At 72.1% G+C, this 57,056-nt stretch carries 49 protein-coding genes and 1 tRNA gene (1 of these 50 running past the window's edge); 23 read left to right on the top strand and 27 right to left on the bottom strand.

Annotation, left to right across the window (positions count from 1 at the left end; genetic code table 11):
* Nucleotides 1–370, top strand: the 3' portion of a protein-coding gene (locus tag AB0D74_RS30965; protein WP_293998386.1) for a TetR/AcrR family transcriptional regulator. Its footprint begins 224 nt before the window's first position; 370 of the gene's 594 nt are visible here — the last part of the coding sequence; its start codon lies off the left edge, out of view; the stop codon is at nucleotides 368–370.
* A gap of 67 nt (nucleotides 371–437) precedes the next feature.
* On the opposite strand, the gene AB0D74_RS30960 is transcribed toward AB0D74_RS30965, so the two are convergent.
* From AB0D74_RS30960 to AB0D74_RS30950, 3 genes are all read right to left on the bottom strand, one after another.
* Nucleotides 438–1,661, bottom strand: coding sequence for an acyl-CoA dehydrogenase family protein (locus AB0D74_RS30960; protein ID WP_362594339.1), 1,224 nt, complete (start codon nucleotides 1,659–1,661; stop codon nucleotides 438–440).
* Nucleotides 1,662–1,667: 6 nt separating this feature from the next.
* Nucleotides 1,668–2,690, bottom strand: coding sequence for a phosphotransferase family protein (locus tag AB0D74_RS30955; RefSeq protein WP_362594337.1), 1,023 nt, complete (start codon nucleotides 2,688–2,690; stop codon nucleotides 1,668–1,670).
* Nucleotides 2,691–2,856: 166 nt separating this feature from the next.
* Nucleotides 2,857–3,153, bottom strand: a complete 297-nt coding sequence (locus tag AB0D74_RS30950) for a hypothetical protein (protein WP_362594335.1) — start codon at nucleotides 3,151–3,153, stop codon at nucleotides 2,857–2,859.
* A 164-nt stretch (nucleotides 3,154–3,317) separates the two neighbouring features.
* Here AB0D74_RS30950 and AB0D74_RS30945 point away from each other — a divergent pair, with 164 nt between their 5' ends.
* A complete protein-coding gene (locus tag AB0D74_RS30945) occupies nucleotides 3,318–4,259 on the top strand; it encodes an NADP-dependent oxidoreductase (protein ID WP_362594333.1) in 942 nt (313 codons plus the stop codon).
* A gap of 15 nt (nucleotides 4,260–4,274) precedes the next feature.
* On the opposite strand, the gene AB0D74_RS30940 is transcribed toward AB0D74_RS30945, so the two are convergent.
* The 4 genes from AB0D74_RS30940 to AB0D74_RS30925 all read right to left on the bottom strand — a co-directional run bounded on the left by AB0D74_RS30940 (nucleotide 4,275) and on the right by AB0D74_RS30925 (nucleotide 6,507).
* A complete protein-coding gene (locus AB0D74_RS30940; RefSeq protein WP_362594331.1) occupies nucleotides 4,275–4,589 on the bottom strand; it encodes a DUF202 domain-containing protein in 315 nt (104 codons plus the stop codon).
* Nucleotides 4,586–4,978 carry a DUF202 domain-containing protein gene (locus AB0D74_RS30935; RefSeq protein WP_351703915.1) on the bottom strand — a complete coding sequence of 131 codons (393 nt, stop codon included), beginning with the start codon at nucleotides 4,976–4,978 and terminating at the stop codon, nucleotides 4,586–4,588. The genes AB0D74_RS30940 and AB0D74_RS30935 overlap by 4 nt, the downstream gene beginning before the upstream one ends.
* Before the next feature lie 92 nt (nucleotides 4,979–5,070).
* The gene (locus AB0D74_RS30930) at nucleotides 5,071–5,580 is read right to left on the bottom strand and encodes an NUDIX domain-containing protein (protein WP_362594328.1); all 510 of its coding nucleotides are present in this window, start codon (nucleotides 5,578–5,580) and stop codon (nucleotides 5,071–5,073) included.
* A gap of 33 nt (nucleotides 5,581–5,613) precedes the next feature.
* Nucleotides 5,614–6,507, bottom strand: a complete 894-nt coding sequence (locus tag AB0D74_RS30925) for a DMT family transporter (protein WP_362594326.1) — start codon at nucleotides 6,505–6,507, stop codon at nucleotides 5,614–5,616.
* Nucleotides 6,508–6,897: 390 nt separating this feature from the next.
* On the opposite strand from AB0D74_RS30925, the gene AB0D74_RS30920 reads away from it, so the two are divergent.
* The 3 genes from AB0D74_RS30920 (at nucleotide 6,898) to AB0D74_RS30910 (ending at nucleotide 9,331) form a co-directional block, all read left to right on the top strand.
* Entirely contained in the window at nucleotides 6,898–7,896 is a 999-nt protein-coding gene (locus AB0D74_RS30920; protein WP_362594324.1) for a hypothetical protein, read from the top strand.
* 87 nt (nucleotides 7,897–7,983) lie between these two features.
* Complete coding sequence (locus AB0D74_RS30915; RefSeq protein ID WP_362594322.1) at nucleotides 7,984–8,724, top strand: molybdopterin-dependent oxidoreductase; 741 nt, start codon at nucleotides 7,984–7,986, stop codon at nucleotides 8,722–8,724.
* Nucleotides 8,708–9,331, top strand: coding sequence for a cytochrome b/b6 domain-containing protein (locus AB0D74_RS30910; protein ID WP_362594320.1), 624 nt, complete (start codon nucleotides 8,708–8,710; stop codon nucleotides 9,329–9,331). The genes AB0D74_RS30915 and AB0D74_RS30910 overlap by 17 nt, the downstream gene beginning before the upstream one ends.
* 293 nt (nucleotides 9,332–9,624) lie before the next feature.
* Here AB0D74_RS30910 and AB0D74_RS30905 read toward each other — a convergent pair whose 3' ends face one another.
* A complete protein-coding gene (locus AB0D74_RS30905) occupies nucleotides 9,625–11,022 on the bottom strand; it encodes a gluconate:H+ symporter (RefSeq protein WP_362594318.1) in 1,398 nt (465 codons plus the stop codon).
* A 60-nt stretch (nucleotides 11,023–11,082) separates the two neighbouring features.
* Nucleotides 11,083–11,604, bottom strand: a complete 522-nt coding sequence (locus tag AB0D74_RS30900; protein ID WP_362594316.1) for a gluconokinase — start codon at nucleotides 11,602–11,604, stop codon at nucleotides 11,083–11,085.
* A 151-nt stretch (nucleotides 11,605–11,755) separates the two neighbouring features.
* Here AB0D74_RS30900 and AB0D74_RS30895 point away from each other — a divergent pair, with 151 nt between their 5' ends.
* Nucleotides 11,756–12,457: a FadR/GntR family transcriptional regulator gene (locus AB0D74_RS30895; RefSeq protein ID WP_362594314.1), complete on the top strand. Its 702-nt coding sequence runs from the start codon at nucleotides 11,756–11,758 to the stop codon at nucleotides 12,455–12,457.
* Between the two features lie 52 nt (nucleotides 12,458–12,509).
* Here AB0D74_RS30895 and AB0D74_RS30890 read toward each other — a convergent pair whose 3' ends face one another.
* From AB0D74_RS30890 to AB0D74_RS30875, 4 genes are all read right to left on the bottom strand, one after another.
* The gene (locus AB0D74_RS30890) at nucleotides 12,510–12,920 is read right to left on the bottom strand and encodes a YchJ family metal-binding protein (protein WP_362594312.1); all 411 of its coding nucleotides are present in this window, start codon (nucleotides 12,918–12,920) and stop codon (nucleotides 12,510–12,512) included.
* A gap of 12 nt (nucleotides 12,921–12,932) precedes the next feature.
* Nucleotides 12,933–14,306 carry a M1 family metallopeptidase gene (locus AB0D74_RS30885; RefSeq protein ID WP_362594310.1) on the bottom strand — a complete coding sequence of 458 codons (1,374 nt, stop codon included), beginning with the start codon at nucleotides 14,304–14,306 and terminating at the stop codon, nucleotides 12,933–12,935.
* Between the two features lie 80 nt (nucleotides 14,307–14,386).
* The gene (locus AB0D74_RS30880; RefSeq protein WP_362594308.1) at nucleotides 14,387–18,253 is read right to left on the bottom strand and encodes a Pls/PosA family non-ribosomal peptide synthetase; all 3,867 of its coding nucleotides are present in this window, start codon (nucleotides 18,251–18,253) and stop codon (nucleotides 14,387–14,389) included.
* 360 nt (nucleotides 18,254–18,613) lie between these two features.
* Nucleotides 18,614–19,057, bottom strand: a complete 444-nt coding sequence (locus tag AB0D74_RS30875) for an ATP-binding protein (protein ID WP_362594306.1) — start codon at nucleotides 19,055–19,057, stop codon at nucleotides 18,614–18,616.
* Nucleotides 19,058–19,299: 242 nt separating this feature from the next.
* Here AB0D74_RS30875 and AB0D74_RS30870 point away from each other — a divergent pair, with 242 nt between their 5' ends.
* Nucleotides 19,300–20,166 (top strand): helix-turn-helix transcriptional regulator, encoded by an 867-nt coding sequence (locus AB0D74_RS30870; protein ID WP_362594304.1) that lies wholly within the window; start codon nucleotides 19,300–19,302, stop codon nucleotides 20,164–20,166.
* 3 nt (nucleotides 20,167–20,169) lie between these two features.
* On the top strand, nucleotides 20,170–20,406 hold the full coding sequence (locus AB0D74_RS30865; RefSeq protein WP_362594302.1) for a DUF397 domain-containing protein: 237 nt from the start codon (nucleotides 20,170–20,172) through the stop codon (nucleotides 20,404–20,406).
* Between the two features lie 103 nt (nucleotides 20,407–20,509).
* Here AB0D74_RS30865 and AB0D74_RS30860 read toward each other — a convergent pair.
* A tRNA-Leu gene (locus AB0D74_RS30860) sits at nucleotides 20,510–20,597 on the bottom strand.
* Between the two features lie 211 nt (nucleotides 20,598–20,808).
* On the opposite strand from AB0D74_RS30860, the gene AB0D74_RS30855 reads away from it, so the two are divergent.
* The 3 genes from AB0D74_RS30855 to AB0D74_RS30845 all read left to right on the top strand — a co-directional run bounded on the left by AB0D74_RS30855 (nucleotide 20,809) and on the right by AB0D74_RS30845 (nucleotide 23,715).
* Nucleotides 20,809–22,134 (top strand): M20/M25/M40 family metallo-hydrolase, encoded by a 1,326-nt coding sequence (locus tag AB0D74_RS30855; protein WP_362594300.1) that lies wholly within the window; start codon nucleotides 20,809–20,811, stop codon nucleotides 22,132–22,134.
* A gap of 162 nt (nucleotides 22,135–22,296) precedes the next feature.
* Nucleotides 22,297–22,530 carry a chaplin ChpH gene (chpH, locus tag AB0D74_RS30850; protein ID WP_362594298.1) on the top strand — a complete coding sequence of 78 codons (234 nt, stop codon included), beginning with the start codon at nucleotides 22,297–22,299 and terminating at the stop codon, nucleotides 22,528–22,530.
* Nucleotides 22,531–22,668: 138 nt separating this feature from the next.
* A complete protein-coding gene (locus AB0D74_RS30845; RefSeq protein ID WP_362594296.1) occupies nucleotides 22,669–23,715 on the top strand; it encodes a chaplin family protein in 1,047 nt (348 codons plus the stop codon).
* A gap of 85 nt (nucleotides 23,716–23,800) precedes the next feature.
* Here AB0D74_RS30845 and AB0D74_RS30840 read toward each other — a convergent pair whose 3' ends face one another.
* Nucleotides 23,801–23,989, bottom strand: a complete 189-nt coding sequence (locus tag AB0D74_RS30840; protein WP_046732800.1) for a DUF5703 family protein — start codon at nucleotides 23,987–23,989, stop codon at nucleotides 23,801–23,803.
* A gap of 47 nt (nucleotides 23,990–24,036) precedes the next feature.
* Here AB0D74_RS30840 and AB0D74_RS30835 point away from each other — a divergent pair, with 47 nt between their 5' ends.
* Nucleotides 24,037–24,747 carry a hypothetical protein gene (locus AB0D74_RS30835; RefSeq protein WP_362594294.1) on the top strand — a complete coding sequence of 237 codons (711 nt, stop codon included), beginning with the start codon at nucleotides 24,037–24,039 and terminating at the stop codon, nucleotides 24,745–24,747.
* A 99-nt stretch (nucleotides 24,748–24,846) separates the two neighbouring features.
* Here AB0D74_RS30835 and AB0D74_RS30830 read toward each other — a convergent pair whose 3' ends face one another.
* Together AB0D74_RS30830 and AB0D74_RS30825 are read right to left on the bottom strand one after the other, a co-directional pair.
* On the bottom strand, nucleotides 24,847–27,225 hold the full coding sequence (locus AB0D74_RS30830) for a helix-hairpin-helix domain-containing protein (protein ID WP_362594292.1): 2,379 nt from the start codon (nucleotides 27,223–27,225) through the stop codon (nucleotides 24,847–24,849).
* Nucleotides 27,222–28,205 carry an aldo/keto reductase gene (locus tag AB0D74_RS30825; protein ID WP_362594290.1) on the bottom strand — a complete coding sequence of 328 codons (984 nt, stop codon included), beginning with the start codon at nucleotides 28,203–28,205 and terminating at the stop codon, nucleotides 27,222–27,224. The genes AB0D74_RS30830 and AB0D74_RS30825 overlap by 4 nt, the downstream gene beginning before the upstream one ends.
* A gap of 233 nt (nucleotides 28,206–28,438) precedes the next feature.
* Between AB0D74_RS30825 and AB0D74_RS30820 the strand changes: the two genes are divergently transcribed.
* The gene (locus AB0D74_RS30820) at nucleotides 28,439–29,494 is read left to right on the top strand and encodes an LLM class F420-dependent oxidoreductase (RefSeq protein WP_362594288.1); all 1,056 of its coding nucleotides are present in this window, start codon (nucleotides 28,439–28,441) and stop codon (nucleotides 29,492–29,494) included.
* A 230-nt stretch (nucleotides 29,495–29,724) separates the two neighbouring features.
* On the top strand, nucleotides 29,725–30,513 hold the full coding sequence (locus AB0D74_RS30815) for a ferritin-like domain-containing protein (RefSeq protein ID WP_362594550.1): 789 nt from the start codon (nucleotides 29,725–29,727) through the stop codon (nucleotides 30,511–30,513).
* A gap of 42 nt (nucleotides 30,514–30,555) precedes the next feature.
* Here the strand turns inward: AB0D74_RS30815 and corA are convergent, their stop codons facing one another.
* On the bottom strand, nucleotides 30,556–31,560 hold the full coding sequence (gene corA, locus AB0D74_RS30810) for a magnesium/cobalt transporter CorA (RefSeq protein ID WP_362594286.1): 1,005 nt from the start codon (nucleotides 31,558–31,560) through the stop codon (nucleotides 30,556–30,558).
* Nucleotides 31,561–31,622: 62 nt separating this feature from the next.
* Between corA and AB0D74_RS30805 the strand changes: the two genes are divergently transcribed.
* From AB0D74_RS30805 to mshC, 4 genes are all read left to right on the top strand, one after another.
* Nucleotides 31,623–32,309 carry a histidine phosphatase family protein gene (locus tag AB0D74_RS30805; protein WP_362594284.1) on the top strand — a complete coding sequence of 229 codons (687 nt, stop codon included), beginning with the start codon at nucleotides 31,623–31,625 and terminating at the stop codon, nucleotides 32,307–32,309.
* 100 nt (nucleotides 32,310–32,409) lie between these two features.
* Entirely contained in the window at nucleotides 32,410–33,000 is a 591-nt protein-coding gene (locus AB0D74_RS30800) for a DUF3090 domain-containing protein (protein ID WP_362594282.1), read from the top strand.
* Nucleotides 32,964–33,779 carry an SCO1664 family protein gene (locus AB0D74_RS30795; protein WP_362594280.1) on the top strand — a complete coding sequence of 272 codons (816 nt, stop codon included), beginning with the start codon at nucleotides 32,964–32,966 and terminating at the stop codon, nucleotides 33,777–33,779. Before AB0D74_RS30800 ends, AB0D74_RS30795 begins: the two co-directional genes overlap by 37 nt.
* A 91-nt stretch (nucleotides 33,780–33,870) precedes the next feature.
* Nucleotides 33,871–35,100, top strand: coding sequence for a cysteine--1-D-myo-inosityl 2-amino-2-deoxy-alpha-D-glucopyranoside ligase (gene mshC, locus AB0D74_RS30790; protein WP_362594278.1), 1,230 nt, complete (start codon nucleotides 33,871–33,873; stop codon nucleotides 35,098–35,100).
* A 159-nt stretch (nucleotides 35,101–35,259) separates the two neighbouring features.
* On the opposite strand, the gene AB0D74_RS30785 is transcribed toward mshC, so the two are convergent.
* The 7 genes from AB0D74_RS30785 to AB0D74_RS30755 form a co-directional block, all read right to left on the bottom strand.
* Nucleotides 35,260–36,309, bottom strand: coding sequence for a PAC2 family protein (locus AB0D74_RS30785; protein WP_362594276.1), 1,050 nt, complete (start codon nucleotides 36,307–36,309; stop codon nucleotides 35,260–35,262).
* A 152-nt stretch (nucleotides 36,310–36,461) separates the two neighbouring features.
* Complete coding sequence (locus tag AB0D74_RS30780; protein ID WP_351703999.1) at nucleotides 36,462–37,133, bottom strand: FadR/GntR family transcriptional regulator; 672 nt, start codon at nucleotides 37,131–37,133, stop codon at nucleotides 36,462–36,464.
* A 55-nt stretch (nucleotides 37,134–37,188) separates the two neighbouring features.
* Complete coding sequence (locus tag AB0D74_RS30775) at nucleotides 37,189–40,209, bottom strand: hypothetical protein (RefSeq protein ID WP_362594274.1); 3,021 nt, start codon at nucleotides 40,207–40,209, stop codon at nucleotides 37,189–37,191.
* Between the two features lie 372 nt (nucleotides 40,210–40,581).
* Entirely contained in the window at nucleotides 40,582–42,198 is a 1,617-nt protein-coding gene (locus AB0D74_RS30770) for a glycerol-3-phosphate dehydrogenase/oxidase (protein WP_362594272.1), read from the bottom strand.
* 53 nt (nucleotides 42,199–42,251) lie between these two features.
* Nucleotides 42,252–43,793 (bottom strand): glycerol kinase GlpK, encoded by a 1,542-nt coding sequence (glpK, locus tag AB0D74_RS30765; protein ID WP_362594270.1) that lies wholly within the window; start codon nucleotides 43,791–43,793, stop codon nucleotides 42,252–42,254.
* A gap of 65 nt (nucleotides 43,794–43,858) precedes the next feature.
* The gene (locus tag AB0D74_RS30760; RefSeq protein WP_362594268.1) at nucleotides 43,859–44,653 is read right to left on the bottom strand and encodes an MIP/aquaporin family protein; all 795 of its coding nucleotides are present in this window, start codon (nucleotides 44,651–44,653) and stop codon (nucleotides 43,859–43,861) included.
* Nucleotides 44,654–45,036: 383 nt separating this feature from the next.
* Nucleotides 45,037–45,801, bottom strand: coding sequence for an IclR family transcriptional regulator (locus tag AB0D74_RS30755; RefSeq protein WP_351490182.1), 765 nt, complete (start codon nucleotides 45,799–45,801; stop codon nucleotides 45,037–45,039).
* Nucleotides 45,802–46,162: 361 nt separating this feature from the next.
* On the opposite strand from AB0D74_RS30755, the gene metH reads away from it, so the two are divergent.
* The 3 genes from metH (at nucleotide 46,163) to AB0D74_RS30740 (ending at nucleotide 52,538) form a co-directional block, all read left to right on the top strand.
* Nucleotides 46,163–49,678, top strand: coding sequence for a methionine synthase (gene metH / locus AB0D74_RS30750; protein WP_362594266.1), 3,516 nt, complete (start codon nucleotides 46,163–46,165; stop codon nucleotides 49,676–49,678).
* A gap of 130 nt (nucleotides 49,679–49,808) precedes the next feature.
* Nucleotides 49,809–50,510 carry an HAD family phosphatase gene (locus AB0D74_RS30745; protein ID WP_362594264.1) on the top strand — a complete coding sequence of 234 codons (702 nt, stop codon included), beginning with the start codon at nucleotides 49,809–49,811 and terminating at the stop codon, nucleotides 50,508–50,510.
* Nucleotides 50,511–50,933: 423 nt separating this feature from the next.
* The gene (locus AB0D74_RS30740) at nucleotides 50,934–52,538 is read left to right on the top strand and encodes an ABC transporter substrate-binding protein (RefSeq protein ID WP_362594262.1); all 1,605 of its coding nucleotides are present in this window, start codon (nucleotides 50,934–50,936) and stop codon (nucleotides 52,536–52,538) included.
* Between the two features lie 105 nt (nucleotides 52,539–52,643).
* Here the strand turns inward: AB0D74_RS30740 and AB0D74_RS30735 are convergent, their stop codons facing one another.
* Nucleotides 52,644–53,315 (bottom strand): response regulator transcription factor, encoded by a 672-nt coding sequence (locus AB0D74_RS30735; protein WP_030608351.1) that lies wholly within the window; start codon nucleotides 53,313–53,315, stop codon nucleotides 52,644–52,646.
* A gap of 16 nt (nucleotides 53,316–53,331) precedes the next feature.
* Complete coding sequence (locus AB0D74_RS30730; RefSeq protein ID WP_362594260.1) at nucleotides 53,332–54,273, bottom strand: RecB family exonuclease; 942 nt, start codon at nucleotides 54,271–54,273, stop codon at nucleotides 53,332–53,334.
* A gap of 140 nt (nucleotides 54,274–54,413) precedes the next feature.
* Between AB0D74_RS30730 and AB0D74_RS30725 the strand changes: the two genes are divergently transcribed.
* Both AB0D74_RS30725 and AB0D74_RS30720 read left to right on the top strand, forming a co-directional pair.
* Entirely contained in the window at nucleotides 54,414–55,913 is a 1,500-nt protein-coding gene (locus tag AB0D74_RS30725; RefSeq protein ID WP_362594258.1) for a site-2 protease family protein, read from the top strand.
* A 150-nt stretch (nucleotides 55,914–56,063) separates the two neighbouring features.
* On the top strand, nucleotides 56,064–56,966 hold the full coding sequence (locus AB0D74_RS30720; RefSeq protein WP_089103073.1) for a tRNA (adenine-N1)-methyltransferase: 903 nt from the start codon (nucleotides 56,064–56,066) through the stop codon (nucleotides 56,964–56,966).
* The last annotated feature ends 90 nt before the right edge of the window (nucleotides 56,967–57,056 follow it).

Below are 57,056 nucleotides of genomic sequence, written 5' to 3'. Positions count from 1 at the left end.
CGCCTTCGCGAACGCGGACGAGCCGATCGAGAAGCGGCTGCGGGGCGCGGCGGCGGACGTGGTCGTCACGACCATCGAGAACCTCGACGACGCGTCGATCTTCTTCCGGTCCATGCACCACCTGAGCCCGGAGAAGAACAAGCAGGTGCGCGCCGAGCGCCGGCGCTACCACGAACGCTTCCGCGCGCTGGTCGAGGAGGGGCAGCGCGAGGGCGTCTTCTCCACCGCGACCCCGGCCGACCTCGTCGTCGACTACCACTTCGGCTCGGTCCACCACCTGTCCACCTGGTACCGCCCCGACGGCCCCATGACCCCCCAGGAGGTCGCCGACCACCTGGCCGACCTGCTGCTGCGGGCACTGCGGCCCTGACGGGAAGCACCGCGGCGCTGACGGGAAGGGCCCGGCCGTACCCGGCCGGGCCCTTCCCGTGGTCGGTCTACAGGTACTTCTTCAGCTCCCGGCGCGCCAGCGACCGCTGGTGCACCTCGTCCGGGCCGTCGGCGATCATCAGGGTGCGGGCCCCGGCGTACAGGTCGGCCAACGGGAAGTCCTGGCTGACGCCGCCCGCGCCGTGCAGCTGGATCGCGCGGTCGATGATGTCGACGACCGCACGCGGCGTGGCGATCTTGATGGCCTGGATCTCGGCGTGGGCGCCCCGGTTGCCGACGGTGTCCATCAGCCAGGCGGTCTTGAGGACCAGCAGCCGCAGCTGCTCGACCGTCACCCGGGCGTCGGCGATCCAGTTGTGCACCACGCCCTGCTGGGCCAGCGCCTTGCCGAAGGCCTCGCGGGAGACGGCCCGGCGGCACATCAGCTCGATCGCCCGCTCGGCCATGCCGATCAGCCGCATGCAGTGGTGGATACGGCCAGGACCGAGCCGGGCCTGGGCGATGGCGAAGCCGCCGCCCTCCTCGCCGACCAGGTTCGTCGCCGGCACGCGCGCGTGGTCGAAGACCACCTCGGCGTGGCCGCCGTGCGAGTGGTCCTCGTAGCCGAAGACCTTCATCGCCCGCTTCACGGTGACGCCCGGGGTGTCGCGCGGGACCAGCACCATGGACTGCTGGCGCCGGATGTCGCTGCCGTCCGGGTCGGTCTTGCCCATCACGATGAAGATCCTGCAGTCCGGGTTCATCGCCCCGGAGATGTACCACTTGCGGCCGGTGATGACGTAGTCGTCTGTTCCGTCGGAGGCCCGCTCGATGTGGGTGGTGATGTTGGTGGCGTCCGAGGAGGCCACCTCCGGCTCGGTCATGGCGAACGCGGAGCGGATCTCACCGGCAAGCAGCGGCTCCAGCCACTGCTTCTTCTGCGCGTCGTCGCCGAACTGGGCCAGCACCTCCATGTTGCCGGTGTCCGGGGCCGCGCAGTTCAGCGCGGTGGGCGCCAGGTGCGGGGAGCGGCCGGTGATCTCGGCGAGCGGCGCGTACTGGAGGTTGGTGAGCCCGGCGCCGTACTCCGCGTCGGGCAGGAAGAGGTTCCACAGGCCCTGCCTGCGCGCCTCGGCCTTCAGCTCCCCGACCACGGCCGGGGTGTCCCACGGCGAGGCCAGCGCGGCGCGCTGCTCATCGGCGACCGGCTCGGCCGGGTAGACGTACTCGTCCATGAAGGCGAGCAGCTTGGCGCGCAGTTCCTCGGTGCGCGCGTCGAACGCGAAGTCCATGGCCGGTCAGCCTTCCTGAAGAGTGGTCAGTCCGTGGTCGATGAAGACGGGCACGAGTTCGCCGATGCGGTCGAAGCCCTGCCCGAGCGTCTGGCCCAGCGTGTACCGGTAGTGAATGCCCTCCAGGATCACGGCGAGCTTGAACCAGGCGAACGCCGTGTACCAGGAGATGTGCGAGACGTCGCGCCCCGAGCGCGCCGCGTACCGCTCGACCAGCTCCCGCGGGTCCGGGTGGCCCGGCGCCTCGGCGGTCGTGGACACCGGCGAGTCCGGCGTGCCCAGCGGCAGGCTGTACATCACCAGCAGGCCCAGGTCGGTCAGCGGGTCGCCGAGCGTGGACATCTCCCAGTCGAGGATCGCCTTGATCCGGTCGTCGTCGCCGATCAGCACGTTGTCCAGGCGGTAGTCGCCGTGGATCACCGTGGGCGCGGGGGAGTCGGGCAGGCGGCGGCCCAGGGTCGCGTGCAGCTCGTCGATGCCGGCCAGCTCCCGGTTGCGGGAGGCGTCCAGCTGCTTGCCCCAGCGGCGCAGCTGGCGGTCCAGGAAGCCCTCGGGACGGCCGAAGTCGGCGAGCCCGACCTCCGCGGGGTCCACGGCGTGCAGCTCGACCAGTGTGTCCACCAGGGACAGCACGGCACTGCGGGTGCGCTCGGGGCCGAGCGGGGCGAGCTGCTCGGAGGTGCGGTACGGGGTGCCCGCCACGAACTCCATCACGTAGAACGGCGCGCCGAGGACGTCGTCGTCCTCGCACAGCAGCACCGTGCGCGGCACCGGCACCTCGGTCGGGTACAGCGCGCTGATCACCCGGTGCTCGCGCTTCATGTCGTGCGCGGTGGCCAGGACGTGGCCCAGCGGCGGCCGTCGTACGACCCAGTCCGAGGCGCCGTCGGAGATCGCGTAGGTGAGGTTCGACCGTCCGCCCTCGATCAGCCTTCCGGTCAGCGGACCGGTCACCAGGCCGGGGCGCTCGCGATCGAGCAGGCCGCGCAGCCGGTCGAGGTCGAGTCCGGGCGGGTGGTCGGGGCTCATGCATCGCTCCTACGAACGAACGAACAGGACCCGTCTCATGATGCCGACCAGTCGGTATGTCGTCCAGCGCGTGAGCCAAACGTGACCGGGACCACCCTACGGCCCGAATGCCGCGTGGCGGCCCCCCGCGCGCGCAGGGCGGGGGCCGCCACGGGGGAGGGTCGGCTCAGTGGTCGTCCCAGTGGCCGTTGTGCTCCGCGTGCCGGTGGCCGTCGTGCAGGTAGTCGATGTGGTCGCCGTGCAGGACGCCGGTGTGCCCGCAGCCCTCGCCGTGCCGGTGCTCGTGGGCCTCGTGGGTGACGTGCCCGTCGGGCTCGCACTCGTCCCAGTGGCCGCCGTGCTCGCGGTGCAGATGCCCGTTGTGCGCGTAGTCGACGTGGTCGCCGTGCGGCACCTGGTCGTGCCCGCAGCCGGGTCCGTGGCTGTGGCCGTGCGCGGTGTGTTCCTGGTGAAGGGTGGTCATGGTGCTCGCCTTCGGGGGTGCGGGGTTCGGGGGTGTGGGGTTGAGGGGTGTGGGCGGTGCGAGGGGGAGTGCGGCGTGATGCCGACGGACAGGCTGCCACGCGAACCGCACATATGCGGGCATCCCGGTTGCGTGGCGTGCGAGTACCCCGGAGGGTCATTTGCATGAAAGGGATCAGCTACAGCCGGTACGGCGGCCCCGAGGTGCTGGAGTACGGCGAGGTCAAGGACCCGAAGGTCGGCCCCGACTCGGTGCTGGTGAAGATCCGGGCGGCGGCCGTGAACCCGGTCGACTGGAAGTGCCGCGAGGGCCATCTGCACGGCATCCTGGACGCCGTCTTCCCGGTGATCCCCGGCTGGGACGTCTCCGGCGTCGTCGTCCAGCCCGGCCAGGCCGTCACCGAGTTCGCGGTCGGCGACGAGGTGATCGGCTACGTCCGCGAGGACTTCCTCTCCCGGGGCACCCTCGCCGAGTACGTCGCCGCCCCGGTGCGCACCCTCGCCCGCAAGCCGCGCAACCTCACCTTCGAACAGGCTTCCGGGCTGCCGCTGGCCGGCCTCACCGCCTACCAGGCGCTGGTGCACACCCTGGAGGTCAAGCGGGGCGAGACGGTCCTGGTGCACGCCGCCGCCGGCGGGGTCGGCTCCCTCGCCGTCCAGATCGCGGCCCACCTCGGCGCCCGGGTCATCGGCACCGCGAGCGAGCGCAACCACGACTTCGTCCGGGGCCTCGGCGGCGAGCCGGTGGCCTACGGCGCGGGCCTGGCCGAACGCGTGCGGGGACTGGCCCCGGAGGGCGTGGCCGCCGTCTTCGACACCGTCGGCGGTGAGGCCCTGACCGTCTCGGCGAACCTGCTCGCCCCCGAGGGCCGGATGGCCTCGATCGCCGACCCGGACGTCGTCGACTTCGGGGGCCGCTACTGCTGGGCGCGGCCCGACGCCGGGGACCTGACCCGGCTCACCGTGCTCGCGGAACAGGGCGCGCTGACCGTCCACGTCGACGGGACGTTCCCGCTGAAGGCGGCGGCCGACGCGCAGCGCCGCAGCCAGGAGGGGCACACCCGGGGCAAGCTGGTGGTCACCGTGGACTGGCCGGAGGAGGGCTGACCCGGGGCGCCGTGGCTACACGACCAGTGCGGCGGCGCACAGGGCGACGGCGACCGTGCACAGGACCGCCCCGGCCGCCTGCCGGGGCGTGAGCGCCGAGGGGCGGCCGGTGGCCGCGAGGGCGCGGATACGGCGGTGGGCGACCAGGAGGAAGCCCACCCACAGCACGCAGCAGGCGGCGCAGGCGACGACCCCGGCGGCCGAGGTGCTGCCGTGCAGGGCGGTCTTCGCCGCGAGGACGGCGGCGACCGTCGCCGACAGGGTCGTACGGCGCCAGGCCAGCCGGGTCCGCTCCGGCTGGAGCCCGGGGTCGCGGGCCGGCTCCGTCACCCCTCCCACCCGACGAGCACGACGACGACCATCGCGACGGCGACCACGGCGATGACCACGCTCAGCAGCGCAGGGAACCGGGACACCGGCAGGTCCTCGCCGCGCCGCATCGCCCGCTCGCAGCGCATCCAGTGGTTCACGGCGCGCAGCGAGCACAGGACGCCTGCGGCGAGGAGCGCGAGGGCGAGGCCGATGCGCCAGCCGCGGCCGAGGTCGGGCAGGAACTGGTCCACGGCGAAGCCGCCGCCGATGAGGGCGAGGGCGGTCCGCAGCCAGGCGAGGAAGGTCCGCTCGTTGGCGAGGGAGAAACGGTAGTCGGGGGTCGTGCCTTCCTGGCGCACCTCTTCGGGGGCGAACCACAAACGGACGTTCCGCGCGAATTCGATCACGTGTAGGAAGCCTACCGGGGGGCCGCCGCGGTCGTTCGGCTGCGGGCCGGTGGGGGCCGGCCGCGCAGTTCCCCGCGCCCCTTGCGGGGCCCTCAGCCCCGCCGCTCCCGCAGCTTCTCCCACGCCGCCAAGCCGTCCGGCACCCACTCCCACTCCCCGAGCCGTGACAGCAGCTCGTCCTCGGTGAGGAAGTCGTGCCAGGCCACCTCCTCCACCTGGGGCCGCACCGGCAGCTCGCAGCGCACCTCGTACACCGCCGACCACCAGCTGTGCCCGACGTCGTTGTGGTAGAGGAACTTGAAGAGGAACGTCGGCCGGGGGAGCCCGCTCACGCCCAGTTCCTCCTCGGCCTCGCGCAGCGCCGCGTCGTCGTAGGACTCGCCCGCGCCGACCACACCGCCGACGAACATGTCGTACAGGGAGGGGAAGACCAGCTTGGTCGCGGTGCGGCGGTGCACGAAGACACGGCCGGCGGCGTCGCGGGCCAGGATGAAGGCGCAGCGGTGACGCAGGCCGCGCGCGTACGCCTCGCCGCGCGGGGACTGCCCGATGACCTGGTCGTTCTCGTCGACGATGTCGAGGATTTCGTCAGCAGCGCTCATGCCGCCATCCAAGCAGGCGGACGGCCGTCGGCGTCAGCGCGGCTGGAGGTCCAGCGACGGCTCCTTGGGCGCCGTACCGCGCGGCATCGCCGGATGCAGTCCGAGCAGCACGATGCCCGCCACGATCGCCGCGAGGCCCGCCGCCTCCCAGGCCAGCGCCCCGGTGTCGGTGCGCAGCCTGTCCCCGAGGAAGCCGACCCCGCAGAGGATCCCGGCGAGCGGCTGGGCCGCGGTGAGCGCGGGCAGCGAGTTGCGCAGCTCCGCCGTCTCGAACGCGCTCTGCACGAGGATCAGCCCGGTGACCCCGAGGACCAGCACGCCGTACGGCTGCCAGCCGGTCAGCACCTCCATGATGCCGCCCTCGGAGAACCGGGTGCCGGTGACCCGGGTCAGTGCGTCCTGGACGCCGTAGAGCAGGCCGGCGGCGAGGGCGAGCAGGGTGGGGCCGGCGCTGAGGCGGGAGCGCTTGGCGTAGGTCGTCAGGAGCAGGGCTATGCCGACCGTCACGCCGATGATCAGCCAGTGGCGCGCCGGGTTGGTCACGGCGTCGCCGCCGCGCGGCTGGCCCGCCAGGATGAACGTGGTCACCCCGCCCGCGAGCAGGATGAGACCCGCCCAGCCCTGGTGGCTGAGGGGATGCTTGGTCTGGTGCCGGGAGAGCGCGAGGGCGAACAGCAGGTTCGTCGCGAGCAGCGGCTCGACGAGGGAGATCTCGCCCTTGCCGAGGGCGACCGCGCCGAGGATCATGCCGGCCACCATCAGGCCGATACCGCCGAGCCAGCGCGGCACCCGCATCAGGTCGAGCAGCAGCCGGGGCGAGAGGAAGTCGTTGAGCGGTGCCTTCTGGGCGACGTTCTGCTGGAGTACGAACCCGAAGCCCAGGCAACAGGCCGCGCTCACGGCGAGAATCAGAACCAGAACGGACACGCTGCGTACCTCGATCTGCGGCCGGGCTACGGAGTGCGTAGTGGCCGACTGTAGCGCTCCCCGGTGGGGATTGCTCCGGAGTACCCGGAACCGGGCGGTTGACTCGGTCACGCCGCCCGGGGTCGGTCACGGTGGGCGGATCGGGGCGGCGGCGGGACCCTACGGCCATGGTCCGACGCCCGGGCGGCCTGCGCCATGGCGTACGCCACAACCGGAACCCTGAGCCCCACGGCCACCGTACGCCAACCCGGCCCCGGCGCGCGTCAAGTTCCGCTTCTCACAGGGTAGTTGAACAGAGTACGAGCCCCGTTCAGCTTGACGCAAAGTCTTGGCGGGGGGTTTGCTGTGCGTGATCGGCCGATGGCAGCCCGACAACCAGGAAGTTCCGCGGTGCCCCCAACCCCGCCCCTCTTAGGCCCAGGCCCGGCCCCCACGGCCCCCGGCCCGGCCGTCGCCGAAGCTCCCCGCGCGGCAGCGCACCCCGGGTGCGAGCACTGTCCCGACGACGCCCTCGGCGACGCCGAACTCATCTCCGCGCGAGCCGCGTTGGCCCAGGGCCGCTGGCAGTCGGCCCGCTCCCTGTTGCTCCACACGGGTGACGACTGGGACCGCCGCGGCCACCGGGTCACCGTTCTCGCCCGCGAGCCCTACGCCATCGCCTGGGCCCGCGAGTGGCTGCTCGCCGAGCCCGGCTCCGCCGGTGCCACCGCCCTGTACGCCCTGACCCTCGTCCGGCGCGCCCTGCGCGGCAAGGAGGAACCGGAGCGGGCCCGCGAGGCCTGCGCCGGTGCCGCCGCGCTCGCCCCCGCCGACCCCACCCCCTGGCTCGGCCTCCTGCTGCTCGCCCGCCACCTGGGCACCGACGAGGAGACGCGCCGCGCCTTCGCCGAGGTGCGCCGCCGGCACCCCGAGCACCACCACGCCCATCACCTGATGGCGGCCCGGATCGCGGAGACCGAGACCCGCGGCAGGTACGAGACGTACGAGCTGCGCGCCTTCGCGGAGCGCGCGGCGGCCGAGGCCCCGGCCGACTCCCCGCTCGCCGTCCTGCCGGTCGTCGCGTACACCGAACGCCACCGGGTGCTGGCCGCCACCGGACGGGCCCCCGCCGACCCGGCCGCCGCCGGGCACTGGACCGAGCCGTCGGCGCTGCGCGCCCTGGGCGCCGCCTTCGACTGGTGGCTGGAGTGGGGGATCGAGGAGCATCCACGCCGCTACCTCGACCTCAACCACCTCGCCCACGCCACCTTCGGCGCCGGCCGGTACGCCGAGGCGGCGGCCCTGTTCCAGCGGATCGGCCGCCATGCCACCACGGCGCCCTGGTCCTACCCGGACCGCGACCCGTGCGAGGCGTTCCGGACGGCCCGGGACCGGACGCTGGGAGGCTGACGGGACCTTCATGAGAAGAGGTTGTGGATTCCTTACGGCCGCCGGATTCCGTGGCCGAACACGCCCCGACGGTGTTCGAATGAGTACGTGAACTCTGAACAGTCCGAGGAACGGCGGCGCGCCGAGGAGGGCAGCCCGGTCGGCCGCCGGGTGTTCCTCGGCACCATCGGTCTCGGCGCGCTCGGCCTGGTGACCGCCCCGGTGCTGCAACGCATGACCGAGACGGTGCTGGGTGCCTTCTCCGGCAAGGACCCCACGGGGCTGACCGGCCTCCTCCCGAACGGCGGCGGCTTCCGGTACTACTCGGTGACCGGGTCCGTGCCGGACAAGACCGCCGCGAACTACCAGCTGAAGATCGACGGGCTCGTCGACAGGCCGAACACGTACACCCTGGCCGACCTGCGGGCCCTGCCGCAGACCAGGCTGGTCAAGGACGTCCAGTGCGTGACCGGCTGGCGGGTCCCCGACACGCCCTTCTCGGGCGTCCGCCTCTCCCACTTGCTGGACCTGGCGGGCGTCCGGGACACCGCCAAGGCGATCCACTTCACCTGCTTCGACGGCGCCTACACCGAGAGCCTCACCCTCGACCAGGCACGCCGGCCGGACGTCCTGGTCGCGCTGCGCATGCAGAACAAGGCCATCACCCACGACCACGGCGGCCCGGTCCGCCTCTACGTCGCCCCCATGTACTTCTACAAATCGGCCAAGTGGCTCTCCGGCATCACGGTCACCGACAAGGTCGAACCGGGCTACTGGGAGAACCTCGGCTACGACGTCGACGCCTGGGTCGGCCGCTCGAACGGACGTGACGATGAGCCTACGAGCTGAGGCCCCGGCCGCCACGGACCGGCTGCACCGCTTCACCCCGGCCGAGCGCTGGATCCACCGCACGACGGCGCTGCTCATGGGCCTGTGCGTCGCGACGGCCGCCTGCCTCTACATCCCGCAGCTGGCGATCCTCGTCGGCCGCCGGGAACTGGTCGTCCGCATCCACGAGTGCGCGGGCCTCGCCCTGCCCGTCCCGGTCGTCCTCGGCCTCGCCTCCCGCGCCTTCCGCAGGGACCTCGGCTTCCTGAACCGCTTCGGCCCCCACGACAAGCTGTGGCTGGCCGCCGCCCTCAGCCGCGACAAGCGCCCCTCCTCGCGCCCGGCGGGCAAGTTCAACGCCGGCCAGAAGATCTACGCGAACTGGATCGCCGGCGCCACCCTCGTCATGCTCGCCACGGGCCTCCTGATGTGGTTCACCCACCTCACCCCCCTGATGTGGCGCACCTCGGCCACCTTCGTCCACGACTGGCTGTCCCTCACCATCGGCATCGTCCTCGCCGGCCACATCGGCATGGCCCTCGGCGACCCGGAGGCCCGCCGAGGCCTGCGCACCGGCACGGTGAGCCGCGACTGGGCCAAGCGCGAACATCCGCTGTGGCGGCCGTAGCCGCGCAACACCGTCGAACGCGTTCGGACGGTGTCTCGGGCACCGCGGGACATCACCGTCGTGGCTGACCGCCGTCGCGGCGGGGAGAAGAGCGGGACTTGCGCCGTTGCGGCGCGGAGAACGCTGCAGCCTCGGCCTGCGTGCAGTGTGTGCCTCTGGAGTCCCTGGGCCGGCGTGGACTTCTCGAGGAACTCGCGGCTTCCGGCCCTCCTCGTCCCGCCGCAACGGCGATCAGCCCGGACGGCGGAGTTCGGCGGTGCCGCATCGGCCGCACCGCCGGACTCCGCCCGTGCCTAGATCACCAACGACAGCAGCAGCACCAGTCCGCCCGCGACCACCGAGATGATCGTCTCCATCACGGACCAGGTCTTGAGGGTCTGGCCGACGGAGAGGCCGAAGTACTCCTTCACGAGCCAGAATCCCGCGTCGTTGACGTGGCTGAAGAACAGGGAGCCCGCGCCGATGGCCAGGACGAGGAGGGCGGTGTGGGCGGTGGACATGTCGGCTGCCAGCGGGGCCACCAGGCCGGCCGCCGACACCGTGGCCACCGTCGCCGAACCCGTCGCCAGCCGGATCGCGACCGCGATCAGCCAGGCAAGGAGCAGGGCCGGGATCGACCAGTCCTTGGAGATCTCCAGGATCATCTGGCCGACACCGCAGTCGATCAGCGTCTGCTTGAAGCCGCCGCCCGCGCCGACGATGAGGAGGATGCCGGCGATGGGCGTGAGCCCCTTCTCGACGGTCTGCGAGATCCGGTCCCGGGAGAACCCGGCCGGCCGGCCCAGCGTGAACATGCCGACGACGACGGCCGCGAGCAGCGCGATCAGCGGGGAGCCGACGACGTCGAAGACGCGCTGGACGGTGTCCGCCGGGTCGTCGACGACGATGTCCACCAGCGCCTTGGACAGCATCAGGACGACCGGCAGCAGGATGGTGGCGAGGGTGGCGCCGAAGCCGGGGCGCTTCTCCAGTTCCTCGGACGGGCGCTGCGGGAGCATCCGGTCGGGAGCCTGCACGTCCACCCAGCGGGCGGCGACCTTCGAGAACAGCGGACCGGCGATGACCACGGTCGGGATCGCGACCAGCACGCCGAGCGCCAGGGTCACGCCCAGGTTGGCGTGGACCGCGTCGATCGCGACCAGCGGGCCGGGGTGCGGCGGCACCAGGCCGTGCATCACGGACAGGCCGGCCAGTGCCGGGATGCCGATGCGCATCAGGGAGTAGTTGCCGCGCTTGGCGACCATCAGCACCACCGGGATCAGCAGCACGATGCCGACCTCGAAGAACAGCGGCAGCCCGACCACGGAGGCGATCAGCACCATCGCCCAGGGCATCGCCCGGCCGCCGGCCCTGTCGAGGATCGTGTCGACGATCTGGTCGGCGCCGCCGGAGTCGGCCAGCAGCTTGCCCAGGATCGCCCCGAGCGCGATCAGGACACCCACGCCGGCGACGGTGGTGCCGAGCCCGGTGGTGAAGCTGGTGATGACCTTGTCGAGCGGCGCCCCGGCGAACGCGCCGAGCGCGAGCGAGCCGATGGTGAGCGCCAGGAAGGCGTGCAGCTTGAACTTGGTGATGAGCAGGACGATGACGGCGAAGCCCAGCAGGACGGCGATACCGAGCCGGGCGTGTCCGGCCGAGGTGATGGGCGCGACGGTGTCCGCTGCCAGCATCTCGACGCTGAGTCTGGTCACGGGGGTTCCTTGCGGTGACGGGGGGAGGGAGGGGTGGGGGAGGGGGAGGGGAAGCGGGAGTTACTGCGGGGTGAGGTCGGGGAGCGCGTCCAGCGCCTGCTCGGCCCGTGCGGTGATCTCCTCGGGGGTGCCCGAGACGTCCACGGCGACACCCTGCTCGTCCGGCTCCAGCGGCTGGAGCGTGGCGAACTGCGAGTCCAGCAGCGCGGTCGGCATGAAGTGGCCCTGCCGGTGCGACATCCGGTCCTCGATGAGCCGCCGGTCGCCGGCCAGGTGCAGGAACACGATGCCGGGGGCAGCGGCCCGGAGCCGGTCACGGTACGACCGCTTCAGCGCGGAGCTGCTGACCACCCCGCCGAGCCCCGCCCGCCCGTGCGCCCAGGCACCGATGGCGTCCAGCCACGGCCACCGGTCGGCGTCGTCGAGCGGGTGACCGGCCGACATCTTGGCGATGTTGGCCGGCGGGTGGAAGTCGTCGCCCTCGGCGTACGGGACGCCGAGCCGGGCGGCGAGCAGGGGACCGATCGTGGTCTTGCCCGTGCCGGCGACGCCCATCACCACGACGACGTGAGGGGTCCGCATCACTGCCTCGCTGTCCTTCCACGATGAGCGACACCGGCGTACGACATCCGGTGTCGGCCTCACTGAAACCCATTAGGTACGACGAATTCAAGAGTCTGTGACAAATAAGTCTGACTTTTTGGCCGAGTGATCCACTCGGTACGCTGAGTGCATGAGCACACCGGGCCGGGGCCTGCACGGCCGAGTACTGGACACCCTCGGCCCCGCCATCACCGCGGGCGAGTACCCGCCGGGCAGCGTTCTGCGCACCGACGAACTCGCCCAGCACTTCGAGGTCTCACGCTCCGTGATGCGCGAGGCGGTCCGGGTCCTCGAATCCATGCACCTGGTCGAGTCCCGCCGCCGGGTGGGCGTCACCGTCCGCCCCAAGGCCGAGTGGAACGTCTACGACCCGCAGGTCATCCGCTGGCGCCTGGCCGGCGCCGACCGCCCGCACCAGCTGCGCTCGCTCACCGTGCTGCGCTCGGCGATCGAGCCGGTCGCGGCCGGCCTGGCGGCCCGGCACGCCACGGCCGCGCAGTGCGCCGAACTCACCGAGTGCGCCCTCGGCATGGTGGCCCACTCACGCGGCCACGAGCTGGAGCAGTACCTGTTCCACGACGTCGCCTTCCACCGGGTGATCCTGGCGGCGTCGGGCAACGAGATGTTCGCCCGGCTCGGTGACGTCGTGGCCGAGGTCCTCGCGGGCCGTACCGAGCACGAGGTCATGTTCGAGGACCCCGACCCGGCCGCCGTCACCCTCCACGTCCAGCTCGCGGAGGCGGTCCGCGAGGGCGACGCGGCCCGCGCGGAACAACTGACCCGCGAGATCACCGCGGGCGCCCTCCAGGAACTGGACATCCTGGCGCCGTAGCGCTGCCGTAGCGCCGCCCTGGCCCTGCTGCTCGGCCCGACCTGGTTCGGCCCTACTGTTCCGGGAACTCCCCGTCCAGGTACACCCAGGCCCCGTCGACCCGCTCGAACCGGCTGCGCTCCAGCAGCGACCCGTCCCGGAACGAGGCGCGGAAGGTCACCGTGCCGGTGGCGTGGAAGGCCGAGCCGTCGGCCGTCGCCAGGATCTCCAGGCCGGTCCACCGCATCCCGGGGTCCAGGCCGAGCCGGGCCGGCCGGGTCCGGGGATGCCAGGTGCGCAGCAGGTACGGCTCGTCGAGCCGGACGAAGGCGCTGTAGCGCGAGCGCATCAGGGTCTCGGCGGTGGGCGCCGCCGCCTCGCCGCGGTGGAACCGGCCGCAGCAGTTCTCGTACGTCTCCGGGAGACCGCACGGGCAGACCGCTGAGGCCGGGGAGGGCTGCTGCCGGGAGCGCTTCGGTGACACGGGCGCGCCCCCCTACGCCGACTCGGCGTTGGTGGGCGGCTGGGCCGGACGCGCCGGAACGGCCAGGGTGGGGAGCGCGGGCAGCGCCGTGCGGTGCACCCAGGCGTCCAGGAGCCCGTCCAGCGGCTCGTCCGCGAACCGGTTGACGTGGGCCGTGAACATCGCGGTCGTCACGGACCCGCCCCGGTGCAGCCCCGCCCACGCCCGCAGCATGTGGAAGAACCGCTCGTCGCCGAGCGCGCAGCGGACCGCGTGGATCGTCACCCCGCCCCGCTCGTAGAGCCGGTCGTCGAACATCGACTTCTTGCCCGGGGCGGCGATCCGGATGTCCTGCGGCAGCCCGGAGAGCATCCGGTGCGCGATGGCGGCCAGTTGCTGCGCGCTACGGCCCCCGGACCGCTCCGACCAGAGCCACTCCGCGTACTTGGCGAGCCCCTCGTTCAGCCAGATGTGCCGCCAGTCGGCGATGGACACGCTGTTGCCGAACCACTGGTGCGCCAGCTCGTGCGCGACCAGCCGCTCCGAACCCCGAGCCCCGTCCACGTGGTTGGCGCCGAACAGCGACAACCCCTGTGCCTCGACGGGGACATCGAACTCCTCGTCGGCGACGACCACCGCGTACTCGTCGAACGGGTACGGCCCGAACAGCCGCTGGAACAGGTCCATCATCGCGGGCTGCCGCGCGAAGTCCCGGGAGAACTCCGGGAGCAGCTGTGCCGGTATGTGCCCGTGCATCGGGATCCCGCCGAAGCCCGGGTCGCCGAGGAGCACCGTCTGGAACTTGCCGATCGCGAGGCTCACCAGGTAGCTCGACGTCGGCGCCGCCTGCTCGTACACCCAGGTCGTCGTGGACGCCTTCGTGGTCCGCGTGAGCAGCCGGCCGCCGGCCACCACCGAGTACGCCGACGGGCAGGTGATCGAGAGCAGGTACGACGCCTTGTCGGCCGGCCGGTCGTTGCAGGGGAACCAGGAGGGTGCGCCGATCGGCTGGCTGGCCACCAGCGCGCCGTCCGTCAGCTCCTCCCAGCCGATCCCGCCCCACGGGCTGTTCACCGGCTTGGGGTTGCCCGACCAGTGGATCTCCACGGTGAAGGCGGCCCCGGCGCGCAGCGGCTTGGCCGGCTTGACCCGCAGCCGGCCGCCGCGGTGCGTCCAGTGCGGCTGGCGGCCGTCCACCCGGATCCGGCCGATCTTGAAGTCGGCCAGGTTCAGCTGGAACTCGGGCAGGGCCGCCCGGCCCGCGATGGCGTTGATCCGGACCGCGCCGGACAGTCGGTTGGGTCCTGGCCGGTAGTCCAGCGTGAGCTCATAGCGATGCACCCGGTACCGGGAATCGCCGTTGTCCGGGAAGTACGGGTCCGGACCCGCTGACTGCTGCACTGCCACTTCCGCGTTCGCTCCCTGCGCTGTGCTCGAACCGTCCCTCGGTGCACCGATGCCCGCGGCCACCACCGGACGGTCCGCGCTCAGGGACGCCATGCCTCGATCGGGTTGCCGAGCCAGCGGGTGTCGTCGGGAACCGACTCCGCCGCCATGACGAGCGACGCGGGCCCCAGGGTCGTACGGGCCCCGATCGTGCTGCCGGGCAGCACGATCCCGCCAGGACCCAGTGTGGCGCCCTCACGGAGAACAACAGTATCCGTCCGCAAGATCCGGTCGTGGAAGAGGTGAGTCTGCAGCACACAGCCGCGGTTCACGGTGGCCGCGTCCTCCAGTGTGACCAGATCCGTCTCCGGCAGCCAGTAGCTCTCCACCCAGACGCCCTTGCCGATACGGGCGCCGAGGCCCCGCAGCCAGGCCGTCATCACCGGCGTACCCGGCACCGAACCGGCCAGCCACGGCACCGCCAGCACCTCGACGAAGGTGTCCGCCAGCTCGTTGCGCCACACGAACGAACTCCACAGCGGGTGCTCCCCGCTGCGGTGCCGCCCGACCAGCGCCCACTTGGCCAGCACCGAGACCAGGCCCGCGACCGCTCCGGCACCGAGCAGCACCAGCCCCGACAGGAGCGGCGCCCAGGCACCCAGCGCGCACAGCGCGGCCACCGTCAGACCGGCCAGCGCCACCGAGCACAGCACCGGCACGATCCGGCACGTCTCCACCAGGGCCCGCGCCCACAGCAGCCGGGCCGGCGGCTCGTACGTCCGGCTCTGGTCGCCGTCGGCCGCGCTGCGCGGCAGCTTCACCGGCGGCAGCCCCAGGTACGACGTGCCCTTCTTGGCCTTCTTCGGCGTCGCCGACAGCACGCCCACCAGACCGCCGTCCGGCACACTGCGGCCCGGCGCGGTCATCCCGGAGTTCCCGAGGAACGCCCGCCGCCCGATCTCCGCACGCCCGATCCGCACGTACCCGCCACCGAGCTCGTACGGCGCGGTCAGCGTGTCGTCGGCCAGGAACGCGCCCTCACCGACCGTCGTCAGGCTCGGCAGCGCGAGCACGGTCGACACCTCGGCGCCGCGCCCGATCCGCATCCCGAGCAGCCGCAGCCACACCGGCGTGACCAGCCCCGCGTACAGCGGGAACAGGGTCTCGCGGGAGCGGTCCATCAGCTGGGACACCGTCCACGCCTGCCAGCCGGTCCTGCTGTGCGTCGGGTAGGTGCCGGTGCGCAGCCCGAGGCTCAGCAGCCGCACCGAGACCAGGATCAGCAGCGCGTACGCCAGCCCGAAGGCCAGCGTGGCCGGGACCAGCGCGACCGCCGCGCCCCGCAGGGCCTCGGCCAGGCCGTCGCCGGGGGCCACGAAACGCCCGGCGACCAGCAGCGCGGCGGCACCGGAGAGCACCGGAAGCGCGCTCAGCCCGAGGCCGGTCAGGCCGTACATCACCCGCCAGTACGTGCCGCGCTGCGGCCGGTGCTTGGGCCAGCTCCGCTTGGCCTTGCCCAGCTTCACCGCGGGGGCGCCGGCCCAGCGCTGGCCGGTCGGGATCTGCCCGGTGACCGCCGAACCGGGGGCCACCTCGGCGCGCTTGCCGACGCGGGCACCCGGGAAGAGCATGCTGCGGGTGCCGACGACCGCGTGGGCGCCGATCCGGACCGGGCCGATCACCAGCCGGTCGCCGTCCAGCCAGGAGCCGGACAGGTCCACCTCGGACTCCACGGCCGCGCCGCGCCCGACCCTGAGCAGGCCGGTGACCGGCGGCAGCGAGTGCAGGTCCACCTCGGGACCGATCTTGGCGCCCAGCGCCCGCGCGTACCGCTCCAGCCAGGACCCGGTCAGCGTGGTCGCCCCGGCGAACTCGGCCAGCCGCTCCGCCGCCCACAGCCGCAGGTGGACGGAGCCGCCGCGCGGATACGTGCCGGGCTTCACGCCCCGCAGGAGGAGCCGCGCACCACCGGCCGCGATCGCGATCCGGCCGGGCGGGGTGAAGAGGGCCAGGGCCTCGAGGCCGACCAGCCACCAGGGTGCGGTGGGCAGCCAGCCGTAGCCGCCGAGGACGTTGCCGAGCGCGGCGAGGAGCACCGTCCAGCGCAGTCCGAGGAGGGTGAACAGGGGGAGCAGGAGCAGCAGCTGCACCAGCTGGGCGCCGCGCGGCACCGGCGCGATGGTGCGCTCGGCGCCGTCGTCCTGCACCGACTCCTCCAGCCGGCGGGCCAGCTTGCGCAGCACCGGCTGCTGGTAGATGTCGAGGACGGCCGCGCTCGGGTAGCGGGTGCGCAGCCGGGTGGTCAGCTGGGCGGCGGACAGGCTGCCGCCGCCGATCGCGAAGAAGTCGTCGGAGGCGCTGGACACCGGGATGCCGAGGACCTCGGTCCACTGCTCGGCGACCCAGGCCTCGGTGCCGTACAGCTGCTCGGTGGGGCCGTCGGTCTCCAGGCCCTCCAGGGGCCAGGGCAGGGCGTTGCGGTCGACCTTGCCGGAGGTGCGGGTGGGCAGCTCGGCGACCGGCGCGAGGAGCGGGACGAGGGCGGCGGGCAGCTCGGCGCGGAGCTTCTCGACGGCCGCCGCGTGGTCCCAGCCGTCCTGGGTGACGACATAGCCGACCAGGAGCTGGTTGCCGCTGCGCGCGGTCCGTACGGCCGCCGCGGCGCCCGCGACGCCGGGGAGCGCCTGCAGGGCCGCGTCGACCTCGCCCAGCTCGATCCGGCGCCCGCCGAGCTTGATCTGCTCGTCGGCACGCCCGAGGAAGACCAGCCCCTCGCGGTCGGCGCGGACCAGGTCGCCACTGCGGTACGCCCGCTCCCAGCCCAGTGACTCCAGCGGCGCGTACTTCTCCGCGTCCTTCTCGGCGTCCAGGTACCGGGCGAGGCCGACCCCGCCGATCACCAGCTGGCCGCTCTCGCCCAGGGACACGGGCACGCCCGCGTCGTCCACGACGGCGAGCTCCCAGCCGTTCAGCGGCAGTCCGATGCGGATCGGCTCCTCGCCGGTCATCAGGGCGGCACAGGCGACGACCGTGGCCTCGGTGGGCCCGTAGGTGTTCCAGACCTCGCGGCCCTCGGTGACCAGGCGCTGCGCCAGCTCGGGCGGGCAGGCCTCGCCGCCGAAGATGAGGAGGCGGACGTCGTTGAGGGTCTCGGGCTCCCAGAGCGCGGCCAGGGTGGGCACGGTCGAGACGACGGTGATCTCCTGCTCGACCAGCCAGGGGCCGAGATCGGCGCCGGAGCGCACCTGGGAGCGCGGCACGGGCACCAGGCAGGCGCCGTAGCGCCAGGCGAGCCACATCTCCTCGCAGGAGGCGTCGAAGGCCACGGAGAGGCCGGCCATGACCCGGTCGCCGGGTCCGATGGGCTCCTCGGTCAGGAAGAGCGCGGCCTCGGCGTCCACGAAGGCGGCGGCACTGCGGTGGGTGACGGCGACGCCCTTGGGCTTGCCGGTGGAGCCGGAGGTGAAGATGATCCAGGCGTCGTCCTCGGCGCCGGGCCGGCCGGCGGCCTTCTCGGACCGGTGGCGCACGTCGATGTGCAGCCCCTCGCCGAGGACGACCGCCACCTCCGCCTCGCCGAACACCAGTGCGGCCCGCTCGTCCGGGTCCTCGGCGTCGACGGGCACGTAGGCGGCACCGGCCGCGAGCACGCCGAGCACGGCGATGTAGAGGTCGTTGGTCCCGGACGGCACCCGGACGCCCACCCGGTCGCCGAGCCCGATGCCGGCCTCGGCCAGCCGCCGCCGCAGCCGCGCCACCTCTATGGCGAGCGCGCGGTAGCTGAGCTGGGTGGTGCCGTCGTCCAGCGCGGGCTCGTCGGGGTGCGCCCGCACCGTCGCTTCGAACACGTCGACCAGGGTGCGCGGCGAGGCCGCCGCCCCGGCGGAGAAGCGTGCCGTGTCCCCGAACTCCTCGCGGATCTCATCGTCGAGCAGGCCGAGAGCACTGCTCTCGTCAATCGCTGCCATCCGGTCCTCGCGTCTCGTTCCCGGAACCTCCGGGGTGCCGGCGGGCCCGCAGGTCTGCCTGGGGTTGTCCGGCTCCGGCTAGGTAACAAGCCGGAAATATTAGTACGACGCTAGGCTCCCGTTCATCTCGCGGCCACCCGAAGGCAGCCGTTCGGAGCAGTCCCTTGAATCTTAAGGCACTCCTGACCTGGGATTCTCCGTGAACGGCGAGAGATGGGCCACACAGCGTGAGGCAGGTCAACTCCATGTGTCCGGCGGCCCGTACGACGACGGCCGGCCCGGCGGCGAAGAGGGGGGAGAGATCGCCGCGGAACCGGCCGTCGCCGTGGGGGCGGAGGAGACGTCACGGGGCGCCGCGCGTCACACGGCGCTGACCTCGGCCCAGATGGACTTGCCCCAGGGCAGGTTGCCCACACCCCAGCGGCCCGAGCAGAGCGCGTCGAGGATCAGCAGGCCGCGCCCGCGGTCCCGTTCGACCGAGATGGGCCGCAGCCGGGGATGGCGGCCCAGCGGGTCGTGCACCTCGACCCGGGTCCGGGAGCCGTCCGTGTCGATGAGGAGCCGGACCGGGTCGTCCGGGTCGGTCTCGTAGCGCAGGGAGTTGGTGACCAGCTCGCAGGTGACCAGGGCGACCGCGTCGATGTGGTCGCGGGAGGCGTCGGGGGTGTGGTGCGCGATGAAGTCGCTCACGAACAGCCGGGCGGCTTTGGCCGACTGAGGCTCGCTGGCCAGTAACAGGACCGGCGGCGGGGCGACTTGCAGGGGGCGGGGTTCGGTCGTGGTGCTCCGCTGGCGTTCGATCATGTGCATCCCCTCACGGGCATGTCCCAACGCAGGCACGGTAGTTCGCCATGCGAGTGCGGTCGCTGTCGTATTTCCCGGATTCATGGTGCCTTCACGGCACAGTCGATCGCAATACGTCCCACCGGATGTGAAATATTGCGCATCGAGTCGAGAGACTTGCGGCACAAGTCGTCAGCCGGTGGCGGGGGTCGGGGCGGCACGGGCAGACTGTCCGGCAGTTCACCGGAGAGAAGGGGGAATCCGTGAGCACGCCCACGGTGCGCCGGCGACGGCTCGGTGCGAAGTTGCGCGAACTGCGCGGCGAACTCACCCTCGACGAGGTCGCCGAGCACTCCGAGGGCGCGTTCGTCTCCTCCAAGCTGTCCCGGATGGAGACCGGCAAGACGGCCCCCAAGGCAGCGGACATCCAGGCGCTGCTCCACCTGTACGGCGAACTCGGCCGCGACGTCAGCGACGAGCTGCGCGCGGCCCTGATCACCCTCACCAAGGAGGGCGGCCGGCGCGACTGGTGGCACTCGTACCGGGGTGTCCTCACCCCGGTGTACGAGGACCTGATCAGCCTGGAGGCGGAGGCCGAGACGGTCTCCACCTGGCAGCTGGGCATGGTCCCCGGACTGCTCCAGACCGCCGAGTACGCCCGCGAGATCATCCGGGCGACCGCCATGTCCGAGGCGGTCGAGGCACGGGTCGACGCGCTCGTCGAGGTACGGCTGGCACGCCAGGCCGTCCTCACCCGGGACAGCGACCCGCTGGCGCTCTGGGCGATCGTCTCCGAACAGGCCCTGCGCTCCACCACCGAGGATCCCGCCCTGATGTACGAGCAGTTGGGGCGCCTGCTTACGATGGGGCGGCGTCCGAACATCAACATCCAGGTGTTGAGGTCGGACGCTCCCCTGCACGCCGGGCTCACCGGCACCTTCAGCATCCTGGGCTTCGGTCCGCACACGGACCTGGACGTCGTCCACCAGGAAGGGCTGACCTCCGCCCTGTACATCGAGGAACGTGATCGGGTCTCCACGCACCGGGCCGCGTGGCAACGCCTCACGTCTGCCGCCGAGTCCGTCGAGGCGTCGGTGGAACTGATCACCCAGATAAGGAAGAACGAATAGCGAATGAAGCACGTTGACGACGCGTCGACTCTGCCGGTGTCCTGGTGGAAGTCCTCGGCGTCCGCATCACAGTCCGACTGCGTGGAATGCGGGATCGTCGACGAGGCGACGGTCGCCGTCCGCGACAGCAAGCGGCCCGACGGGCCCGCGCTCCTGCTGGACCGCGCCACGCTCCGTGCGTTCACCTCCGCCGTGGCCCTCCGTGAGGGTCGAATAGGCGGCTTGGACGGCCTCGGCTGAGAGAGCGGCGTCCACCGGTGAGGTGGCCGCCCACGCTCTGCCCCGATACCGCTCCAAAACAAAGAAACCCCTGCTCAGCAGGGGTTTCTTTGTGTTCGTCTCTTGGTGTCCGAGGGGGGACTTGAACCCCCACGCCCGATAAAGGGCACTAGCACCTCAAGCTAGCGCGTCTGCCATTCCGCCACCCGGACAAGGTGTCTGTCGTGCGAAGTGTTCCGTGCGGGTTTCCCTCGCGGCGACGGAGGAAACACTACCAGGCTTTCGGGGGCGGTCGATCACACCCTGTTTCCGGCTCGTGGGGCGTGAACGGCGTGTGACGGGCCGGGACCGGCCTTGGGCCCGGACCGGGAAGGGAGAGAGGATGGCGGGGACCGGCCGGCAGTGACAGCAGGAGGAAGCAACGTGAGCGAGACGGACACGGCCAAGGGCGTCACCGGCGAGGACGAGGTCGTGGACCTCTGCCGCGAGCTGATCCGGTTCGACACCAGCAACTACGGGGACCACTCCGGTCCCGGCGAGCGCAAGGCCGCCGAGTGGGTCGCCGAGAAGCTCGCCGAGGTCGGCCTGGACCCGGAGATCTTCGAGTCCCACCCGGGCCGCGCGTCGACGGTGGCCCGCATCGAGGGCACGGACCCGTCCAGGCCCGCCCTCCTCATCCACGGCCACCTCGACGTCGTACCGGCCAACGCCGACGACTGGACCCACCACCCCTTCTCCGGCGAGGTCGCGGACGGGTGCGTGTGGGGGCGGGGCGCCGTCGACATGAAGGACATGGACGCGATGACCCTGGCGGTCGTACGGGACCGGCTGCGCAGCGGCCGCAAACCGCCCCGGGACATCGTGCTGGCGTTCCTCGCCGACGAGGAGGCCGGCGGCACCTGGGGCGCCCGGCACCTGGTCGACAACCACCCGGGCCTCTTCGAGGGCGTCACCGAGGCGATCAGCGAGGTCGGCGGGTTCTCCTTCACGGTGAACGAGCAGCGCCGGCTCTATCTCATCCAGACGGCCGAGAAGGGCATGCACTGGATGAAGCTGAAGGTGGCCGGCACCGCGGGGCACGGCTCGATGATCCACCGCGACAACGCGATCACCGAGCTGTCCGAGGCCGTCGCCCGCCTCGGCCGGCACAAGTTCCCGGTCCGGGTCACCAAGACCACCCGGGCCTTCCTCGACGAGCTGGGCGACGCGCTCGGCACCGAGCTGGACCCGGAGGACATGGAGTCGACGCTGGCCCGGCTCGGCGGCATCGCCAAGCTGATCGGCGCGACGCTCGGCAACACCGCCAACCCGACCCAGCTGAACGCCGGCTACAAGGTCAACGTCATCCCCGGCGAGGCCACCGCACACGTGGACGGCCGCTTCCTGCCCGGGTACGAGGAGGAGTTCCTCGCCGACCTGGACCGGATCCTCGGCCCGAACGTGGTCCGCTCGGACGTCCACTCGGACAAAGCCCTGGAGACCAGCTTCGACGGGGCCCTGGTGGAAGCCATGCAGTCCTCGCTGCTCGCCGAGGACCCGACCGCCAAGGCCGTCCCCTACATGCTCTCCGGCGGCACCGACGCCAAGTCCTTCGACGACCTCGGCATCCGCGGTTTCGGCTTCGCGCCCCTCAAGCTGCCGCCCGAGCTGGACTTCGCGGGCATGTTCCACGGCGTGGACGAGCGGGTGCCGGTGGACGGGCTCCAGTTCGGCGTCCGCGTCCTCGACCGGTTCATCGACGCGTCGTGAAACCGTACGCGTCGTGAAGCCCTGGCTTCAGGTAATCGGGCGGCTGTGCGAGGTCGACTGAAAAGAGTGAATGCGACGATAAGCTCGTAGCTCCATTACTCCCTCCTCGTTACATCTCATGCGATCCGCTACTTGGAATCGCATTGCCAACAAGGAGGAATAATGCTCAAGAAGGTCGTCGCTGCTGCGGTTGCCACTGGTGGTCTGGTTCTCGCGGGCGCGGGCCTGGCCGCCGCCGACTCGGGTGCCCAGGGCGCTGCCGTGGGTTCCCCGGGTGTCATCTCCGGCAACGTGATCCAGGTTCCCGTGCACGTCCCGGTGAACGTCTGCGGCAACACGATCTCCGTGATCGGGCTGCTGAACCCCGCCTTCGGCAACACCTGCATCAACAAGTGACGCCGACTCCCTGAGGGGCGTCGTCTTTCCGTCGGCCCCGGAGCGCGCGCCATGCGCTCCGGGGCCGACGGGTTTTTCCGCGGGATATTTCCGCGGTGAATGCAGGGTCAGGAACCAAGGCAGGGGGGAATTCATAAAATGCGACAGGGTACCCGCAAGGGCCTTGTGACAGTGGCCGCGGCGACCGGCGTGATCGCCGCGGCGAGCGGCTACGCCCACGCCGACTCGGGCGCCGCCGGCTCCGCCACCGACTCACCCGGCGTGCTGTCCGGCAACACGGTGCAGGCGCCGGTGCACGTCCCGGTGAACGTCTGCGGCAACACGGTCAACGTCGTCGGCGCCCTCAACCCGTCGATGGGCAACAAGTGCGCCAACCCCGGTGTCGGGCGCGGCGCTTCGACGGGCTACGGCGACAGCGGCGGCTACGGCGATCACGGCGGCCACGGCAGCCATGGCGGTCACGGCGGCTCGCACGCCGGGGGCCACACCGCGGGCTCGCCCGGCGTCGGCTCGGGCAACACCGTGCAGGCGCCCATCGACGTCCCGGTCAACGTCTGCGGCAACAGCGTCAACGTCATCGGCATCGGCAACACCGCGGCGGGCAACGAGTGCGCCAACGACGGGAGTTCCAGCCACCCGGGGCACCCCGGCCACCCGGGTGGCGGCCACCCCACGCAGCCGCCCGGACACGGTGGGCATGGCGGCCACGGCGGCCATGGAGGACACGGCGGTCACGGCGGTCACGGTGGGCATGGTGGTCACGGCGGCCACGGGACGCCCCCCGGGCACGGGGGAGACGGGAGCAACCCACCCGGGAATCCGGGGAATCCGGGGAACCCTGGAACTCCGGGTCAGCCCGGACACCCGGGAACCCCAGGTCAGCCGGGACAACCTGGGCACCCGGGCACCCCGGGCACTCCTGGTCAGCCGGGGCACCCCGGCACTCCGGGCCAGCACCCGGGAACGCCCCCCGCTCACTCCGGCAACAACACCGTGCCGCCCGGCACCCACGGCTCCGGCCACGTCGCCCCGCTGGGTGGCGGCGCCTCGGTGAGTCAGCCCGTCGCCGCCCCGCAACTCGCGCACACCGGCAGTGACCTCTCGCTCGGGCTCACGCTCCCGGCGGGCGCGGGCGCACTGCTCGCGGGCGCGGTGCTCTACCGCAGGGCGCGCGCCGCGGCGTAGCGCACGGACGGTGACGCACCGGAAGCGGTGCGTGGAACGGGACGGGCCCCGTCGACGCGGGGCCCCTTCCGTCAGTCGGCCAGTCTCACCATGTGGCACGCACCTGGCGGATGATCCGCCGGCGCAACCGCACCCTGCGGCTGCCGTCGCGCATGAGGCTCAGTCGGTCCAACTCCCAGTGTCCGTACTCGGCATGGTCCGTCAGCAGACGTGTGGCCTCCTTGCGGGACACCCCGCGAGGTACGTACACGTCGACAAATTCGTATTCCGGCATCGCATCTATTGTGCGGGCTGGTGCCCGGTACGGATAGCGTCTGCACTATGTCTGATGCTGCGCAGCCCACCGCTGCCGAGGTACGCGCCGCCGCCGAGGCGGTCAAGACCGCGCTCGACCGCCATCTGGCCGCGGTCGAACGCAGGTCGGGGGAGGACGACCCGGCTGTCTACGAGGCGTTCAACCAGCTGGCCGCGGCCGCCGAGGTCTACGACGAGCTCCTGTACGACCGCTACGACGAGGTCACACCCTTCGAGATCCCCGGTACGGACGACTCGCTGCCGCCGTACGCGGGTCCCGAGGAGCCGAACGCGATCAGCGTGCTGATCCGCCGCGACTACGCCGTGGCGGAACCGCAGCGGCTGCTGGCGCAGGCCCAGCGGGTCGAGGCGGCGGAGTACGACGACGGCCCCGGCGCGGACGAGGACGCGGCCGGCACGATCCACGGGGCGCTGGGCGTCCTGTTCGGCGAGTTCGAGCCGGACGAGATCGCCTCCCGGCACAAGGAGTTCGGCCTGGAGGAGGGCGACTCCACGCTCTGGGTGACCGCGGCGGACGAGCCGGCCGAGCCCGGCGAGTGGCTGGAGGTGCCCTTCGAGGGCGTCGACCCGCAGCGGGTGGTGTGCCGCTTCGACGTCAGCGCGGTATTCGACGACGAGGACACGGAAGGCGCCGAGGACGCCGGGGAGACCGACGAGCTGGACGACCTCGACCTGGACGAGGACGAGGATCTGGAGCCGTTGGACGCCGAGCGCTGATCCGCCGACCGGCGGTGCCTTCCGGGGGTCGAGTCCGGACGGGCACCGCCGGTCGCTGCCGTTGCGGGGTGGGCACCGCGGCGGCCGGGCCGGGTCCGGTCAGTTCGCGGCCGGCACCTGCGTCTTCAGCAGCAGCGGCAGGCGGGTGGTCCGCGGCTTCGGCAGGGTCTCGGCGACCGCCTTCGGCAGGGCCTGTTCCACACCGTGCACCACCGACAGGTGGCGCTCCGCCCGGCTGAACGCCGTGTACACCCAGGGGCGGCTGAGGGCCTGTACCGCGTCCCCGGGCAGCACCACGACCGCCGCCGGCCAGCGGCTGCCCGCCGCCTGGTGGGCGGTCAGGGCCCAGCCGTGCCGGACGGCCTGCTCCACCCGCTCCTTCGGTACGACCACGGGCGCGCCCGCGCACGACAGGTGCAGCCCGTCGGCGTCCGCCTTCACCACCTGGCCGCAGACCGTACGGCCCGGCGCGGGGGAGTAGGCGATCCGGTCACCGGGGTCGAAGCCGCCGAACCGGCCGGGACCCGGATTGAGCCGTTCCTTCAGCGCCGTGTTGAGGGCGCGGGTGCCGGCCGCTCCGCCGTGGCCTGGAGTGATCACCACGGTCTGCCCGGCGGGGACGCCGAGCGCGCGCGGGACGGAGTCGGCGACCAGCTGCACCGTCCGGTGCACCGCCTCGCCCGCGTCCCGCACCGGGACGATCACGACCTCCTTGCCGGGCGCCTCGACCTGGGTGAGCTCGCCGACGCCGATCCCGGAGACCAGCTCGCCGAGCGGGCCCGGGTCGGGCGTGCGGGAGGCGATCTGCGGGCACACGCGGGCCGCCAGGAGGTCCGCGAAGACCCGCCCGGGGCCCGCGGACCACAGCGCCGCCGGATCCCCGCTCAGCACCAGCCGGGCACCGTCGGGCAGCGCCTCCACGAGCATCGCCGCGCCCTCCACGTCCAGCTGCGGGGCGTCCAGCACGATCAGCAGGTCGAGGGCGAGGGCGCCGTCCGCGTCCCGGCCGGGCCCCGCGGCCCCGGCGAGCAGGTCGGCAACGGTGCCCTCGGTGTCCGCAGTGCCCTCGGTGTCCGCAGTGCCCTCGGTGTCCGTGCCGCCCGCCAGACGCCGGCTGCCGTCGGGGGTGTGGGTGGCCGCGAAGGCCCGCAGACCGGCCGCCCGGGCGGCGGCGAGCAGGGCGGCGGGTTCGGCGCGGGCCGCCTCGCCGCCCGTGTGCAGCACCAGGCCGTGCCCGGCGACCGCCCGCGCCAGCTCCGCCGCGCCGCCGGAGGCCGCCGCCGCGACCGTCTCCCAGGGCTCCGAGTCGTCCTTGGCCAGGGAGTTGACCAGCCGGGCCAGCCCGTCGGCGAGGCTCTCCTCGGCCAGCGCGTACCGCTCCAGGGCGACCAGGACCCGGACCGGACGCTCCTCCTCGTCGTCCTCGGGCTCCGGGGCGCCGGGATCCAGGGGGTCCCGGAAGGCCAGCGCCTCGCCCTCCTCGAGCGCGCCCTGCACGGCCGCCTCCGGGTCGGGTACCGACCGCTGGGCCAGCGCGGCGGTGAGCGCCGGCATCTCCAGCGCGGTGTGCCCGGCCACGGCCGCCTGCTCCAGGAGCCAGCCGGTCACCGCCCGGCCGCGTCGCTCGTCGTCCGGACCGCACTCCGCGCCGAGCAGCGCCCGCGCGAACCCGTCGGCCTGGTCCGGCCGTACCCCGGTGACCCGGAGCAGCTGCCAGGGGTCCTCCCGCAGCACCGTGTCCGCGCCCTCGCCGAGAGCGGCGGCGGCCTCGGGCGCGAGCGACTCGGGCGCACCGCCGTCGGCCAGGACCCGGCGGACCTCCGCGATCGTCTCCGCGGCGGGCCCGGCGGCGGCCGGCGCGGGCCGGCGGACGGGCTCCGGGGCGGTGGCCGCCCGCTGCGGGGCCGGTTCCGGTGCCGCGAACACGGTGGCCGCCGGCTTGTCGCCGCTCTCCACGGCCCGGATCGCGGCGAGCAGATTCGCCGCCGGCCCGCTGAGCTTGGCCCCGCTCTCGATCGGCCCCGCCTTCTCGGCCTTCCGCCGCGCGATCCGCTCCCGCTCGACCCGCTGAGCGGCCAACTCGGCCGCGGCCTCGGACTGCTGGGCCGCACCGTCGGCACCACCCCCGTCCCCGGCCGCACCGCTCGCCGCACCCCCGTCGTCGGAGCCGGCCGCACGGGCCTCGGCGGCCTCCGTCCTGTTGCCTTCGGCCGCACGGGCTGCGGCGGTCCCCGTCGCACCGCCGTCCTCCGCCGCGCTGTCCCCTGCCGCCTCGTTCGCCTCCGACGAGGAACCGCCGCGCGCGGCCCCGCCGCTGCCGTCGTCCGCCCCGGTGGTGTCGGTCGCCCCGGACCCGGCGGTGGCCGTGCCGCTCGCCGCGGCCGGGCCGGCGGTGAGGTCGCCGGTCTCCGTCGTGCTCCCGGCGGTCGTGCCCTCGTCGGCCTCGGGCTTGGCGCCCAGCCCCGGCTCCGTGCTCACAGCGTGCTCCAGTCGTGATCGGGATAGCGGTGCACGGGCACCGACACGTCGTCGAGCGCCCGGCAGATCTCGTCAGGAAGCGTAAGCGCCTCCACTGACAACGCCCCCGCGAGCTGCTGCGCGTTGCGCGCGCCGACGATCGGCGCGGCCACGCCCGGCCGGTCCCGCACCCAGGCGAGCGCCACCTGGAGCGGGGTGACCGCGAGCCCGTCCGCCGCCGTCTGCACCGCGTCCACGATCCGGGTGGCGGTGTCGTCGAGGTACGGCTCGACGAACGGTGCCAGATGCTCGGAGGCGCCGCGCGAGTCCGGGGGAGTGGCGTGCCGGTACTTCGCGGTCAGCACGCCCCGGCCCAGCGGGGAGGACGGCAGCAGGCCGATGCCCAGGTCGAGGGCGGCGGGCAGCACCTCGCGCTCGATGCCCCGCTGGAGCAGCGAGTACTCCAGCTGGGTGCTGGCCAGCCGGGTGCGGGTGCCGGGCGCCGCGAGCTGCCAGGTCGCCGCCTTCGCCAGCTGCCAGCCGCAGAAGTTGGAGACCCCGGCATACCGGGCGCGTCCGCTGCTCACCGCGAGGTCGAGGGCCTGCAGGGTCTCCTCCAGCGGGGTGTCCGGGTCGTAGGCGTGCACGTGCCAGACGTCGACGTAGTCGGTGCCGAGGCGGGCCAGGGAGGCGTCCAGCGCGGCGAGCAGGTGGCCGCGGGAGCCGTTGAAACGCCGGTCGGGGTCGGGGACGCTGCCCGCCTTCGTCGAGACGACCAGGTCCCGCCGTGGCACCAGCCCTTCTATGAGCTGCCCGAGCAGATACTCGGCCTCGCCGTCGCCGTACACGTCCGCGGTGTCGACGAGGGTCCCGCCGGCCTCCCAGAACGCCTTCAGCATGTCCGCGGCGTCGTGCTCGTCGACGTCCCGGCCCCAGGTGAGGGTGCCGAGTCCGATTCTGGACACACGCAGGCCGGTACGGCCGAGATGCCTCTGCTCCATGCCCGCGAGATTACTGGCCAGAGCTGGTGCGTTGGGTTGCCTGTGGATAACCGATTTCCCCAGGAGAGCGGGACGATGCAAGGGGCGGGACTGGACCAACCAAGGGGCGCGGGGAACTGCGCGACCAGCGCCCACCTACCCGCAGCCGAACGCGCACCGATCCCCCGTGCAGAAAACCTCCGCGCTAAGGTCTCTCGCGACAGCGACGTTACTGATCGGTAAGGGGAGCGGCCATGCAGCTCGGGATCAACCTCGGCTACTGGGGTGCCGGGATGGACGGGGACAATCTGGCCGTGGCGCAGGAGGCCGAGCGGCTCGGGTACGCCGTGTGCTGGGCCGCCGAGGCCTACGGCTCCGACGCCGCCACCGTGCTCAGCTGGGTCGCCGCCCAGACCGAGCGCATCGACGTCGGCTCGGCCATCTTCCAGATCCCGGCCCGCCAGCCGGCCATGACCGCGATGACCGCCGCGACCCTCGACTCCCTCTCCGGCGGCCGTTTCCGCCTCGGCCTCGGCGTCTCAGGACCCCAGGTCTCCGAGGGCTGGTACGGCGTCAAGTTCGACAAGCCGCTCTCCCGCACCCGCGAGTACGTGGAGATCGTGCGCAAGGCGATGACCCGGGAACGGCTCTCCTACGAGGGCGAGCACTGGACCCTGCCGCTGCCGGGCGGCCCCGGCAAGCCGATCAAGCTGACCGTGCACCCGGAGCGCGAGCACATCCCGGTCTACATCGCCGCCATCGGCCCGAAGAACCTGGAGCAGACCGGCGAGATCGCCGACGGCGCGCTGCTGATCTTCCCCTCCGCCGAGCACCTGGAGGAGACGGCCGTCAAGTACCTGCGCGCGGGCCGCGAGAAGGCCGGCCGGACCCTCGACGGGTTCGACATCTGCCCGACGCTGCCGCTCGCCGTCGGCGACGACAAGGACGTGGCCTCGCTCGCCGACACCTTCCGGCCCTACACCGCGCTGTACGTCGGCGGCATGGGCAGCCGCAAGCAGAACTTCTACAACCAGCTCGCCCAGCGCATGGGCTACGAGCGGGAGGCCGCCGAGATCCAGGACAAGTACCTGTCCGGGGACAAGAACGGGGCGGCTGCCGCCGTACCGCAGGAACTCATCGACCAGACCACGCTGCTCGGCTCCGTGGACCGGATCGCCGACCGGATGAAGGCCTACGCCGCCGCCGGGGTCACCACGCTCTCCCTCGCGCCCGCCGGATTCGCGCTGGACGAGCGGCTCGCCTCGCTGCGGGCCGGCGCCGAGGCCCTGGAGCGCGCCGGGCTCGCGTGAACACCTGAGAGGTGAGAGAAGTCCGCGGCCGTGGTGGGGGCTCGGGGGGTCTTCCCCGCCACGGCCGTCACGCAGAACAACGCGCCCGTGCCCGCTCGGTTACGCCCCCGGCGTGACCCCGCGGCTCCTCCTTTCGGCCGAGTCCGCCCGCACACCTGTTGCAGCGGCTCCGACGCGGCATTTGACTCGTTCTCTGCGGGTCTGGTGAGTCCTCCGGAGAGGTGCCCACGATGCTTTCGGCCAGGAGTCTGTTCCAGGAGATCCTCGACAACGACGAGTCCTTCCGGCTCTTCTGCTCCATCGCGGCCGGCGGGGAGGCCCAGGGCGGCTGGGAGAACGCGCGGATCGCCGCGCTGGTACCGCGGAGCGAACGCGGCCTCGCCCCCAAGATCACCCGCCACGGCGCCGACGAGGACAAGCACGGGCGCATCTTCCACGCTCTGCTGAAGAAGCGCGGCCTCGCCGCCGTTGCGGTGCCGGCCGACACCGACTACACGATGATCCTGGAACGGCACGGCATCGGCCTCGCCCACGACCGGCTCCGGGCCGACCGGCCGCTCACCGTGCCGGACCTCGTCACCTACCTCGCCCACAGCCGGGTCACCGAACAGCGCGCCGCCGAGCAGATGGCGCTGCTGCGCCGGTACTTCGCCGACCACCCCGACGTGGGCCGCGCGGTGCGCATGATCTCCGGCGACGAGGACAACCACCTCGCCTACTGCCACGAGGAACTGCTGCGGTTCGCCGCCGCCGGGCACGGCCGCACCATCCAGCGCACGCTCCGCGCGTGCGCCCTCGCCGAGATCCGCATCTACCGGGACGTCAGCCTCGCCGTCATGGCCCGCATGGGCCGCATCCTCGGCTGGCCGAGGCCCAAGTCCGCGCTCCTGGCCTTCGGTATCCACGCCGTCTACGCCTACGAACGCGTGGCCGGCTGGCGCCGCATGGTCTCCCTGCGGATGCCGGAGCACAGGAACGCCCTGGGCGGCCCCGCGGCCCCCGCCCCCGAGTTCGCCTGAGCCCGCCCGGGCCCGACCGAGTCCGGGGGCCGCGGGCGTCCCTCACATCCAGCCGCGGCGCTTGAACGTCCGGTACAGCGACAGCTCCAGCAGGACCATGAACACGATCACCGCCGGGTACGCCCAGAGCCAGTGCAGCTCGGGCATGTGGTCGAAGTTCATGCCGTAGATCCCCGCGATCAGCGTGGGGACCGCGGCCATCGCCGCCCACGCGGAGATCTTCCGCATGTCGTCGTTCTGCCGCACGCTCATCTGGGCGAGATGGGCACCGAGCACGTCCGACACCAGCCGGTCCAGTCCTTCCACACTCTCGTTCACCCGCAGCAGGTGGTCGTTGACGTCCCGGAAGAACGGCCGGGCCGACGCGTGCACGAACGGCACGGTCACGCCGCTCCCGTACGGGCCCACTCCCGCCAGCTTGGTCATCGGCAGCGCCAGCGGCACGGTCGCCCGGCGGAACTCCAGGATCTGCCGCTTGAACGTGTAGATCCGCGACGCGGTGTGCCGGGAGCCGCCGCCGCTCGGCGAGAACACCTCGGCCTCCAGCTCCTCCAGGTCGTTCTGCAGCTCGGTCGCGACCTCCAGGTAGTGGTCCACGACCGCGTCGGAGATCGAGTACAGCACCCCCGTCGGCCCGTGCTTGAGCATCTCGTGCTGCTCCTCCAGGTGCCGCCGGATGTCGCCGAGCGGCGAGGGCGTCCCGTGGCGCACGGTGACCACGAAGGAGTCCCCGATGAAGAGCATCAGCTCGCCGGAGGTCACCGTGTCGCTCTTCGCCTCGTACGTCACCGGCTTCAGGACGACGAACAGCGAGTCGTCGTACACCTCCAGCTTGGGTCGCTGGTGGGCGGTCAGGGCATCCTCGACGGCCAGCGGATGCAGCCCGAACTCGTCGGTGACCAGGTCGAACTCGCGCTCCGTCGGCTCGTACAGGCCGATCCACAGAAAACTGTCGCCACGCGCGCGTGCCTCCGCGAGGGCGTCGGAGAAGTCCTGCGGGGTCTCCGTCCGCTCCCCGTCCCGGTAGATGGCGCAGTCGACGATCACGGAGCGTATTCTCCCGTCGGCCGCCCGCCTGCGCACTTCGGGGTGCGCCTACCCTGGGCGGCATGCCCACGCTGATCCTCGTAAGGCACGGACGGTCCACCGCCAACACCTCGGGCGTGCTCGCCGGCTGGACGCCGGGCGTCGCCCTCGACGAGCGGGGGGCCGCCCAGGCCGCCGCACTGCCCGGCCGCCTCGCCGGGCTGCCGATCTCCGAACTCGTCACCAGCCCGCTGCAACGCTGCCAGGAGACGGTCCGCCCGCTGCTCGACGCCCGCCCCGGGCTCACCGCCCACACCGACGAGCGGATCGGGGAGGCCCACTACGGCGACTGGTCCGGCCGCAAGCTCGCCGAGCTCAAGGACGAGCCGCTGATGGAGGTCGTCCAGGCCCACCCGTCGGCCGCCGCGTTCCCGGGCGGCGAGTCCATGCGGGCCATGCAGACCCGTGCCGCCGAGGCGGTCCGCGAGTGGAACGCGCGCGTGGAGCGCGATCACGGCGCGGACGCCGTCTATGTCATGTGTTCGCACGGTGACATCATCAAATCCCTCGTCGCGGACGCGCTCGGTCTGCATCTCGACCTCTTCCAGCGGATCTCCGTCGAACCGTGTTCCATCACCGCGATCCGCTACACCCGGCTCAGGCCGTTTCTCGTTCGTCTCGGGGACACCGGGGATTTCGCCTCCCTTGCCCCCCGCGAGGAACCCCCGGGGGAAGACGCCACGGTCGGTGGCGGCGCCGGCGCGCCGTGATCGTCGGCCGCAGTAGGGTGAAGCGATCCACGTAAGCGGCCCACCGGCCGTGTCGTCGCCCTCCCGAAACCCACGCACTCTCGACTCATGGAGACAGGACGTGTCCCGTCAGGTGTTCCTCTACGATCCGCCGGACCGCTTCGTGGCGGGCACGGTCGGAATGCCCGGACGCCGTACGTTCTTCCTCCAGGCCACGGCCGGCCCCCGGACGACCAGCGTGGCCCTGGAGAAGACCCAGGTCGCCGCACTCGCCGAGCGCATGGACGAACTCCTCGACGAGGTCGTGCGCCGCAGCGGCGGCAACGCGGCCGTGCCCGCCGTCGCGCCCGCCGAGATCGGCGACAGCGCCCCCCTCGACACCCCCGTCGAGGAGGAGTTCCGCGTCGGCACCATGGCGCTCGCCTGGGACGGCGAGGAAGAGCGCATGATCGTCGAGGCGCAGGCCCTCGTGGAGCTGGAGGCCGACTCCGAGGAGGACCTCGCCGAGGCCGAGGAGCGGCTCCTCCAGGACGAGGAGAACGGGCCCCCGATGCTGCGGGTCCGGCTGACCGGCGCGCAGGCCAGGGCCTTCGCCAAGCGCGCCCTCGACGTCGTCAACGCCGGGCGGCCACCGTGCCCGCTGTGCAGCCTCCCGCTCGACCCGGAAGGACACGTATGTCCGCGCCAGAACGGATACCGCCGCGGAGCGTGACCGCCGCCGAACTGCTCGCCCACGGTGAGCTGAAGGTACGCGGTCGCATCCGCGACGCCTCCAACGCGGCGCTGTTCTGCACGGTCGCGCACGACGGCCAGGAAGCGTCCTGCGTCTACAAGCCGGTCGCCGGGGAACGCCCGCTGTGGGACTTCCCCGACGGCACCCTCGCCCAGCGCGAGGTGGCCGCCTACGAGGTCGCCGCGGCCACCGGCTGGGACCTGGTCCCGCCGACCGTGCTGCGCGACGGCCCGTACGGCGAGGGCATGGTCCAGCTGTGGATCGACGTCGACCCCGGAGGCACCGAACTGCTCGCCCTGGTGGACGGGGAGGAGCCCGAGCCCGGCTGGAAGGCGATCGGGCTCGCCGAGGTCGGCGACGGCAAGACGGCGCTGCTCGTGCACGCCGACGACGAACGGCTGCGCCGGCTCGCCGTCCTCGACGCCGTCATCAACAACGCCGACCGCAAGGGCGGCCACCTGCTGCCCACCGCCGACGGCCGGCTCTACGGCATCGACCACGGCGTCACCTTCAACGTCGACAACAAGCTGCGCACCCTGCTGTGGGGCTGGGCGGGCGAGGAGCTGACCGACGAGGCCGTCGAGGTCCTCAAGGGCCTGCGCGAGGCCCTCGGCGGACCGCTGGGCACCCGGCTGGCCCAACTGATCACCGCGGCCGAACTGGACGCCACGCGCGCGCGTGTCGAGACCTTGCTCACCGAGGGCAGGCACCCGGAGCCCAGCGGCGAGTGGCCGGCCATCCCCTGGCCGCCCGTATAGCCCCACCAGCACATCCCGGCCCCGAGATCAAGACGGCGTTCCCGGCCCTCCGGTTCGTATACCGAACTCGGGTCCGGTTACGCTCATGTACATGCATGCCTGGCCCGCTTCCGAGGTCCCCGCCCTGCCTGGTCAGGGCCGCGACCTGAGGATCCACGACACCGCGACCGGCGGTCTCGTCACCCTTGACCCCGGTCCCGTCGCCCGTATCTACGTCTGCGGCATCACGCCGTACGACGCGACCCACATGGGGCACGCGGCGACCTACAACGCGTTCGACCTCGTTCAGCGCGTGTGGCTCGACACCAAGCGGCAGGTGCACTACGTCCAGAACGTGACGGACGTCGACGACCCGCTCCTGGAGCGCGCGGAGCGCGACGGCGTCGACTGGGTCGCCCTCGCCGAGCAGGAGACCACCCTCTTCCGCGAGGACATGACCGCCCTCAGGATGCTGCCGCCGCGCCACTACATAGGCGCGGTCGAGGCCATACCCGGCATCGTGCCGCTCGTCGAACGCCTGCGCGACCTCGGTGCCGCCTACGAACTCGACGGCGACGTCTACTTCTCCGTCGGCTCCGACCCGCACTTCGGCCAGGTCTCCGGCCTCGACGCGGCGGCCATGCGGCTGCTGTCCGCCGAGCGCGGCGGCGACCCCGACCGCCCCGGCAAGAAGAACCCGCTCGACCCGATGCTGTGGATGGCGGCCCGCGAGGGCGAACCGAGCTGGGACGGCGGCTCGCTCGGCCGTGGCCGCCCCGGCTGGCACATCGAGTGCGTGGCCATCGCCCTCGACCACCTCGGCATGACCTTCGACGTCCAGGGCGGCGGCTCCGACCTCGCTTTCCCGCACCACGAGATGGGCGCCTCGCACGCCCAGGTCCTCACCGGCGAGTTCCCGATGGCCAAGGCGTACGTCCACGCCGGCATGGTCGCCCTCGACGGCGAGAAGATGTCCAAGTCCAAGGGCAACCTGGTCTTCGTCTCCCAGCTCCGCCGCGACGGCGTCGACCCGGCGGCCATCCGCCTCGCCCTCCTCTCCCACCACTACCGGGCCGACTGGGAGTGGACCGACCAGGTCCTGGCCGACGCCGTGGCCCGCCTGGACCGCTGGCGCGCGGCGGTCTCCCGCCCGGACGGCCCGCCCGCCGAGTCCCTGGTGGAGCAGATCCGCGAGGCCCTCAGCAACGACCTGGACGCGCCCGCCGCGCTGGCGGCCGTCGACCGCTGGGCGGCCCTCCAGCAGGAGCAGGGCGGCACGGACACGGGCGCCCCAGGTGTCGTGTCCCGAGCGGTGGACGCCCTGCTGGGCGTGGCCCTCTAAGAAACGCCGACCCCCGCGCCCCGCCGTCAGGCTTTCAGGGGCGCGGGGAACTGCGCGACCAGCCACGACTCACCTGCACCGCACACACGACGCGCACCCCTCAACGGCCGGCAGGGCCGACGAGAAGGGGCGGCACGCATCTCGCGTACCGCCCCTGTCTCAGTCCTCCGAGGTGTCCTCGCCGTCCGGCCCGGAATCCCCGCCGGTGTCCCCGTCCTCCCCGGGATTCCCGGCATTGCCGGCGCCCCCGGGCGTGTCGGGCTTCGGCGGTCGAGGCGGCCGGGCCTTGCCGCCGGGGCTCCCGGGGTTGTCCCGCAGGTACGACGCACTGTCGCTGCCGTCCGCCGTGGCGTGACCGCCGGGCGGGTTCACGTCCCGGCGCCGCAGATACCGCTCGAACTCACGCGCGATGGCCTCGCCCGACGCCTCCGGCAGCTCCGCGGTGTCCCGGGCCTCCTCCAGCGTCTGCACGTACTCCGCGACCTCGCTGTCCTCCGCCGCCAGCTGGTCCACCCCGACCTGCCAGGCGCGCGCGTCCTCGGGCAGCTCGCCCAGCGGGACCCGCAGGTCGAGCAGGTCCTCCAGCCGGTTCAGCAGCGCCAGCGTGGCCTTCGGGTTGGGCGGCTGCGAGACGTAGTGCGGGACGGCAGCCCAGAGCGAGACCGCCGGCACCCCGGCATGCGTGCACGCCTCCTGGAGGACGCCGACGATGCCCGTCGGACCCTCGTACTTGGTCTCCTCCAGGTCCATCCGCTGTGCCAGGTCCGCGTCCGAGGTGACCCCGCTGACCGGCACCGGACGCGTGTGCGGGGTGTCCCCGAGCAGCGCCCCCAGGACGACCACCAGCTCGACGCCCAGCTCGTGGGCGAAGCCCAGCAGCTCGTTGCAGAACGAGCGCCAGCGCATGGACGGCTCGATGCCCCTGACCAGCACCAGGTCCCGCGGCTTCTCGCCGCCGACCCGGACCACCGACAGCCGTGTCGTCGGCCAGGTGATCTTGCGCACGCCCGCGTCCATCCACACCGTGGGGCGGTTCACCTGGAAGTCGTAGTAGTCCTCGGCGTCGAGCGCCGCGAACACCTCGCCCTTCCACTCCCGCTCCAGGTGCGCGACCGCGGTGGAGGCGGCGTCGCCGGCATCGTTCCAGCCTTCGAACGCGGCCACCATGACTGGGTCGATCAGCTCTGGAACCCCCTCCAGCTCGATCACCCAGTGCCTCCTTCCGACGTGCCCTCGCGTACGCCCCAACCTTACGGCGTGAGGCGGGGGCGCCCGCAGCCCCCTTGCACGGGGGAGTGAACGGATCACTGCCCCGTTCGCCGCCCTCGAACACACCGGCTTGCGGGGAGCCGGCAAGCGCTTCACAGGCTGCTGCGCAGCCACTGCTCCACGCTCGCGATGTGCACGGTCGCCCAGGACCGGGCCGCCTCCGCGTCCCGGTCGCGCAGCGCGGCCAGGATCGCCCGGTGCTCCCGCAGGGTCCGGGCGACCGCGTCCTCCTGGGTCAGGCCGCGCCAGATCCGGGCCCTGGTCGTCGGTCCCGACAGCCCGTCAAGAAGCGAGCACAGCACCGAGTTTCCCGAGCTCTGCACGATGCCCCGATGGAACTCCAGGTCGCAGGCGACCAGTTCCTCCACCGACGGCTCGGCGCCGAGCGCGTCCAACTGGGCGTCCAACGCGTCCAGTTGCTGCTCGCTGATCCGGGAGGCGGCCATCGAGGTCGCGGCCGGCTCCAGGATCCGGCGCACCGCGAGGAACTCCAGGACCGTGTCGTCGCGGTGGAAGTCGACGACGAAGCTCATCGCCTCAAGGAGCAACTGCGGATCGAGACTCGTGACATACGTGCCGTCGCCCTGCCGGACGTCCAGGATCCGGATCAGCGACAGGGCCCGTACCGCCTCCCGCAACGAGTTGCGGGACAGGCCGAGTTCGGCGGCGAGCTCGCTCTCCTTGGGCAACCGTTCTCCGGGGCGCAGCGCACCGGAGACGATCATGTCCTTGATCTTCTCGATCGCCTCATCGGTGACTGCCATACCGGCCTCCCTGTCGCTCAGACATCCGATGTCTCGGTCACATTATGCGGCCTGGTCAGGCGGGCCGGTCGTCGCTCTCCCGGACCGGTCCTTCGGGTGCCTCGCGGGGCAGGGACGGGGTGTCGGCCGGGGTGGTGCCGGGGCCGGAGCCGGGGGTGCCGTCGTGTGCCAGGTGCGACTGCAGCCGCAGATGCCGGAACTCGAAGTACGCCCCGGACCGGCGCAGGACGCCCCGCCGGTGGGCGTCCTCCAGGAACGCCATCAGCCGCCAGGGCAGCCTGCCGGTCACCCCGAGCCAGACCCGCGCGACGGCGAACCGGCCCCAGGCGCTCAGGGCCACCGCCGTGGTGCCCATCGGGAGCCACAACTGGGTGCCGACGTGCACCAGTCCGCCCCAGTCGCCGGGCAGCAGCACCACCGGCACGCAGACGCACGCGACGAGCAGGGCGACGACACCGCCCCGGGTGAAGGACGCCGTCCGGTCCGTGCGCAGGGAGGAGGCGGGGCCGGTCGCGCGCAGGGCGTCGGACGGCACGCTCAGCGCCCGGTAGACCCCGCACACGCAGCCGCCCACCAGCCCGACCAGCACTCCGGCGGCCACGAACGGCGGCAGACACCGGGCCGCGAACGCGCTGGCCGGGCCCTGGGTCAGCCAGGCACGGGCGTCCGGCGGCAGCACCGACCGCAGGTCGGCCGCGTACGCGACCGTCGCCCGCCCGCCGGCCGACGCCCCGGCGAGGCGCACGGTCACCGCTCCGGCCCGGGACTCGAACTCCGTCTCCCGCGACCGGAAGGCCACACACCTGCGCTCCGGCACGAGCGGGACCGTGCAGTCGGGCGGCTCCGCCCCCCACGGGTAGGCGATCGGCAGGGCCCCGGCACCGGGGAGCAGCAGCGTTCCCCGCAACGGCCGTGCCGTGGCCGCCGTCCTGACCCCGTCGCGCTCCGTGAACCGCCAGCCGTCGAGGTGCCGCCCGGCGAGGTCGGGCGCGGCACCGGACTTGAGGAGGGTCACGCCCGTCGCGGCGAGCCCGGCGACCGTGCAGGCGGTGACGCCGGTCAGCAGCGTGACGGCGGTGCCCCGGACCAGGCCCGCCGCGAACCGCCGCACGACCCGCCCGGGCCGGGCCGGCAGGGCGCCCTCCCGTCCGGCCCGGCGGGTGGCGCTCACCAGCAGGGCGGTGCCCGCTCCCGCGGCCGTGACGCCCACCAGCACCGTCCAGGGATCGCCGGTCCGGCCCAGCAGCACCGTCCCCGCCGTGCCGGCCCCGCCGAGCAGCAGGACCGCCCCGCACAGCCGGGCCGTCGCGCGTTCCCCGGCACCGCTCCACGGCAGACCGAGCGGCACCGGCCGCCGGGACAGTCCCGCGGTGCCGAAGAACAGGGTGAACAGGAGGGAGAACAGGCCCCCGCCGAGCAGATCGGGGAGCCAGCCGTCGGTCACCGACCCGAAGCGGAAGCCGAACCGCAGGTCGTCGGCGTACGCGAAGGCCGCCCACAGCACCCCGGTCACCCCGACGGCGGTCAGCCCCTGCCGGACGAGGAACCGCGGGTCCGGGCCGCCGCCCGCCGGTCCGCCGCCCGGCCGGTCCGGGCCGTCAGGCAGCAGCCGCGCCACCCCGAAGGCGAAGCCCAGGGTCTGTCCCACCAGCGCGGCGACGAGCGACAGGACGTCCTCGACACCCGTCAGCCGGTGCACGGCACGGGTGACCGTGACGGGCACCAGCAGCGCCGCCAGCACGGCCATGGACAGCAGCCCCGGCCCGAACACCCGCAGCGCACGCGGCAGCAGCGACTCCAGCTCCCACCACGCCAGCCGCCCCGTGTCCCGCCGGTGCAGCGCCCGCGCCAGCAGGGTGAGCCGCCGTACCGCGTCGGTCGCCGTACGCGGATCGGCGTCCGCGAAGGCGGCCGGTACGAAGGCCCCGAGCAGGTGCTCCTCGACCGCGCCGACCGAGGCGAAGCGCTCCTGGTCGAGCAGTTCCGAGGGGTCCCGGGAGGTGTCGCCGTAGACCGCGCGGGCCAGCGTCACCATCAGGGGGGTGGTGAGCGCCCGGGCGGGGGCGGAGCCGGGGCGCCGGGCGAGTTCCCGCAGCACCGGCGTCCACACGGTGCCGGGTGCCCCGTCCGCGGTGCGCAGCGGCCGTGCCGTCCGCTCCAGGTGGGCCGAGGCCTGGGCGAGGTCCAGGGGCAGGAGCTCGACCACCTCGGCGGCGGTGAGCACGTCGCAGTCGGCGACCGCGGCCGACCAGGCCGCGCGGCGGCTGGTGAGCAGCAGGGGCAGGTCGTCGTCGAGTTCGGCGTTGATGCGCCGTACGGCATCCCCGTAGGCGGGCCGGGCCAGCTCGTCGAAGCCGTCGAGGACGGGCAGCACCAGACCGGTGTCCAGCAGGGAGCGGGCGAGGGTGCGGGACCCGTCGAGCACGGCGCCCAGCGGCCGGTAGTCGGCGGCCAGCCGGTCCGCGAGCCAGTCGCGCAGCCCGGTGTGCCGGGGGTCCCAGCCGGCCAGCGGGAAGAGCACCGGCACCGGTCCGCCCGGGCGCCGGGCGGCGAGCCGGGCGAGGACGAACCGCATCGCCAGCACGGACTTGCCCGCGCCGGGGCCGCCCAGGACCACCAGCCGGCGGCCGGGAAAGCCGGCGAACCAGGCGGCCAGGTCCTCGATCCGCCACGCCCGTGGCGCGGGGAGCAGGCCGCCGCCTCCGACGTTCTCCGGATGGTCGGCGAGCCGCCGGTCCGCGGGCGCCCAGCCCACCTCGATCGGCTCCGGGTCCCGGAGCCGCCGCAGCCGGGCCTCCGCCGCCCACTGCTCCCGTACGGCCTCGGCCAGCGCGTCGGCGGCCCGTAGCCGGTCCTCGTCGGCCGACCGCGGGGCCGGGTCGGCATCCCCGCGCAGTACGTCGGCCACGAGCGCGGCGACCGACACCATGGTGCCGATCGCCGAGACCAGGACGCCCTCGGTGGCGGCGTCGTCCCACGAGAACCGCAGCACGCCGGTGAGGGCGGCGAGGGCCGCCGCGCACGCCGACAACCCCAGGCGCCGCCGCACCCGGGCACTCTGCCATCCGCCGCGCATATGCCGCTCCCGGTCGTGCCGTGCCGGCACCGCATACCGTCGAGCCTGCGTGCCCGTGCCTGCGTGCCGTAACGACCCGTTCTAGCCGCAGGACCTCTGGCGAACCCGCTGTTCGAAACACGTGTGAGGGAGCGCGCGGGGGTGTTCGGGGGGCGGCTGGTGGCACGGGCGCCCTGCCCGGGCAGATACGACGGGCACATGGCAGCGGCAAGCGACCCACGGGCACGGCGGACCCCGCGGGGCACGGCGGACCCCGCGGGGCACGGCGGGGCCCGCGGGGCACGGCGGGCATGCGAAAGGGGCGGCTCCCAAGGGGAGGGGGAGCCGCCCCTCGCGTGTCCGGCCCCGGTCAGGGGAGGGGCCGGCCGTCCGTCACTTCTTGTCGAGCAGGTCCTGGACCTTGGCCCGGACGTCGTCCGTGGCCAGACCGCGGATCGTCAGGGTGGTCCGGCGGCGCAGCACGTCGTCCGCGGTCTCGGCCCACTCGTGGTCGCGGGCCCAGACGACCTGCGCCCAGATCTCCGGGGCGTCCGGGTGCACGCGCTCGGCGAGCAGCGGGTCCTCGTTGGCGATGCGGGCGATGTCGAAGGCCAGCGAACCGTAGTGCGTGGCCAGGTGCTTCGCCGTGTCGGCGGCCATCCGCGGGCCCGGCGCCGGGTTGTCCACCAGCAGGCGGTGGGCGACGGCGCGGGGGTTGGCGACACCCGGCAGCGGCAGCTTCTTCGGCAGCGAGGCGATGGGCTCGAAGTCGTCGCCCAGCGGGTTGCCCGGCAGCGCCTCCAGCTTCTCCATCACGGTGCGGCCGATGTGCCGGAAGGTGGTCCACTTGCCGCCCGCGACGGACAGCATGCCGCCCCGGCCCTCGGTGACCACGGTCTCCCGCTTGGCCTTCGCGGTGCTGCCGGGGCCGCCCGGCAGCACCCGCAGGCCGGCGAAGGAGTAGGTGATCAGGTCGCGCCGGAGCTGCTGGTCCCGGACGGAGAACGCGGCCTCGTCCAGGATCTGGGATATGTCCTTCTCGGTGACGGACACGTCCGCCGGGTCGCCCTCGTACTCCTCGTCGGTGGTGCCGAGCAGCAGCATGTCCTCCCAGGGGAGGGCGAAGGTGATCCGGTACTTGTCGATGGGGGTGGCGAGCGCGGCCTTCCACGGGGAGGTGCGCTTCAGGACCAGGTGGGCGCCCTTGGACAGGCGGATGGACGGGGCCGCGTTCGGGTCCTCCATCCGGCGCAGGTGGTCGACCCAGGGGCCGGTCGCGTTGAGCACCAGGCGGGCGTTGACGCCGAACTCCTCGCCGGAGACCGCGTCCTTCAGGTCGGCGCCGGTCACCCGGCCCCGGGTGAAGCGCAGGCCGGTGACCTGGGCGTGGTTGAGGACGACCGCGCCCGCCTCGACGGCCGCGCGGACCGTCATCAGCGCCATGCGCGCGTCGTTCATCTGGTCGTCGCCGTACACGGCCACGGCCTTGAGGTTCTCGGTGCGCAGCTCCGGCACGTCCCGCTGGGCCCGGGCGGGCGAGAGCAGGTGGCCGACGCCGTCACCGAACGCGGAGAGCGCGGAGTAGGCGAAGACGCCCGCCCCGAGCTTCGCCGCGCCGTGCGGACCGCCCTTGTACACGGGGAGGTAGAAGGTGAGCGGGTTCGCCAGGTGGGGGGCCACCTGGCGGGAGACCGCACGGCGCTCGAAGTGGTTCTCCGCCACCAGCTTCACCGCGCCGGTCTGCAGGTAGCGCAGACCGCCGTGGAGCAGCTTGGAGGAGGCGGAGGAGGTGGCGCCGGCGAAGTCGCCGGCGTCGACCAGTGCCACCCTGAGCCCGGACTGCGCGGCGTGCCAGGCGGTGGAGATGCCCAGGATGCCGCCGCCGATCACGAGAAGGTCGTACGACGCCTTGGAGAGCTGCTCCCTGGTCTCGGCACGGCTCGGAAGCGAGCCGGAGGCCGGGTGCGTCCCCAGGGCAGGTACGGACTGCAGGGTGGACTGACTGGTCATGTCGGGTTCTTACTCCTCGTCAGAGCTCGATCGTGAGAGCGTGTGCGCTCTCGTCAGCTCTCGTCGTCGTCGATCCAGCCCATGGTCCGGTCGACGGCCTTGAGCCAGTTCTTGTACTCACGGTCGCGGGTCTCCGCGTCCATGCGGGGGGTCCATTCGGCGGCCCGGCGCCAGTTGGCGCGCAGTTCGTCGGTGCCGGACCAGAAGCCGACGGCGAGGCCGGCGGCGTAGGCGGCGCCGAGGCAGGTGGTCTCGGCGACCATCGGGCGCACCACGGGTGCGTCGAGGACGTCGGCGAGCTGCTGCATCAGCAGGTTGTTGGCGGTCATGCCACCGTCGACCTTGAGGGCCACCAGCTCGTCGCCGGAGTCCTTCACCATGGCGTCCGCGATCTCGCGGGTCTGCCAGGCGGTGGCCTCCAGGACGGCGCGGGCCAGGTGCGCCTTGGTGACGTACCGGGTCAGGCCGGCGATGACACCGCGGGCGTCGGAACGCCAGTGCGGGGCGAACAGGCCGGAGAAGGCCGGCACGAAGTAGGCGCCGCCGTTGTCCTCGACCGAGAGCGCGAGCGTCTCGATCTCGGCCGCCGTGGAGATCAGGCCCATCTGGTCGCGCATCCACTGCACCAGCGAACCGGTGACGGCGATCGAGCCCTCCAGCGCGAACACGGTCGGCTGGTCGCCGATCTTGTAGCCGACCGTGGTCAGCAGGCCCGCGTAGGAGTTGATGATCTTGTCACCGGTGTTCATCACCATGAAGGTGCCGGTGCCGTAGGTGGACTTGACCTCGCCCTCGGAGAAGCAGCACTGGCCGAACAGGGCCGCCTGCTGGTCGCCGAGCGCGGAGGCGACGGGGATGCCGCCGAGCAGGTCGCCGAGCGACCCGCCGGTGACCTCGCCGTAGACCTCGGCGGAGGAGCGGATCTCGGGGAGGATCTGGAGCGGCACGCCGATGGACTCGGCGATCTTCTCGTCCCACTGCGTGGTGTGCAGGTTCATGAGAAGGGTGCGGGAGGCGTTGGTCACGTCGGTGACGTGCTTGCCGCCGTTGACACCGCCGGTCAGGTTCCAGATGACCCAGGTGTCCATGGTGCCGAAGAGGATGTCGCCCGCCTCGGCGCGCTCCTGGAGGCCGTCGACGTTGTCGAGCAGCCAGCGGGCCTTGGGGCCGGCGAAGTAGGACGCCAGCGGGAGGCCGGTCTCGCGGCGGAAGCGGTCCTGGCCGACGTTGCGGCCGAGCTCCTTGCACAGGGCGTCGGTGCGGGTGTCCTGCCAGACGATGGCGTTGTGGACGGGCTCACCGGTGTTCTTGTCCCACAGCACGGTGGTCTCGCGCTGGTTGGTGATGCCGATGGCCTTGATGTCGTCGCGGGTGATGCCGGCCTTCTGGATGGCCCCGGCGACGACTTCCTGGACGTTGGTCCAGATCTCGTTGGCGTTGTGCTCGACCCAGCCCGGCTTCGGGAAGATCTGCTCGTGCTCCTTCTGGTCGACCGAGACGATACGGCCGTCCTTGTCGAAGACGATGCAGCGGCTGGAGGTGGTGCCCTGGTCGATCGCGGCGATGAAGGGGCCTGCGGTGTGGGCGTCGGTCACTGTGTGCTCCTCAGAGGTCCGTGGTGTGGGGCGGTACGTCTGTTTCTTAGGCGAGGCCTGCTGGTCTAAGCGAAGGCGACGTTGTAGATACCCGCGGCTATGGCTCCGCCGATCAGCGGGCCGACCACCGGGATCCAGGCGTAGCTCCAGTCGGAACCACCCTTGTTGGGCAGGGGGAGGAGTGCGTGCACGATGCGCGGGCCGAGGTCACGGGCCGGGTTGATCGCGTAGCCGGTCGGGCCGCCGAGCGAGAGGCCGATGGAGACGACGACCAGAGCGGTGATCAGGCCGCCCAGCACGCCGAGGCCGTTGCCCTTGTCGTTGAGGCCCTGGGTGAGGACCGCGAGGATCAGCACGACGGTGCCGATGATCTCCGTGGCGAGGTTCTGCACCGCGTTCCGGATCTCCGGACCCGTGGAGAAGATGCCGAGCACCGGACCGGCGCCGGTCTCCTCGGCCTCGACGGCCTTGGCCGCGGTGGCCTGCGCGCCCGGACCGCCGACGATCTCCTTGTCGGTGAGGTGCGCGTGGAACTGGCCGTAGTAGGCGACCCACACCAGGGAGGCGCCGATCATCGCGCCGAGCAGCTGTCCGGCGAAGTAGACCGGGACGTTGCTCCAGTCGCTGTTCTTGATGGCGAGAGCGACGGTGACGGCCGGGTTGAGGTGGGCACCGGACAGCGGTCCGGAGATGTAGACCGCCGTCATGACGGCGAAGCCCCAACCGAAGGCGATGGCGAGCCAGCCGGCGTTGCGGGCCTTGGAGGCCTTGAGGGTCACGGCGGCGCAGACGCCGCCGCCGAGCAGGATGAGTATGGCGGTACCGATGGTCTCGCCGATGAAGATGTCGGAGCTGGACACCCGCGACTCCTTTGTCCTTCGTCCAGGGAAGCCGAACCCCGAGTCCCTTCGGGGTGTTGGCGCCCTCGGGGGTGAGAGCGATGTCGGCCTATGGCGTTGTCACACTCTAGCGCGTATTGCCGGTAGGTGTTCGACAATGCCGACCGATGGACGGGAGTCTTGCTCCGGCGTTACGCGTGCGTCAAGAGTTCTGTTATCGAAAGTGCGATCGTTATTGATTGCTGTGGGTTATCGATGAGTCGGGTCGTCCGCCGGGTGTCCTGCGTTAACTCCACTGATCTGCCGATTTGATGGATTTATGCCTGTTATGTCCATCTCAGGGTACGGCTGAGGCCGGTCCGCCACACGCGAACCGGCCTCGGTCGTCGATCAGGGGCGCGCCGTCAGAACCGGCCCGCGCCCAGGTCCCGCGAGACCGCGCGGGCACAGTCCCGCACCGCCGCGATCAGGTCGGGGCGCAGCTCCCCGTCCTTGCAGAGCCGCTCCACCGCGCCCGTGATGCCCACCGCGCCCACCGGCATCCGGCGGCGGTCGTGGATCGGGGCCGCGACCGAGGCCACGCCCTCCCAGGTCTCCTCCACGTCGGCCGCGTACCCGCGGGCCCGCGTGATGTCGAGGATGTGCTCGAAGGCGTCCAGGTCGCAGGTGGTGCGGTCGGTGAAGGGCTTGCGGTCGGCCTCCAGCGCCTCGCTGTGCGCCACCGGGTCGTAGGCCGACAGCACCTTGCCGAGGGCCGTGGAGTGCAGCGGCTGCATGGCGCCGATCTCCAGCACCTGCCGGCTGTCGTCGGGCCGGAAGACGTGGTGCACGATCAGCACGCCCTGCTGGTGCAGCACGCCCAGGTAGACGCTCTCCCCGCTGGAGCGGGCCAGGTCGTCCGTCCACACCAGGGCCCGGGCCCGCAGCTCGTGGATGTCCAGGTAGGTGGTGCCGAGCCGGAGCAGCTCGGCGCCCAGCTGGTAGCGGCCCGAGACGTCGTCCTGCTCGACGAACCCCTCCTGCTGGAGGGTGCGGAGTATGCCGTGGGCGGTTCCCTTGGCGAGGCCCAGCGACGAGGCGATGTCCGACAGGCCGAGCCGTCGCTCGCCGCCCGCGAGCAGCCGCAGCATCGCGGCCGCCCGTTCGAGCGACTGGATGTTCCGTGCCATCGCCGTTCTGCCTCCGTCCCCTGTGACCCTCACCGTCACGGCGCCGTAACCATCGTTCGGCAATGCCGAACACTACCGGTCCATGTCGACTCACCGCTAATGGGCGGTCGACATCCGTTACTTCACGCGTGGCCCGCCCTTGGGCGTCCGGCCACGCACGTCCGCCCCGCACCATGACCCGTGAGCGGCCGAAACGCCATGGCCGGCGTCATACTGCCCGCCCCGCCGGTCACTCGTCCGCCACATGGACGCCCTGCCCATCCAAGCCCACTCCCGGTTACGCTGGCGCCGTGCGTCCGTACCCGGGTCCGCCCTGGGAGACCGCATAGCCGACAGCCGTCGCATCCAAGGGAGCCCCTCCATGGCCTCGTCGCCACCGTCCCCTTCCGCCGACAGCCGGACCCGCGTGTCCGCGCTCCGCGAGGCGCTCGCCACCCGTGTGGTGGTCGCCGACGGAGCCATGGGCACCATGCTCCAGGCGCAGGACCCCACGCTCGACGACTTCCAGCAGCTGGAAGGCTGCAACGAGATCCTGAACCTGACCCGCCCCGACATCGTGCGCTCCGTCCACGAGGCGTACTTCGACACGGGCGTGGACTGCGTCGAGACGAACACGTTCGGCGCCAACTACGCGGCGCTCGCCGAGTACGACATCCCCGAGCGCGTCTTCGAGCTGTCCGAGGCCGGCGCCCGCATCGCCCGCGAGAGTGCCGACGGCTACCTCGCCCGCGACGGCCGGCAGCGCTGGGTCCTCGGCTCCATCGGCCCCGGCACCAAGCTGCCCACGCTCGGGCACGTCGGGTACACCACGATCCGCGACGCCTTCCAGCAGAACGCCGAGGGCCTGATCGCGGGCGGCGCCGACGCGCTGATCGTGGAGACGACCCAGGACCTGCTCCAGACCAAGGCGGCCGTGATCGGCGCCCACCGCGCCCGTGAGATCGCCGGCCTGGACGTCCCGATCATCGTCTCCGTCACCGTCGAGACCACCGGCACCATGCTGCTGGGCTCCGAGATCGGCGCCGCGCTCACCGCGCTGGAGCCGCTCGGCATCGACATGATCGGCATGAACTGCGCCACCGGCCCCGCCGAGATGAGCGAGCACCTGCGCTACCTCTCCCGGCACTCCCGCATCGCGCTTGCCTGCATGCCGAACGCCGGCCTGCCCGTCCTCGGCAAGAACGGCGCCAGCTACCCGCTCACCCCGTCGGAGCTGGCCGACGCCCACGAGACCTTCGTCCGCGACTACGGCCTCTCCCTCATCGGCGGCTGCTGCGGCACCACCCCCGAGCACCTGCGCCAGGTGGTCGAGCGGGTCCGCGGCGTCACCCCGCCCGAGCGCAGCCCGCACCCCGAGCCCGGCGCCGCCTCCCTCTACCAGACGGTCCCGTTCCGCCAGGACACCTCCTACCTGGCCATCGGCGAGCGCACCAACGCCAACGGCTCCAAGAAGTTCCGCGAGGCCATGCTCGCGGCCCGCTGGGACGACTGCGTGGAGATGGCCCGCGAGCAGATCCGCGAGGGCGCCCACATGCTGGACCTCTGCGTGGACTACGTCGGCCGCGACGGCGTCGCCGACATGGAGGAACTGGCCGGCCGCTTCGCCACCGCCTCCACCCTGCCGATCGTCCTCGACTCCACCGAGGTCGACGTCATCCAGGCGGGCCTGGAGAAGCTCGGTGGCCGCGCGGTCATCAACTCCGTCAACTACGAGGACGGCGACGGCCCCGAGTCCCGGTTCGCCAAGGTCACCAAGCTGGCGCGTGAGCACGGCGCCGCGCTGATCGCGCTGACCATCGACGAGGAGGGCCAGGCCCGCACCCCGGAGAAGAAGGTCGAGATCGCCGAACGGCTCATCGACGACCTCACCGGGAACTGGGGCATCCACGAGTCGGACATCCTCATCGACACCCTGACCTTCACCATCTGCACCGGCCAGGAGGAGTCCCGGGGGGACGGCATCGCCACCATCGAGGCGATCCGCGAGCTCAAGCGCCGCCACCCGGACGTCCAGACCACCCTCGGCCTGTCCAACATCTCCTTCGGCCTCAACCCGGCCGCCCGCATCCTGCTGAACTCCGTCTTCCTCGACGAATGCGTCAAGGCGGGCCTGGACTCCGCGATCGTGCACGCCAGCAAGATCCTGCCGATCGCCCGCTTCAGCGAGGAGGAGGTGCAGACCGCCCTCGACCTCGTCCACGACCGCCGCACCGAGGGCTACGACCCGCTCCAGAAGCTGATGGCCCTCTTCGAGGGCGCCACCGCCAAGTCCCTGAAGGCCGGCAAGGCCGAGGAACTGGCCGCCCTCCCGCTGGAGGAGCGCCTCAAGCGCCGCATCATCGACGGCGAGAAGAACGGCCTGGAGGCCGACCTCGACGCGGCCCTCCAGGACCGCCCCGCCCTCGACATCGTCAACGAGACCCTCCTGGACGGCATGAAGGTCGTCGGCGAGCTGTTCGGCTCCGGCCAGATGCAGCTCCCGTTCGTCCTCCAGTCCGCCGAGGTCATGAAGGCCGCCGTCGCCCACCTCGAACCGCACATGGAGAAGTCGGACTCCGAGGGCAAGGGCACCATCGTGCTGGCCACCGTCCGCGGCGACGTGCACGACATCGGCAAGAACCTCGTCGACATCATCCTGTCCAACAACGGCTACAACGTCGTCAACCTCGGCATCAAGCAGCCCGTCTCCGCGATCCTGGAGGCCGCCGACGAGCACCGGGCCGACGTCATCGGCATGTCCGGCCTGCTGGTCAAGTCCACGGTGATCATGAAGGAGAACCTGGAGGAGCTCAACCAGCGCGGCCTCGCGGCCACTTACCCGGTCATCCTGGGCGGCGCCGCCCTCACCCGCGCCTACGTCGAGCAGGACCTGCACGAGCTCTACGAGGGCGAGGTCCGCTACGCCCGCGACGCCTTCGAGGGCCTGCGCCTCATGGACGCCCTCATCGGCGTCAAGCGCGGCCTGCCCGGCGCCGTGCTGCCCGAGCTGAAGCAGCGCCGGGTGCGGCCCACGGCCACCGTCGAGGTGGAGGAGCGGCCCGAGGAGGGCCACGTCCGCTCCGACGTAGCCGTCGACAACCCGGTGCCCGCCCCGCCGTTCTGGGACACCCGCGTCATCAAGGGCATCCAGCTCAAGGAGTACGCGAGCTGGCTGGACGAGGGCGCCCTCTTCAAGGGCCAGTGGGGCCTCAAGCAGGCCCGCACCGGCGAGGGACCGACCTACGAGGAACTCGTCGAGACCGAGGGCCGGCCCCGGCTGCGCGGCCTCCTCGACCAGCTCCAGACGGAGAACCTGCTGGAAGCGGCCGTGGTCTACGGCTACTTCCCCTGCGTCTCCAAGGACGACGACCTGATCATCCTGGACGAACAGGGCAACGAGCGCACCCGGTTCACCTTCCCGCGCCAGCGCCGCGGCCGTCGGCTCTGCCTCGCCGACTTCTTCCGCCCGGAGGAGTCCGGCGAGACGGACGTGGTCGGCCTCCAGGTCGTCACCGTCGGCTCCCGCATCGGCGAGCAGACCGCCAAGCTCTTCGAGGCCAACTCCTACCGCGACTACCTCGAACTGCACGGCCTCTCCGTCCAGCTGGCCGAGGCCCTCGCCGAGTACTGGCACGCACGGGTGCGCTCCGAACTCGGCTTCGCCGCCGAGGACCCCGGCGACATCGAGGACATGTTCGCCCTGAAGTACCGGGGCGCCCGCTTCTCCCTCGGCTACGGCGCCTGCCCCAACCTGGAGGACCGCGCCAAGATCGCCGACCTGCTCCGGCCCGAGCGGATCGGCGTCCACCTGTCCGAGGAGTTCCAGCTGCACCCCGAGCAGTCCACGGACGCGATCGTGATCCACCACCCGGAGGCGAAGTACTTCAACGCCCGCTGAGCGGTACGCTCGCACCGAGACGTGTCCCACAGAGCACACTGATCGGATAAGTCGTACACTGGTCGGTCCACAGCAGGCCGGTTCCCCGCATGGGAACCGGCCTGGTCGTCCCTCAAGGAGGTGTGTGGATTTGACCAGCACGGTCCCCACGCTCGGAACCCGTACGGCGGAAGGCTCGGCCCTCCAGGCGGTGCTCCTCGACATGGACGGCACCCTGGTGGACACCGAGGGCTTCTGGTGGGACGTCGAGGTCGAGATCTTCGCCCGCCTCGGCCACGCCCTCGACGACTCCTGGCGCCATGTCGTGGTCGGCGGCCCCATGACCCGCAGCGCCGGGTTCCTCATCGAGGCCACCGGTGCCGCCATCACGCTCGCCGAGCTCAGCGTGCTGCTCAACGAGGGCTTCGAGGCGCGCATCGGCACCGCCCTGCCGCTGATGCCCGGCGCCCAGCGGCTGCTCGCCGAGCTGTACGAGCAGCAGATCCCCACCGCCCTGGTCTCCGCCTCGCACCGGCGCATCATCGACCGGGTCCTGACCTCACTGGGCCCCCAGCACTTCGCGCTGTCCGTCGCCGGCGACGAGGTCTCGCGCACCAAGCCCCACCCGGACCCGTATCTGCTCGCCGCCGCCGGGCTGGGCGTGGATCCGGCCAGGTGCGCGGTGGTCGAGGACACCGCTACGGGCGTCGCCGCCGCCGAGGCCGCCGGCTGCCAGGTGGTCGCCGTCCCGTCCGTCGCGCCGATCGCCCCCGCCGCACGGCGTACCGTGGTGACCTCCCTGGAAGAGGTCGACCTGGCTTTTCTGCGCGGGCTGATGACGGAAATGGGCTAGCCGTTCACCCAGCGTGCAAAGCTCATTGGCCGAAATCCCGACACCGGTCATTCAACGGAATTCGCAACTGTTCAACCGGCTGAATTCCGATACTCCGTCACAGAAATGCGCATGTGACGTTCCCCACGTGTGGGATGCTCGACAACGTTGCCCGCTTGTGCAGCCCGCCCCCGTTCGAGGGGAAACGGGGCGACCTTGTGTCCCGATTGGGGAGACGCTGCACTAATCCTGCCGCTGTCGGGTTTTCGGTCCGTCCGCAACCGGTTCCCCTGCGTGATGGGACCTCAACTCACGCCGCTGCCAACCGTCCTGCGGGCGCGGACTAATCTCGTCGCGAGAACATCGCCGTAACCCCCGTGATCCGCTTCGACACCCCATGTATGCGGGATACACGGACACGAACAGCTCTGGAGAACTTCGAGCATGAACCGTAAGACTTTGGTGCTGCCGGCCGTGGTCGGCCTGCTCGCTCCGGTGCTCGCCGCCTGCGGTGGATCCGACAGCGGGAGCAGCAGCAGCGACGCGATCGTCGTCGGCACCACCGACGGGTTCACTGCCACGAAGGACGCCCCGGCGCCCATCGACCCGGCGTACTCCTACGACGTCGGCGGCTGGAACATCCTGCGCCAGACCGTGCAGACCCTCATGTCCCAGCCCAAGGGCGAGGGCGACCCGGTCCCCGACGCCGCCGAGAGCTGCTCCTTCACCGACAGCGGCAGCGAGCGCTACGCCTGCAAGCTGCGCGAGGGCCTGAAGTTCTCCGACGGCAACGCCGTCACCGCCGAGGACGTCAAGTGGTCCATCGAGCGCGCCCTGCGCATCAAGTCGGACAGCGGGGTCTACGGCCTCCTCACGAACATCGACACCATCGAGACGCAGGGCGACCGCGAGGTCGTCTTCCACCTCAAGACCGCCGACGCCACCTTCCCGTACAAGCTGTCCACTCCGGTCGCGGGCATCCTGAACCCGAAGGACTACGAGAAGGACAAGCTCCGCGACGGCTTCGACATCGACGGTTCCGGCCCCTACACCTTCAAGGCCGACGTCAAGAACGACGAGCTCGTCTCCGCCACCTTCACCAAGAACCCGAACTACAAGGGCAGCGTGAAGGTGAACAACGAGCAGGTCGTCCTGCGCTCGTACAAGGACGCCGCCGCCATGGGCGAGGCGATCGACAAGGGCGACATCGACGTCATGACCCGCTCCATGTCGCCGGCCCAGATCAACAAGCTCGACGCCGGCACCGACAAGAACGTCGGCCTCGTCGAGATGTCCGGCCTGGAGATCCGCTACCTCGGCTTCAACACCGACGCGCCCTCCGTCAAGGCCAAGGCCGTCCGGCAGGCCATGGCCCAGATCGTCAACCGCGACGAACTCGTCTCCAAGGTGTACGGCCAGCAGGCCGAGCCGCTGTACTCGCTGGTCCCGGCCTCCATCACCGGCCACTCCAACGCCTTCTTCAACAAGTACGGCGACCCCAGCGTCGCCAAGGCCAAGAGCCTGATGACCGCGGCGAACATCACCACCCCGGTCAAGCTCACGCTGCACTACACGACCGACCACTACGGCCCTGCCACCAAGCAGGAGTTCGAGGTCCTCAAGCAGCAGCTCAACGACAGCGGGCTGTTCGACGTCAGCATCGAGGGCACCCCCTGGTCGACCTACCAGACGGCCGAGCGCAAGGGCGCCTACGACGTCTACGGCATGGGCTGGTTCCCCGACTTCCCGGACGCCGACAACTTCCTCGCGCCGTTCCTCGACAAGGACAACTTCCTCAAGTCGCCCTACGTCAACAACCGGATCATCAACACGCTGATCCCGGAATCCCGCCGCGAGGCCGACCGGGCCAGCGCCACCGGCAGCCTGAACGAGATCCAGGACGACGTCGCCAACGACGTCCCCATGCTGCCCCTGTGGCAGGGCAAGCAGTACGTCGCCGCCCGCGACGACATCACGGGCGTCGCCTACGCGCTCAACTCCTCCGCCAGCCTCCAGCTGTGGGAGCTCGGCCGCGGCTCCAGCAGCTGACACCCGGTCACACCACGCTTCGAGCGTGAAGGGGCCCCTCTCCCGACCGGGAGAGGGGCCCCTTCACGTGGACAGTCGTGGCGCAGGCGCAGCCGGTACCGCCGGCTACTGCGCGCCGGGGCGCACCAGACCGCTCTCGTACGCGTACACCGCCGCCTGCACCCGGTCCCGCAGCCCCAGCTTGGTCAGCACATGCCCGACATGGGTCTTCACCGTGGTCTCGCTGACGAACAGGTCCGCGGCGATCTCCGCGTTCGACAGCCCCCGCGCCACCAGCTTCAGCACCTCCACCTCACGGTCGGTGAGCGTGTGCAGGGTGTCCGGCACCGGCTCCTCACCGGACGGCAGATGCGTCGCGTACTTGTCCAGCAGCCGGCGCGTGATGCTCGGTGCCAGCATCGCCTCGCCGTTCGCCACCACCCGGATCGCCTGCACCAGCTCGTTGGCCGGGGCGTCCTTCAGCAGGAAGCCGCTGGCCCCCGCCCGCAGCGCCTCCACCACGTACTCGTCCAGATCGAACGTGGTCAGTACCAGCACCTTCGCCGGACCGTCCCGGCCAGGACCGGTGATCTGCCGGGTCGCCTCCACGCCGTCCATCCGCGGCATCCGGATGTCCATCAGCACCACATCGGGCTGGAGGGCGCGCACCTGGTCGAGTGCCTGCAGGCCGTCTCCGGCCTCGCCCACGACCGCGATGTCCTGCTCGGCCTCCAGAATCATCCGGAACCCGGTACGCAGCAGCGGCTGGTCGTCGACCAGTAGGACGCGGATGGCCACGGTGAGTCTCCTTCTGCTAGTCCGCGCCCATTCTGCCCTGCGGCACGTCCCCGGACGCGGCCGACCTCACCGGCAGCGGATACGGCGGGGGAGTGCCGCCGAACTCCGGGCAGTGCGCCTGATGGTCGCACCAGCCGCACAGCTTCGTCGGCCGCGGTCGCCACTCACCCGACTCCGTCGCCTCCCGGATCGCCTCCCACAGCGCGAGCAGCTTGCGCTCCACCCGCTGCAGATCGGCGAGGACCGGGTCGTACGTCAGCACGTCACCACTGCCGAGATAGACCAGCTGAAGCCGCCTCGGCACCACGTTCTTCAGCCGCCACACCACCAGCGCGTAGAACTTCATCTGGAACAGCGCGCCCTCGGCGTACTCCGGCCGCGGCGCCTTGCCCGTCTTGTAGTCGACGATCCGCACCTCACCCGTCGGCGCCACGTCGACCCGGTCGATGATCCCGCGCAGCCGCAGCCCCGACTCCAGCTCCGTCTCCACGAACAGCTCCCGCTCCACGGGCTCCAGCCGGGCCGGATCCTCCAGCGTGAACCAGCGCTCGACCAGTTGCTCCGCCTCGCCCAGCCAGCGGGTCAGCCGCTCGCCCTCGGGATCGTCGGCGAACAGCTCACCGACCTCGGGCCTGCTCTCCCGCAGCCGGTCCCACTGCCCGGGAACCAGCGACTTGGCGCGCGGCGCCGTCCGCTCGGCCGCGGGCGCGTCGAAGAGCCGCTCGAGGACCGCGTGCACCAGCGTCCCCCGCGTCGCCGCCTCGCTCGGCTTCTCCGGCAGCCGGTCGATCACCCGGAACCGGTACAGCAACGGACACTGCATGAAGTCACTGGCCCGCGACGGCGACAGCGAGCCGGGCGGCGCGGCGGGCCGCCCCGAAACCGCCGTGACCGGCTCGTCTCCCTGCGCGACGACCGCGCCCCGATCCCGCGCGGCGTCCTCGATGCTGCTGTCCATGACCACAGACCATACGGCCCGCCACTGACAGTCACCCAACCCGCACGACGCCCCGGCCAACACAGGGGGTGCCGGGGCGAAACACGCCACGACAGCCGCATACCATCGACCAGAGAAGACGCATCTAACGAGGGGACACCGTGGACGTGAGCGGCGGCAGCGGGCAGCCCCGGTCGGACAACGCCGAACCGACACGGCAGACGACCGGCGCGGAGCCCGCACCCCCAGTCCCGCAGACCCCCGGGAAACCGGCGACCACGGCGGCGCCCGAGGAGCCCGGACAGCCCGGACAGCCCGAGACGGCCGACGCACCGGACCCCGCACCCGCACCGCACACCGACGCGACCCCCGAAGACCGCGAAGACCGCGAGGCCCGCGACGACGCCCCCACCGACGCTCCCCCTGCCGCTCCCGGCGCAGGCGACGGACCGGCACCCGCGCCGTCCCCGCCCCGCATGACCAAGGGACGGCCACCGCAGCGGCCCAAGGAACCCGGCGGCGGACTGCTCATGGGGCGGCCCTTCGGCGTCCCCGTCTACGTCGCCCCCAGCTGGTTCGTCGTCGCGGCGCTGATCACCTGGGTCTTCGGCGGCCAGCTCGACCGCGTGCTCCCCGAACTCGGCGCCGCCCGCTACCTCGTCTCCCTCTTCTTCGCCATCGCCTTCTACGCCTCCGTCCTGATCCACGAACTCGCCCACACGGTCGCCGCGATCCGCTTCAACCTCCCCGTCCGCCGCATCCAGCTCCAGTTCTTCGGCGGCGTCTCGGAGATCGAGAAAGAGGCCGAGACCCCCGGCCGCGAGTTCGTGCTGGCCTTCGTCGGCCCGCTGCTCTCCCTCGTCCTCTCCGGCCTCTTCTACCTCGCCATGCAGCCCGTCGAGCCCGGCACCGTCCCCGGCGTCCTGCTGGCCGGCCTGATGGTCTCCAACCTCATCGTCGCCGCCTTCAACCTGCTGCCCGGCCTGCCCCTCGACGGCGGCCGGATGCTCCGCGCCGTCGTCTGGAAGATCACCGGCAAGCCCATGAGCGGCACCGTCGCCGCCGCCTGGGTCGGCCGCGCCCTCGCCGTCTCCGTCCTCATCGGCCTCCCGCTGCTCAACCACTGGGGCTCCTTCGGCGGCGGCACCGACGACAGCAGCGGCATGAACGCCGTCACCGACGCCCTGCTCGCCGCCATCCTCGCCGCCATCATCTGGACCGGCGCCGGCAACAGCCTCCGCATGGCCCGCCTCCGCGAACACCTCCCGGAACTGCGCGCCCGCACCCTCACCCGCCGCGCCGTCCCCGTCGAGACCGACACCCCGCTCTCCGAGGCCCTGCGCCGCGCCAACGCCGCCGGCGCCCGCGCCCTGGTCATCGTCGACGCCGACGGCAACCCGCTCTCCCTCGTCCGCGAGGCCGCGATCGTCGGCGTACCCGAACACCGCCGCCCCTGGGTCGCCGTCAGCGGCCTCGCCCAGGACCTCACCGACGGCATGCGCGTCTCCGCGGAACTCGCCGGCGAAGACCTCCTCGACGTCCTGCGCGCCACCCCCGCCACCGAATACCTGGTCGTCGAGGAGACCGGCGAGATCTACGGCGTCCTGTCAGCCGCAGACGTCGAGCGCGCCTTCGTCAGAGCAATGGCACGGCCCGCCTGAAGCGCCCCGGCTCGCAAGGTCCCGCCTCGGAAGCGCCTGTAAGGGGCGCGGGGAACTGCGCGAGCAACCACGACGCACCCGCACCGTTCCCACGACCGAAGGCGCCCTTCGTTGGTCCGAGCCGCCCGCAGGGCCCGGTAGGCTGTTCACATGTCCGAACCGACCGGTGCCGCCCGCAGGCGCGGGCCCTTCAAGGTCGGGGACCAGGTACAGCTGACCGACCCCAAGGGTCGCCACTACACGTTCACGCTCGAAGCCGGGAAGAACTTCCACACCCACAAGGGCTCCTTCCCGCACGACGAACTGATCGGCGCTCCCGAGGGCAGCGTTGTCCGCACCACCGGCAACGTCGCCTACCTCGCGCTGCGCCCCCTGCTCCCCGACTACGTCCTGTCCATGCCCCGCGGGGCCGCCGTCGTCTACCCCAAGGACGCGGGGCAGATCCTCTCCTTCGCCGACATCTTCCCCGGCGCCCGCGTCGTCGAAGCCGGCGTCGGCTCCGGATCGCTCAGCAGCTTCCTGCTGCGCGCCATCGGCGACCAGGGCATGCTGCACAGCTACGAGCGCCGCGCGGACTTCGCCGAGATCGCCCAGCAGAACGTCGAGCGCTACTTCGGCGGCCCGCACCCCGCCTGGCAGCTCACCGTCGGCGACCTCCAGGACAACCTCTCGGACACCGACGTCGACCGGGTCATCCTCGACATGCTCGCCCCCTGGGAATGCCTGGAGGCCGTCTCCAAGGCACTCGTCCCCGGCGGCATCCTGTGCTGCTACGTCGCCACCACCACCCAGCTCGCGCGGACCGTCGAGTCCATCCGCGAGATCGGCTGCTTCAACGAGCCGACCTCCTGGGAGACGATGATCCGCAACTGGCACGTGGAAGGCCTCGCCGTCCGCCCCGACCACCGGATGATCGGCCACACCGGCTTCCTGCTCACCGCCCGCCGCCTCGCCGACGGGGTCGAGCCGCCCATGCGCCGCCGCCGCCCCGCCAAGGGCGCCTACGGCGAGGACTACGACGGCCCCAACGCCGACGGCGGCGCCGGCCGCTGAGCCCGTCCCCGCAGCCGATCCAACGTACGAGTGCCGCCGCCGAGTTCCCGTGGGTCGGGGAACTCGGCGTGACCCGGCTGGAGGAGGAGC

The organism is Streptomyces sp. NPDC048278, from assembly GCF_040652195.1.
GTDB lineage: Bacteria > Actinomycetota > Actinomycetes > Streptomycetales > Streptomycetaceae > Streptomyces.
Note: the sequence above shows the minus strand (reverse complement) of the source record. Positions and strands in the feature narration are given on the sequence as shown.

Coding starts and splice junctions, on each gene's coding strand:
- AB0D74_RS30930 (WP_362594328.1), bottom strand. CDS start 5,580: ATGAGCGCTGCTGACGAAATCCTCGACATCGTCGACGAGAACGACCAG.
- AB0D74_RS30835 (WP_362594294.1), top strand. CDS start 24,037: ATGTCTGATGCTGCGCAGCCCACCGCTGCCGAGGTACGCGCCGCCGCC.
- AB0D74_RS30845 (WP_362594296.1), top strand. CDS start 22,669: ATGCGACAGGGTACCCGCAAGGGCCTTGTGACAGTGGCCGCGGCGACC.
- AB0D74_RS30820 (WP_362594288.1), top strand. CDS start 28,439: ATGCAGCTCGGGATCAACCTCGGCTACTGGGGTGCCGGGATGGACGGG.
- AB0D74_RS30805 (WP_362594284.1), top strand. CDS start 31,623: ATGCCCACGCTGATCCTCGTAAGGCACGGACGGTCCACCGCCAACACC.
- AB0D74_RS30960 (WP_362594339.1), bottom strand. CDS start 1,661: ATGGACTTCGCGTTCGACGCGCGCACCGAGGAACTGCGCGCCAAGCTG.
- AB0D74_RS30900 (WP_362594316.1), bottom strand. CDS start 11,604: ATGCGGACCCCTCACGTCGTCGTGGTGATGGGCGTCGCCGGCACGGGC.
- AB0D74_RS30780 (WP_351703999.1), bottom strand. CDS start 37,133: ATGGCAGTCACCGATGAGGCGATCGAGAAGATCAAGGACATGATCGTC.
- AB0D74_RS30730 (WP_362594260.1), bottom strand. CDS start 54,273: ATGGACAGCAGCATCGAGGACGCCGCGCGGGATCGGGGCGCGGTCGTC.
- AB0D74_RS30875 (WP_362594306.1), bottom strand. CDS start 19,057: ATGATCGAACGCCAGCGGAGCACCACGACCGAACCCCGCCCCCTGCAA.
- AB0D74_RS30865 (WP_362594302.1), top strand. CDS start 20,170: ATGAAGCACGTTGACGACGCGTCGACTCTGCCGGTGTCCTGGTGGAAG.
- AB0D74_RS30740 (WP_362594262.1), top strand. CDS start 50,934: ATGAACCGTAAGACTTTGGTGCTGCCGGCCGTGGTCGGCCTGCTCGCT.
- AB0D74_RS30840 (WP_046732800.1), bottom strand. CDS start 23,989: ATGCCGGAATACGAATTTGTCGACGTGTACGTACCTCGCGGGGTGTCC.
- AB0D74_RS30910 (WP_362594320.1), top strand. CDS start 8,708: ATGAGCCTACGAGCTGAGGCCCCGGCCGCCACGGACCGGCTGCACCGC.
- AB0D74_RS30815 (WP_362594550.1), top strand. CDS start 29,725: ATGCTTTCGGCCAGGAGTCTGTTCCAGGAGATCCTCGACAACGACGAG.
- AB0D74_RS30955 (WP_362594337.1), bottom strand. CDS start 2,690: ATGAGCCCCGACCACCCGCCCGGACTCGACCTCGACCGGCTGCGCGGC.
- AB0D74_RS30775 (WP_362594274.1), bottom strand. CDS start 40,209: ATGCGCGGCGGATGGCAGAGTGCCCGGGTGCGGCGGCGCCTGGGGTTG.
- AB0D74_RS30720 (WP_089103073.1), top strand. CDS start 56,064: ATGTCCGAACCGACCGGTGCCGCCCGCAGGCGCGGGCCCTTCAAGGTC.
- metH (WP_362594266.1), top strand. CDS start 46,163: ATGGCCTCGTCGCCACCGTCCCCTTCCGCCGACAGCCGGACCCGCGTG.
- chpH (WP_362594298.1), top strand. CDS start 22,297: ATGCTCAAGAAGGTCGTCGCTGCTGCGGTTGCCACTGGTGGTCTGGTT.
- mshC (WP_362594278.1), top strand. CDS start 33,871: ATGCATGCCTGGCCCGCTTCCGAGGTCCCCGCCCTGCCTGGTCAGGGC.
- AB0D74_RS30770 (WP_362594272.1), bottom strand. CDS start 42,198: ATGACCAGTCAGTCCACCCTGCAGTCCGTACCTGCCCTGGGGACGCAC.
- AB0D74_RS30795 (WP_362594280.1), top strand. CDS start 32,964: ATGTCCGCGCCAGAACGGATACCGCCGCGGAGCGTGACCGCCGCCGAA.
- AB0D74_RS30945 (WP_362594333.1), top strand. CDS start 3,318: ATGAAAGGGATCAGCTACAGCCGGTACGGCGGCCCCGAGGTGCTGGAG.
- AB0D74_RS30950 (WP_362594335.1), bottom strand. CDS start 3,153: ATGACCACCCTTCACCAGGAACACACCGCGCACGGCCACAGCCACGGA.
- AB0D74_RS30825 (WP_362594290.1), bottom strand. CDS start 28,205: ATGGAGCAGAGGCATCTCGGCCGTACCGGCCTGCGTGTGTCCAGAATC.
- AB0D74_RS30895 (WP_362594314.1), top strand. CDS start 11,756: ATGAGCACACCGGGCCGGGGCCTGCACGGCCGAGTACTGGACACCCTC.
- AB0D74_RS30755 (WP_351490182.1), bottom strand. CDS start 45,801: ATGGCACGGAACATCCAGTCGCTCGAACGGGCGGCCGCGATGCTGCGG.
- AB0D74_RS30880 (WP_362594308.1), bottom strand. CDS start 18,253: ATGGCAGCGATTGACGAGAGCAGTGCTCTCGGCCTGCTCGACGATGAG.